General features: G+C 37.5%; 51 protein-coding genes and 1 tRNA gene (1 of these 52 running past the window's edge). 38 read left to right on the forward strand and 14 right to left on the reverse strand.

Annotated elements, in window-relative coordinates; genetic code table 11:
* The first annotated feature begins 319 nt into the window (after nucleotides 1-319).
* From glyA to A0J48_RS06180, 33 genes are all read left to right on the forward strand, one after another.
* Complete coding sequence (glyA, locus tag A0J48_RS06030; RefSeq protein ID WP_200321274.1) at nucleotides 320-1603, forward strand: serine hydroxymethyltransferase; 1284 nt, start codon at nucleotides 320-322, stop codon at nucleotides 1601-1603.
* 246 nt (nucleotides 1604-1849) lie between these two features.
* The gene (locus A0J48_RS06035) at nucleotides 1850-2899 is read left to right on the forward strand and encodes a glycosyltransferase family 4 protein (protein WP_200321276.1); all 1050 of its coding nucleotides are present in this window, start codon (nucleotides 1850-1852) and stop codon (nucleotides 2897-2899) included.
* A gap of 79 nt (nucleotides 2900-2978) precedes the next feature.
* On the forward strand, nucleotides 2979-4262 hold the full coding sequence (locus A0J48_RS06040) for a competence/damage-inducible protein A (RefSeq protein WP_200321278.1): 1284 nt from the start codon (nucleotides 2979-2981) through the stop codon (nucleotides 4260-4262).
* A 504-nt stretch (nucleotides 4263-4766) separates the two neighbouring features.
* Nucleotides 4767-6200 (forward strand): glycosyltransferase family 4 protein, encoded by a 1434-nt coding sequence (locus A0J48_RS06045; RefSeq protein ID WP_200321280.1) that lies wholly within the window; start codon nucleotides 4767-4769, stop codon nucleotides 6198-6200.
* A gap of 190 nt (nucleotides 6201-6390) precedes the next feature.
* Nucleotides 6391-6816, forward strand: a complete 426-nt coding sequence (locus tag A0J48_RS06050) for a hypothetical protein (RefSeq protein ID WP_200321282.1) — start codon at nucleotides 6391-6393, stop codon at nucleotides 6814-6816.
* Between the two features lie 54 nt (nucleotides 6817-6870).
* The gene (locus tag A0J48_RS06055) at nucleotides 6871-7710 is read left to right on the forward strand and encodes an ABC transporter permease (protein WP_200321283.1); all 840 of its coding nucleotides are present in this window, start codon (nucleotides 6871-6873) and stop codon (nucleotides 7708-7710) included.
* A 436-nt stretch (nucleotides 7711-8146) separates the two neighbouring features.
* The gene (gene cysC / locus A0J48_RS06060) at nucleotides 8147-8743 is read left to right on the forward strand and encodes an adenylyl-sulfate kinase (RefSeq protein WP_325078583.1); all 597 of its coding nucleotides are present in this window, start codon (nucleotides 8147-8149) and stop codon (nucleotides 8741-8743) included.
* A gap of 85 nt (nucleotides 8744-8828) precedes the next feature.
* Entirely contained in the window at nucleotides 8829-10082 is a 1254-nt protein-coding gene (locus A0J48_RS06065) for an ABC transporter ATP-binding protein (protein WP_200321287.1), read from the forward strand.
* 30 nt (nucleotides 10083-10112) lie between these two features.
* Nucleotides 10113-10838, forward strand: a complete 726-nt coding sequence (locus A0J48_RS06070; RefSeq protein WP_200321289.1) for a TylF/MycF/NovP-related O-methyltransferase — start codon at nucleotides 10113-10115, stop codon at nucleotides 10836-10838.
* Nucleotides 10839-11159: 321 nt separating this feature from the next.
* A complete protein-coding gene (locus A0J48_RS06075) occupies nucleotides 11160-12224 on the forward strand; it encodes a polysaccharide pyruvyl transferase family protein (protein WP_234300752.1) in 1065 nt (354 codons plus the stop codon).
* Between the two features lie 46 nt (nucleotides 12225-12270).
* Nucleotides 12271-13446 (forward strand): glycosyltransferase family 4 protein, encoded by a 1176-nt coding sequence (locus A0J48_RS06080; protein ID WP_200321291.1) that lies wholly within the window; start codon nucleotides 12271-12273, stop codon nucleotides 13444-13446.
* Nucleotides 13443-13898: a class I SAM-dependent methyltransferase gene (locus A0J48_RS26795; protein WP_234300753.1), complete on the forward strand. Its 456-nt coding sequence runs from the start codon at nucleotides 13443-13445 to the stop codon at nucleotides 13896-13898. The genes A0J48_RS06080 and A0J48_RS26795 overlap by 4 nt, the downstream gene beginning before the upstream one ends.
* 45 nt (nucleotides 13899-13943) lie before the next feature.
* The gene (locus tag A0J48_RS26800) at nucleotides 13944-14306 is read left to right on the forward strand and encodes a hypothetical protein (RefSeq protein WP_234300754.1); all 363 of its coding nucleotides are present in this window, start codon (nucleotides 13944-13946) and stop codon (nucleotides 14304-14306) included.
* A complete protein-coding gene (locus A0J48_RS06090; protein ID WP_200321292.1) occupies nucleotides 14303-15538 on the forward strand; it encodes a glycosyltransferase family 4 protein in 1236 nt (411 codons plus the stop codon). The genes A0J48_RS26800 and A0J48_RS06090 overlap by 4 nt, the downstream gene beginning before the upstream one ends.
* Before the next feature lie 8 nt (nucleotides 15539-15546).
* Nucleotides 15547-16569: a glycosyltransferase family 2 protein gene (locus tag A0J48_RS06095; protein WP_200321293.1), complete on the forward strand. Its 1023-nt coding sequence runs from the start codon at nucleotides 15547-15549 to the stop codon at nucleotides 16567-16569.
* 114 nt (nucleotides 16570-16683) lie between these two features.
* Entirely contained in the window at nucleotides 16684-17709 is a 1026-nt protein-coding gene (locus A0J48_RS06100) for a glycosyltransferase family 2 protein (protein WP_200321294.1), read from the forward strand.
* A gap of 13 nt (nucleotides 17710-17722) precedes the next feature.
* A complete protein-coding gene (locus A0J48_RS06105) occupies nucleotides 17723-18622 on the forward strand; it encodes a hypothetical protein (protein WP_200321295.1) in 900 nt (299 codons plus the stop codon).
* Nucleotides 18622-19728 carry a glycosyltransferase family 4 protein gene (locus tag A0J48_RS06110; RefSeq protein ID WP_200321296.1) on the forward strand — a complete coding sequence of 369 codons (1107 nt, stop codon included), beginning with the start codon at nucleotides 18622-18624 and terminating at the stop codon, nucleotides 19726-19728. The genes A0J48_RS06105 and A0J48_RS06110 overlap by 1 nt, the downstream gene beginning before the upstream one ends.
* Before the next feature lie 36 nt (nucleotides 19729-19764).
* A complete protein-coding gene (locus A0J48_RS06115; protein ID WP_200321297.1) occupies nucleotides 19765-20742 on the forward strand; it encodes a glycosyltransferase family 2 protein in 978 nt (325 codons plus the stop codon).
* Nucleotides 20743-20747: 5 nt separating this feature from the next.
* Nucleotides 20748-21557 (forward strand): sulfotransferase family 2 domain-containing protein, encoded by an 810-nt coding sequence (locus A0J48_RS06120; RefSeq protein ID WP_200321298.1) that lies wholly within the window; start codon nucleotides 20748-20750, stop codon nucleotides 21555-21557.
* Nucleotides 21558-21717: 160 nt separating this feature from the next.
* The gene (locus A0J48_RS06125) at nucleotides 21718-22647 is read left to right on the forward strand and encodes a glycosyltransferase (RefSeq protein WP_200321300.1); all 930 of its coding nucleotides are present in this window, start codon (nucleotides 21718-21720) and stop codon (nucleotides 22645-22647) included.
* 6 nt (nucleotides 22648-22653) lie between these two features.
* The gene (locus A0J48_RS06130) at nucleotides 22654-23229 is read left to right on the forward strand and encodes an acyltransferase (RefSeq protein ID WP_200321301.1); all 576 of its coding nucleotides are present in this window, start codon (nucleotides 22654-22656) and stop codon (nucleotides 23227-23229) included.
* Between the two features lie 82 nt (nucleotides 23230-23311).
* Nucleotides 23312-24256: a glycosyltransferase family 2 protein gene (locus A0J48_RS06135; RefSeq protein WP_200321302.1), complete on the forward strand. Its 945-nt coding sequence runs from the start codon at nucleotides 23312-23314 to the stop codon at nucleotides 24254-24256.
* Nucleotides 24257-24888: 632 nt separating this feature from the next.
* The gene (locus A0J48_RS06140; RefSeq protein WP_200321303.1) at nucleotides 24889-26439 is read left to right on the forward strand and encodes a beta strand repeat-containing protein; all 1551 of its coding nucleotides are present in this window, start codon (nucleotides 24889-24891) and stop codon (nucleotides 26437-26439) included.
* A 114-nt stretch (nucleotides 26440-26553) separates the two neighbouring features.
* Nucleotides 26554-27810, forward strand: a complete 1257-nt coding sequence (locus A0J48_RS06145) for a glycosyltransferase family 4 protein (protein WP_200321304.1) — start codon at nucleotides 26554-26556, stop codon at nucleotides 27808-27810.
* A 520-nt stretch (nucleotides 27811-28330) separates the two neighbouring features.
* Entirely contained in the window at nucleotides 28331-29446 is a 1116-nt protein-coding gene (locus tag A0J48_RS06150) for a glycosyltransferase family 4 protein (protein WP_200321305.1), read from the forward strand.
* 37 nt (nucleotides 29447-29483) lie between these two features.
* Nucleotides 29484-30659, forward strand: a complete 1176-nt coding sequence (locus tag A0J48_RS06155; protein WP_200321306.1) for a glycosyltransferase family 4 protein — start codon at nucleotides 29484-29486, stop codon at nucleotides 30657-30659.
* Nucleotides 30660-30737: 78 nt separating this feature from the next.
* Nucleotides 30738-32195 carry a hypothetical protein gene (locus A0J48_RS06160; RefSeq protein WP_200321308.1) on the forward strand — a complete coding sequence of 486 codons (1458 nt, stop codon included), beginning with the start codon at nucleotides 30738-30740 and terminating at the stop codon, nucleotides 32193-32195.
* 21 nt (nucleotides 32196-32216) lie between these two features.
* A complete protein-coding gene (locus tag A0J48_RS06165) occupies nucleotides 32217-33404 on the forward strand; it encodes a glycosyltransferase (RefSeq protein ID WP_200321310.1) in 1188 nt (395 codons plus the stop codon).
* Nucleotides 33405-33456: 52 nt separating this feature from the next.
* Nucleotides 33457-34053 carry a YdcF family protein gene (locus A0J48_RS06170; protein WP_200321311.1) on the forward strand — a complete coding sequence of 199 codons (597 nt, stop codon included), beginning with the start codon at nucleotides 33457-33459 and terminating at the stop codon, nucleotides 34051-34053.
* 62 nt (nucleotides 34054-34115) lie between these two features.
* Nucleotides 34116-34244 carry a hypothetical protein gene (locus A0J48_RS27385; protein ID WP_267910286.1) on the forward strand — a complete coding sequence of 43 codons (129 nt, stop codon included), beginning with the start codon at nucleotides 34116-34118 and terminating at the stop codon, nucleotides 34242-34244.
* Nucleotides 34245-34472: 228 nt separating this feature from the next.
* Nucleotides 34473-36695 carry a GumC family protein gene (locus A0J48_RS06175; protein ID WP_200321313.1) on the forward strand — a complete coding sequence of 741 codons (2223 nt, stop codon included), beginning with the start codon at nucleotides 34473-34475 and terminating at the stop codon, nucleotides 36693-36695.
* A 194-nt stretch (nucleotides 36696-36889) separates the two neighbouring features.
* Nucleotides 36890-37684 (forward strand): LmeA family phospholipid-binding protein, encoded by a 795-nt coding sequence (locus A0J48_RS06180; protein WP_200321315.1) that lies wholly within the window; start codon nucleotides 36890-36892, stop codon nucleotides 37682-37684.
* 146 nt (nucleotides 37685-37830) lie between these two features.
* On the opposite strand, the gene A0J48_RS06185 is transcribed toward A0J48_RS06180, so the two are convergent.
* The 5 genes from A0J48_RS06185 to A0J48_RS06205 all read right to left on the reverse strand — a co-directional run bounded on the left by A0J48_RS06185 (nucleotide 37831) and on the right by A0J48_RS06205 (nucleotide 43597).
* On the reverse strand, nucleotides 37831-38871 hold the full coding sequence (locus A0J48_RS06185; protein WP_200321317.1) for an adenosine deaminase: 1041 nt from the start codon (nucleotides 38869-38871) through the stop codon (nucleotides 37831-37833).
* 512 nt (nucleotides 38872-39383) lie between these two features.
* Nucleotides 39384-39848, reverse strand: coding sequence for a phosphate-starvation-inducible PsiE family protein (locus A0J48_RS06190; protein ID WP_200321319.1), 465 nt, complete (start codon nucleotides 39846-39848; stop codon nucleotides 39384-39386).
* Nucleotides 39849-40014: 166 nt separating this feature from the next.
* Complete coding sequence (locus A0J48_RS06195) at nucleotides 40015-40806, reverse strand: cobalt-precorrin-6A reductase (RefSeq protein ID WP_200321321.1); 792 nt, start codon at nucleotides 40804-40806, stop codon at nucleotides 40015-40017.
* Nucleotides 40807-40959: 153 nt separating this feature from the next.
* A complete protein-coding gene (locus A0J48_RS06200; RefSeq protein WP_200321323.1) occupies nucleotides 40960-41379 on the reverse strand; it encodes a DUF1636 domain-containing protein in 420 nt (139 codons plus the stop codon).
* 43 nt (nucleotides 41380-41422) lie between these two features.
* Entirely contained in the window at nucleotides 41423-43597 is a 2175-nt protein-coding gene (locus tag A0J48_RS06205) for an ATP-binding domain-containing protein (protein WP_200321325.1), read from the reverse strand.
* Nucleotides 43598-44031: 434 nt separating this feature from the next.
* On the opposite strand from A0J48_RS06205, the gene A0J48_RS06210 reads away from it, so the two are divergent.
* Nucleotides 44032-44739, forward strand: coding sequence for a Uma2 family endonuclease (locus A0J48_RS06210; protein WP_200321327.1), 708 nt, complete (start codon nucleotides 44032-44034; stop codon nucleotides 44737-44739).
* Between the two features lie 82 nt (nucleotides 44740-44821).
* Here A0J48_RS06210 and A0J48_RS06215 read toward each other — a convergent pair whose 3' ends face one another.
* Entirely contained in the window at nucleotides 44822-46141 is a 1320-nt protein-coding gene (locus A0J48_RS06215) for a dihydrolipoamide acetyltransferase family protein (protein WP_200321328.1), read from the reverse strand.
* Nucleotides 46142-46470: 329 nt separating this feature from the next.
* Between A0J48_RS06215 and A0J48_RS06220 the strand changes: the two genes are divergently transcribed.
* A complete protein-coding gene (locus tag A0J48_RS06220; RefSeq protein WP_200321330.1) occupies nucleotides 46471-46995 on the forward strand; it encodes a hypothetical protein in 525 nt (174 codons plus the stop codon).
* Between the two features lie 138 nt (nucleotides 46996-47133).
* Here A0J48_RS06220 and A0J48_RS06225 read toward each other — a convergent pair whose 3' ends face one another.
* The 4 genes from A0J48_RS06225 to A0J48_RS06240 all read right to left on the reverse strand — a co-directional run bounded on the left by A0J48_RS06225 (nucleotide 47134) and on the right by A0J48_RS06240 (nucleotide 54109).
* A complete protein-coding gene (locus A0J48_RS06225; protein WP_200321332.1) occupies nucleotides 47134-47583 on the reverse strand; it encodes a YlqD family protein in 450 nt (149 codons plus the stop codon).
* A gap of 38 nt (nucleotides 47584-47621) precedes the next feature.
* Nucleotides 47622-49604, reverse strand: a complete 1983-nt coding sequence (locus tag A0J48_RS06230) for an AMP-dependent synthetase/ligase (protein WP_200321334.1) — start codon at nucleotides 49602-49604, stop codon at nucleotides 47622-47624.
* Between the two features lie 1385 nt (nucleotides 49605-50989).
* Nucleotides 50990-53155: a DNA helicase RecQ gene (recQ, locus tag A0J48_RS06235; protein ID WP_200321336.1), complete on the reverse strand. Its 2166-nt coding sequence runs from the start codon at nucleotides 53153-53155 to the stop codon at nucleotides 50990-50992.
* 336 nt (nucleotides 53156-53491) lie between these two features.
* Nucleotides 53492-54109: a tetratricopeptide repeat protein gene (locus tag A0J48_RS06240; RefSeq protein ID WP_200321371.1), complete on the reverse strand. Its 618-nt coding sequence runs from the start codon at nucleotides 54107-54109 to the stop codon at nucleotides 53492-53494.
* 79 nt (nucleotides 54110-54188) lie between these two features.
* Between A0J48_RS06240 and A0J48_RS06245 the strand changes: the two genes are divergently transcribed.
* Nucleotides 54189-54473 carry a DUF427 domain-containing protein gene (locus tag A0J48_RS06245; RefSeq protein WP_200321338.1) on the forward strand — a complete coding sequence of 95 codons (285 nt, stop codon included), beginning with the start codon at nucleotides 54189-54191 and terminating at the stop codon, nucleotides 54471-54473.
* Between the two features lie 198 nt (nucleotides 54474-54671).
* On the opposite strand, the gene A0J48_RS06250 is transcribed toward A0J48_RS06245, so the two are convergent.
* Nucleotides 54672-55106, reverse strand: coding sequence for a TOBE domain-containing protein (locus A0J48_RS06250; protein ID WP_200321340.1), 435 nt, complete (start codon nucleotides 55104-55106; stop codon nucleotides 54672-54674).
* A 145-nt stretch (nucleotides 55107-55251) separates the two neighbouring features.
* On the opposite strand from A0J48_RS06250, the gene A0J48_RS06255 reads away from it, so the two are divergent.
* Nucleotides 55252-56103, forward strand: a complete 852-nt coding sequence (locus tag A0J48_RS06255; protein ID WP_200321342.1) for a DUF72 domain-containing protein — start codon at nucleotides 55252-55254, stop codon at nucleotides 56101-56103.
* Nucleotides 56104-56125: 22 nt separating this feature from the next.
* On the opposite strand, the gene A0J48_RS06260 is transcribed toward A0J48_RS06255, so the two are convergent.
* Both A0J48_RS06260 and A0J48_RS06265 read right to left on the reverse strand, forming a co-directional pair.
* Nucleotides 56126-56539, reverse strand: a complete 414-nt coding sequence (locus A0J48_RS06260; protein WP_200321344.1) for a thiol-disulfide oxidoreductase DCC family protein — start codon at nucleotides 56537-56539, stop codon at nucleotides 56126-56128.
* 30 nt (nucleotides 56540-56569) lie between these two features.
* On the reverse strand, nucleotides 56570-57226 hold the full coding sequence (locus tag A0J48_RS06265; RefSeq protein ID WP_200321346.1) for an HD domain-containing protein: 657 nt from the start codon (nucleotides 57224-57226) through the stop codon (nucleotides 56570-56572).
* Nucleotides 57227-57356: 130 nt separating this feature from the next.
* On the opposite strand from A0J48_RS06265, the gene A0J48_RS06270 reads away from it, so the two are divergent.
* Nucleotides 57357-57429: transfer RNA gene (locus A0J48_RS06270), tRNA-Ala, on the forward strand.
* Between the two features lie 65 nt (nucleotides 57430-57494).
* Here A0J48_RS06270 and A0J48_RS06275 read toward each other — a convergent pair.
* Nucleotides 57495-57671: the 3' portion of a Ycf66 family protein gene (locus A0J48_RS06275; RefSeq protein ID WP_200321348.1), read on the reverse strand. Its footprint extends 636 nt past the window's final position; the window shows 177 of its 813 coding nt (coding positions 637-813); its start codon lies off the right edge, out of view; its stop codon occupies nucleotides 57495-57497.

Genomic DNA, 57671 nt, shown 5'->3' on the forward strand with positions numbered 1-57671 from the left:
GGTGTGGGGTGTGGGGTGTGGGGCTTACAGACAGACCCAAAAACAGTTCAAGCTCCTGCCAACGCTGTCTTCCCTACACCCTATACCCTACCACCTACAACCTGTTGATGACATCCCCGTTAACCGGATGATAGAAAATATCCACACTGAGACTCAAAATCCACTTGGTGATATCCGAAAGCATTTACTGTCTGGACATTGAATAATTAAAGAAGTCAACACTGAAAACAGATTAAATGAACAGCTATAAGACTGTTACTACAGTGCTGTATTGAAAACAAAATCTCCAATTTTACCAATTTCTCCAAGGATAAATCACGTGAACAAAACCAACTCGGACATACTTAAATCCTCAGATCCTGCTGTTAGCGAATTAATTAACCAAGAACTACAACGTCAACGTGACCACCTAGAATTAATTGCCAGCGAGAACTTTACCTCTGCTGCTGTATTAGCGGCTCAAGGTTCAGTATTAACCAATAAATATGCAGAGGGATTGCCCGGTAAACGCTATTACGGCGGTTGTGAGTTTGTTGACAAAATTGAGCAAATAGCCATTGACAGAGCCAAACAGTTATTTGGTGCTGCTCATGCCAACGTGCAACCCCATTCTGGCGCACAAGCTAACTTTGCTGTGTTTCTAACTTTGTTAGAACCAGGGGACACAATTATGGGCATGGACTTATCACATGGGGGACACCTGACTCACGGTTCACCAGTCAATGTTTCCGGTAAGTGGTTTCAAGTGCGTCACTACGGTGTCAGCCAGGAAACAGAACAACTGGACTATGACCAAATCCGTGATTTAGCTCGGAAAGAACGTCCAAAACTCCTAATTTGTGGTTATTCAGCCTATCCCCGGATCATTGACTTTGAAAAATTCCGCAGCATTGCTGATGAAGTAGGGGCTTACCTACTAGCAGATATTGCTCATATTGCTGGGTTGGTAGCTACTGGCCATCATCCCAATCCCCTTCCTTATTGTGATGTTGTGACAACAACTACTCACAAAACCTTGCGTGGTCCAAGAGGGGGTTTGATTTTAACCCGTGATGCCGAACTGGGTAAAAAGCTAGATAAATCTGTTTTCCCTGGTACTCAAGGTGGACCCTTGGAACACGTTATTGCTGGTAAAGCTGTAGCATTTGGTGAAGCACTCAAGCCAGAGTTTACAACTTATTCTGGTCAAGTAATTGAAAATGCTCGTGCTTTGGCTACTCAGCTACAAAACAGAGGATTAAAATTAGTATCAAATGGAACTGATAATCATTTAATGCTAGTAGATTTACGTTCTGTAGGCATGACAGGAAAGAAAGCTGACCAGCTAGTAAGTGGAGTGAATATTACTGCTAATAAAAATACAGTTCCTTTTGACCCAGAATCACCATTTGTTACTAGTGGTTTGAGATTAGGTTCACCAGCCATGACTACACGAGGTTTAGGTGCAGCAGAATTCAAGGAAATTGGCGATATTATTAGCGATCGCCTACTTTCCCCAGATTCAGACACAGTAGCCAAAGATTGTAAACAGCGAGTAGCAGCATTGTGCGATCGCTTCCCCTTGTATCCCCACCTAGAAATTCCCGTACCAGTTCTAGCTTAAGCAATATTAGATTTTGGATTGTCCTCTCACAATCTGAAATCTAATACAGCAGCTTTCAGCAGTCAGCAGTTAGCAGTAAAACCCTGTTGGTGCAAGGCTTTGTCATAAAAATTTGTACCTTATTGATCTGCAATATGCTGTATGTAAAAATCCCGATGCTAATAAATGTCCCAAATGTAGTAGATATAGGTGTAAATCGCTCTCACACAATTTTTCTCATATCAACATACCTCTTAAAAAATACCGATGTCTGCTCAGATTTATCATCTGATTGCCTTCTTAATTGCCGCCATAGTTGTGCTTTGGACAATACCCGATGTCAAAAAAATTGGCATCAAAAGCGGACAATTAGATCAACCTGGTGGTCGAAAACTTCATCAACGTCCGATGGTACGCCTAGGAGGAGTTTCTATTTTCGCAGGTACCTTCATATCTCTAATAATTGTCTGGTGGTTGGGGGGTTTTGCTAATCTACCTCCAGACAAAGAATGGCAAATTTGGGGTGTCATCCTAGGTGGTCTGGGCTTTTTTCTCATCGGTTTAGCAGACGATTTATTAAGCCTATCTGCCTTAGTACGCCTGTTGATACAAATGATTGTGGCTGCTGGTGCATGGAAAGCAGGTGTAAGTATAGATTTCATTACCATTCCCACCATCGGCATAGTCAATCTGGACTGGCTGAGTTTACCAATTACAGTTATTTGGTTAGTGGGGATGGTTAATGCTATTAACTGGATTGATGGTTTAGATGGACTAGCAGCAGGAGTAACTGGAATTGCGGCTGTAGTGATGCTGTTAGTATCGTTATTTATGCATCAACCAGCAGCAGCTTTAATTGCAGCTGCCTTAGCTGGTGCAGCATTAGGATTTCTTCGTTACAACTTTAACCCCGCCCAAATATTTATGGGTGATGGTGGGTCTTATTTTATGGGATTTACTTTAGCTGCTGTCGGTGTAATTGGGTTAGTTAAAGTCCCAGCTTTTACTGCTGTCATCTTGCCTTATTTGATTTTAGCAGTACCAATTGTAGATATGTCAGCTGTGATTTTATCCCGACTCCGTAAAGGTAAATTACCTTGGGTTGCTGATGGACACAGCCATTTACACCACCGACTTTTAAGAGTAGGTTTATCACATAGATTAACAGTTTTGTTTATTTACTCTTTAACTTTATGGGTGGGTAGTTTAGCATTAGCTATTGCTGGCATTCCTAGTGGGATAAGTTACGCTTGTGCCTCTACCTCTTTGTTAAGTTTTGCTATTTGGCGAGTTTGGAAACTGTCTCGACAATCTTAATTTGAATCAGGAAAAGAGGCAAAAGAAACTTTAATATTTCTACTGTTAACCCTACACCCCACACCTTTTGTTTAATCCCATGAGTGCAGAAATTATTTGTGTTGGTACTGAATTACTTCTAGGAGATATCCTTAACAGCAATGCCCAATTTCTCGCCCAACAGTTAGCACAATTAGGCATTCCTCACTACTATCAAACTGTGGTGGGGGATAATCCCGAACGACTCAAGCAAGTCATAGAAATTGCTGCTTCCAGAGTGCAAATTCTGATTTTTACCGGTGGTCTAGGCCCTACACCAGATGACCTCACCTGTGAAACCATTGCTGATTTTTTCGGTGTTCCTCTCGTAGAAAGAGCCGATATTATCGAAGACATAGCTGAGAAATTTGCCCAACGTGGAAGGGTAATGACACCCAGTAACCGTAAACAAGCCTTAATTCCTCAAGGTGCGGATATTTTACCCAACCCCACAGGCACAGCACCAGGTATTATTTGGCAACCCCGCCCAGGATTGACCATTTTTACCTTTCCCGGTGTTCCCAGTGAAATGCATCGGATGTGGTCAGATACAGCTGTACCTTTTCTCAAACATCAAGGTTGGGGTCAGGAAATTATTTATAGCCGCAGTTTAAAGTTTTGGGGTATTGGTGAATCTGCTTTAGCAGAAAAAGTCTCTGGTTATTTGAATTCAGCTAACCCGACGGTAGCCCCCTATGCAGGAAACGGGGAAGTAAGATTACGAATTTCTGCCAAAGCCCCTAATGCAAGCGCAGCCGAAAAATTAATTGCACCGGTTGAAAAACAACTCCAAGATATTGCTGGTTTAGATTTTTATGGTGTTGACGATGATACTTTAGCGGCTATAGTTGGTAAGTTGTTACGATCGCAAGGCGAAACCTTGGCTGTAGCAGAATCTTGTACTGGTGGAGGACTAGGACAAATGTTGACGGAAACTCCTGGTAGTTCTGATTATTTCTGGGGTGGAGTGATTTCTTATGACAACTCCGTCAAAGTTGGGTTGTTGGGAGTTAACCCAGAAGATTTAGAGCAGTTTGGGGCAGTCAGTACCACCGTAGCTGCACAAATGGCTGTAGGTGTGAAAACTCGTCTCTCAACTACTTGGGGATTAAGTATTACGGGAATTGCAGGACCTGCTGGAGGAACCCAGACAAAACCAGTAGGGTTAGTATATATTGGTTTAGCAGGTCCAGGAGATGAGGTGGATACTTATGAGTGTAAACTTGGAACGATGCGGAATCGATCTTTTATTCGTTATCTGAGTGCTTGTCAGGCTTTGGATAATTTGCGTCGCAGGTTGCTCAGGCGTGAACATAGCCTTGATCATGATTCAGTTCTCTACTAGTAGAGTATTAGAACCTGTGATATGTTTCGATGAACAATCACTAAATCTAACCAAAAGTTTTTCAGTCTTACTGACTGATCATGTAAAAAAAATGTGCATGGAACTTTTTTAAATAGTTTAATTCTGGTATATATAGAACAAGTTTATCAAAATGATAAAGACTGCTGCCTGGTTGTTTTATTACTCAAGATATTTTTTTATCATGCTTTTTTATCCGCTCTACTCAACTCAATGTCTAAAAACTTTATTTTCTCTGTATCCTAGCATCAAGAAGTATGCAAATATTGCTGTAATTTCAGACTGTAATTGTGCTTAGTTTTTTAGAGAGCCAATTTTTCCGGAACAGGTATCTACCATGTTGTCATTGAAAATATCAGCTTTTGATAACAGGTGATATACACTTAACCAAGAACAGCTAGCGATTGAGGAAGAACATTTCCTAGATAATCGTCGTCAATCTTACTTACCTGTAAGCATAACAATTTTCTACAGGAAACTACACACATGGCATTCTGGCCGACGAAAAAATCAAGAACCTCTCATCCCACAACATCTCCGAATCAGGATTTTCAAAATGATACAGATGTTATAATTAAGCCAAAAAAAACCATTACTGATAGTAAACAGTTTTATCAGGATAGAAATTTTACAAAATTGGGCTTATCTGCTATAGATTTGCCAGACGCTTCTAAGCATATTGAAAACCCAGTTAATAAATCACTAAAAGTATCAATAATTACGGAATTTTTCCCACCAGACTATGCTGCTACCGGACAGTTGATTGAGGAACTGGTCAAGCAACTAGAGCAACAAGATGTCAACATTGAGGTGTTTACAGGACAGCCCAGTTATGCTTTTTCTACGGACAATGCACCGGCGGTGGAAAAATTGGGTGGTGATATTCGCATTCAGCGATCGCGCTCTACCCAAGTTTGGTCTGGAAGGATTCGTGGCAAAGCAGTAAATGGTATTCTATTTACCTTGCGTGCTTTTCTACATATCATTAAAAATTTCCGTCAGCACAATGTGTTTTTGCTAACTTCTGCTCCGCCTTTTTTACCTGTAGCAGGATATTTGGCTCACTTGTGTTTGAGAATTGCTTACGTTTGTCTAATTTATGATCTGTATCCAGACATTGCGATCGCCTTGGGTGTAATACCCAAAAACCATTGGTTGACAGGGTTTTGGAGAGGAATCAACAAATTGATTTGGCGTAGAGCCAAGGGGATTGTCGTTCTGAGTCCTGATATGAAGGAGAGGGTAATAGCCATCTGTCCTGAAGTAGCAGATAAAATATCTGTGATTCACAGTTGGGGAGATCCTGATTCAATTGTACCCATTGCCAAAGAGAAGAATTGGTTTGCCAAACAACATAATTTAGTTAACAAGTTCACCGTCCTCTATTCTGGTAATATGGGCAGGTGTCACGATATGGAAACCATTCTCGAAGCTGCCAAACAATTACGAGACGAACCTGTACAGTTCGTTTGCATCGGCAGTGGTGCAAAAAGAAAAAGCTTTATGGAGGCGGTGAATAAATTAGGACTAACCAATTTTCTGTTTCTACCTTATCAAGACAAGCAAGTCCTGCCTTACTCTCTGACCGCTTGTGATCTATCTTTGGTCAGTGTAGAGAGAGACATGGAAAGCCTTGTTGCTCCTAGCAAGCTTTATCCAGCCTTAGCAGCTGGACGACCAATAGCAGTGATTTGCTCAAAATACTCTTATTTGCGACAGATGATAGCTGATGGCAAGTGTGGAGTGAGTGTAGAAAACGGAGATAGTCTTGCTCTAGCTGAATTTATTCGCCTGCTGAATAGCGATCGCAAATTAGCGGAACTTATGGGCAAAGCATCTCGCAAGTATTTGCAATCAAATTTTACACCGCAAATCATAGCCAAAGAATATTTTACTGTGCTACAAAAGTCTAGTTTGTAGCCTGGAAAGCAAACTAGAACAAAAAGCGCAAATGTGGTAAGATGTGACGCTAGTTTACAAAACTTAGTTTATAAAATTTAATACCTGAAATTTTCAAATTAGGAGCAGGGCTTTGATGGTCTTGTTGATCTCAGTCCCTCCAACGCAACCTTCTGGTGATCTTTTTCGATCAAATTGTTAGGAGGCCGAAGTGCAGAGAAGGTGTGACCGAAATCGGAATCGTTCCAAACGACGAGCTATCTATTGTCCAGTACACAACTGTTATATGGATAGTATGAGTCAAAAATACAGCTTATTTGCTGAACGCGCTGGACAACTACAACAGAGAGGCATAAGACGAAAAGAAGCCCTGCTATTAGTCGCAGCCAAAACCGCAGTTCCTTTAGAGGGTGAATGGTTAGAGGCTTTTTGGTGTGAAAATTGCCAAGAAACTAAATGGTATCACGTCCGTAAACGTGAATCAACTTATGAGTTGTCATTAGCACCTGCAGAACTTTGGCAACAGGCCACAGGGGTGATTAATCCCCATAGAAATCCTTCTGTGGGAGAATTTACCTTCAGGCAATCGCAAGTAGTTGGTGGCAATAATATTAAAGATTTTTGGGTAAACACCTAGTAATTGTCAGAATTTGCACCCATCTATTGAGAGCGGCGCAAACAAATTTATGATATGAAAGATCCCATTTCCCAATCAGAATTAATCATTGAAGCCGGAAGAACAGAAGGACAATACTGGAAAGACCTGTGGCGTTATCGGGAATTATTTTATTTCCTGGCATGGCGAGATATTTTAGTGCGGTATAAGCAAACTGTCATTGGTATTGCTTGGGCTTTAATTCGTCCTTTCCTAACAATGGTAGTGTTTACATTTGTGTTTGGGAAGTTAGCAGGCTTGCCATCTCCTGGCGGTGTACCATATCCTATTCTCGTCTTTTCGGCGATGTTACCCTGGCAGTTTTTCGCCAATTCCCTTTCAGAATGTAGTACAAGCTTAATTACCAATTCTAACCTAATTTCCAAAGTCTATTTTCCCAGATTAGTAGTACCTACAAGCGCGGTAGTAGTTAGCTTTGTAGACTTTATGATTTCTGGGATGATTTTACTAGCATTGATGATTTGGTATAACTTTGTTCCCAGTTGGCGAATTTTGACCCTACCTTTATTTATTGCTATTGCTTTTGCAGCTTCAATGGGAGCAGGATTATGGTTTGCTTCCTTGAATGTTCAATATCGGGATTTCCGTTATATTGTGCCGTTTATTGTCCAGTTTGGACTCTATATCTCACCAGTAGGATTTAGTAGTAGTATTGTTCCCGAACAGTGGCGGTTCATCTACTCATTAAACCCAATGGTAGGGGTAATTGATGGTTTCCGTTGGGCAATTTTGGGTAGTGAGTCAAATTTATATTTACCAGGATTTATCATATCGTTGATACTTGTATTTTTACTATTATTTAGTGGAATTTGGTATTTTCGCAGTATGGAAAGAAAGTTTGCAGATGTAATTTAGACAGATGCGCTATATAACGAAGGCAGAGGGCATAAGGCAGTTTTTATAACGGGGATTTGTAACCCGCTCCAAAAACTTTGGACGAAGTCCGGTTTTAGGCGTGATTATTTCGATAATACCCCAAATTACAGATAGTAATAAATTATACTGAGCCAAATTTATTGGCAGAAAATATACAGTCGATTGTAGGTCGCAGGAGGTAAAAAATTTAATAACAAAGCCAGATACCAATAGATTTTCAACCAGCCTATTCTCTTTTCTGGGGTGTATTATTGGACATCAGGATCAAAAAGATTATACTGTCATCAGGGGTGTGATAAATATCTAAGCTGCTTGGTGGGAAGTAGCTAATTACCGAATAACAGGTAGTAGCCTTTTGGCAGATTTTATCTACAACTCATCAATAATTGAGGTCAAGCCCACAGAAAAATAAGTAATACCACTTTTGATATACATTAATGATACCAAGGAGTTAAACATGACAGATACTGGAGCAACAATTTGGTTTACAGGATTGAGTGGTGCGGGCAAAACAACTATCAGCACTGAAGTTGCGAAAATATTGCGTAACCGGGGACTCAAAGTAGAGGTATTAGATGGAGATATAGTACGCCTAAATCTGACCAGGGATTTAGGGTTTAGCAGGGCAGATAGAGATGAAAATATCAGAAGAATTGGGTTTGTTGCTCAGTTATTAACTCGTAATGGCGTGATAGTATTGGTTTCGGCTATTTCACCTTATCGTGATGTGCGGGAAGAGGTAAGGCAAAAAATTGGTAGTAATTTTATTGAAGTTTATGTTAATGCACCCTTGGGAACTTGTGAAAATCGTGATGTTAAAGGCTTGTATAGACGAGCGCGTCAAGGGGAAATTAAGTTTTTCACAGGTATTGATGATCCCTATGAACCACCTTTAAAACCAGAAGTCGAATGTTTGACCGATCAAGAAGCTCTGGAAAAAAGTGTTGCTAAAGTAATAGAGCAGTTCGATATTTTGTGTAGCAATGTAGCTGTATCTTCTGCTTGTTTATAATTTTCTAGTTGAGATGATTTGTCATGATTAGAGAAGCATTAACCTTGAAGCATGGTTAATGTTTCTCTCCACCAAATTTGTACCTATGCCAGACACAGTTATTCGCGTTGAAAACATCAGCAAAAAATATATTATTGGACACCAAAAGCAGGAACGCTATACTGTTCTTCGGGATGTGATAGCTAATCAGATTAAATCCATTGGTAGTTTAATTAATCCCAAAGCCAAAACCGAAAATCAGACTTTTGAAGAATTTTGGGCGCTCCAAGATGTTTCTTTTGAGATTAAGCAAGGTGACAGAGTTGGGATTATTGGTCGTAATGGGGCTGGAAAATCAACCCTATTAAAGATTTTAAGTAGAATTACAGAACCAACCCAAGGAAGCATCAAAATTAAAGGAAGAGTTGCGAGTTTATTGGAGGTAGGAACAGGGTTTCATCCAGAATTAACTGGTAGAGAAAATATCTTTCTCAATGGTGCAATTTTGGGGATGAGTAAAGAAGAAATTAAACGCAAATTTGATGAAATTGTTGCTTTTTCCGAAGTAGAAAAGTTTTTAGATACTCCTGTGAAGCGTTATTCTTCAGGAATGTATGTAAGACTGGCTTTTGCAGTAGCGGCACATTTAGAGCCTGAGATTTTAATTGTAGATGAAGTATTAGCAGTGGGTGATGCTAAATTTCAGAAAAAGTGTTTGGGAAAAATGGAAGATGTCGGCAAAGAAGGCCGGAGTATTTTATTCGTTAGTCACAATTTAGGTATTTTGCAAACTCTATGCAATAGAGGTATTCTCCTTAACCAAGGAACGGTAGTTACTGATGACAGTGCTTCCCAAGCTGTTATTACTTATTTACAAACCCTTGAACAATCAGTTTCTAATAATATATTAGATCGGCAAGACCGCAAAGGTAAAGGTGAAGTCCGTCTTTCCCGACTAGATGTTTCTTCTGGTGATGATTATTCTGCAGCAACCTTAGCAACAGGCCGTCCTGCTCGCTTTATTTTCTATCTCACCGCAGGAAAACCTAAAATATCATGCGTGTTCACAATTTATGACCAGTATGGTCAACCTGTAACAAGTTTCAGCAGTATTAACCAATTGCATGATGAAGATATTAACAGTTCAGGGCAGAGAGAGAAGATTATTTGTGAAATAGATGAGTTACTGTTAGTCCCTGGACGCTACAGAATGAATGTGGCAATTATGAATGATAGTGAATTACAAGACCATGTAGAGGGAGCGGCTATTTTAGACGTTAATCAAGGTCATATCAGAGGATATCCCATACTTTCTGATGGAAAATATGGCAGTATTTGTATTCCACACCGTTGGAGTTAGTGGCAATTAAATTAGGAAATACCCAATATCATGCTTAAATTGTTCAAACAAAAAAGTAAGGCTTTGTTGAAAAAATTTGTTCATGAACCTTTAGATATACGTTTATCAAAAATAGCTTCAAATGTTCTCAGTCAGCATCTGACATATCTAAGCAGGGGCGCTCTGATTGACATCATGAACGCGACTATAGAGTATGACAACAATAAAGTCAGTGGTATCATTATAGAAACTGGATGTGCTTTAGGTGGATCGGCGATCGCTATTGCCAGTGTAAAATCCCAAAATAGGGAAGTTTACGTTTATGACGTTTTTGGCATGATTCCCCCTCCTTCTGAGAAAGATGATTTAGATGTACATCAACGATATAACATAATTGCTAGTGGTAATTCTCAAGGAATAGGAAATAAAACTTACTATGGCTATGAAGAAAATCTTTATGATAAAGTTATCCAAAATTTTCAAAATTTTGATGTCGATGTGAGTCAAAACAATGTCTATTTAGTTAAAGGTCTTTTTGAAGATACTCTTATAATTGATAAACCCGTAGTTTTAGCTCACATTGATTGTGATTGGTACGACTCAGTTTATACTTGTTTACAGAGGATAGAACCTTGTTTGGTAACTGGTGGAACTTTTGTTATTGATGATTATAATGATTGGTCTGGTGCGAGAAAAGCAGTAGACGATTTTTTTCAAGACAAAAAGAATAATTACGATTTTCTCATGAAAGAAAGATTACATATAATCAAAAGATAAAGATAGTAATGCAAAACGGTTGTTGTATAAAAAATGGAATCAAGGAAATATTTGCATTTGAATTAAGAATGGAAATTCAATATAGCATTCCTAGTTAAAATCATGAAATTTCCTATTTTATTATTCATTTGTTGATTTAAATTTTCAAGCTATATGTAATTGGTAATTTCCATACTAAGCAACTCCAAATAAATACATCAACATCATTATTTAACAATTCTTTTTCAGAAGATGAAGAATAAATAATTTATATTTTTTGTGATTTAGACCAAACACATAATATCTAATTAAATTTATTTTTTGAGATTTGAGGAACATTTAATGAATATGAATATTTGTCTATTTAATCCGGCTTTACGTGATAACCAAAAACGTCCCAGTGAAAATTTAGGTGATTTTATTATTGAAGAGGCTGTAAAGCGAGAGCTTTTTTCTTTGTTTCCTAACGTCAACTTGTTTGAATTATCTACTCATGTTGTCCCTTCTTATAAACACCACTTATCAATAGCTTCTAAATGTGATTTGATATTTGCAGGGGGAACTAATCTATTAAATTCTCATATGAAATCATTCCAGCAATGGAAACTTTCACTTAAACAAAAAATCACATTAGGAAAAGCTATTTTGTTTGGGGTAGGTTGGGCAAAGTACGAGTCCACACCTGATCTATATACACAATTATCTATTAACTGTTTGCTATCTAAAAAAATTATTCACTCTACAAGAGATAGTTATACACTTAAACAATTAAATTCTATCGGCATAAAAAATGTTCTCAACACAGGATGTCCAACCATGTGGCCATTTCTGGAATTTGATTTTTCTAAGATACCTCACAGGAAATCAAGAACTGTTCTGGTAATGATTACTGACTATGCAAAGGACTATCAACTTGATAAGCAGCTTATAGAAACAGCTATAGATAATTATGAATCAGTTATATTTTGGCCTCAAGGTAAGGGGGATTTAGATTATATTATTGAACTTTTATTGGCCATTAATAATATGACTGTAAATGTTGAGATTGTAGGCAGTAGTAGAGTAAAAGATAGTAATATTATCAATAACTTAAAATCAAGATTGATTTTACTAGAACATTCTCTTGAGGGATTTAATAATCTTTTAGAATCTGATATAGAGTTTGATTATATTGGCACTAGATTACATGGGGGTATAAAATGTCTTTTATCTTGTCGCAGGAGCTTAATTCTGGAAATTGATAATAGAGCCGCTGAAATTGCTAAAGATACTGGTTTGCCTACTGTAAAAAGAGGAGAAATAGATAAAATAAAAAATTGGATCATTTCCCCGAGTATGACAGAGATATATCTAGATCCAGAACCGATAAAGCAATGGCGTTCTCAATTTAATATGGCAGTTAAATAGAAGCAATAAATTTAATAAGATTATCTGTATTATTAATTTATTTTCAATGAAAATATTGTTGTCTATCTCAAGTCTGGCATTAGGTGGGGCGCAAACTTTCCTGGTGCGTCTAGCGGACAATCTAGTGAATAATAACTTCGTTTGTATTTATGATTATGAAGTTTGTGATTCTCGAGGAATTGATAATGTTTTATCTTTAATCCCCGATCAGGTTGAAGTTGTAAGACTGCCTAGATTTTTTGATTTTTTAGGCAAAAAAATTAATTATTTTCTACATTTTTTAGGAATAAGTTTTAATGTTTGGCTGTGGATTAAAGAATTACATTTAAAATTTATACTATCTAAATACAACATTGAAATCATAAACAGTCATCTTTATCATTCTGATGCCTTTATATCTAGCTGTCTCAAAACTTCGGAAATACCTTTCGTTATCACAGACCACGGAGATTATAGATATGTATTGAATAAGGGTATTACTACTGCTGCCAAGGTAAAAGAAATTTGTAACAGAGCTAATAAAATAGTCTGCATTTCTGATAACAATCTGCAATTAATGCAGGAATTAGTTACTTCTAAAGATAAATGTACAAAAATTTATAATGGAATATCTTTTATTGAAAAAACATTCCCCAAAGATGCTAGAAAGAAGCTGGGCATTAGCGAAGACACATTTGTGTTCGGCATGGTAGCAAGAGGCATTCCTGAAAAGGGATGGGAAACCGCGATTACAGCTTTTAAAAGTCTTGCATACGTTAATAATATTTATTTGATTCTAGTTGGTTCTAGCGAATACTTAAACAAACTAGAAAGTGAGTGTAAAACGGAAAAGAATATTTATTTTGTCGGTCATGCTTCAGAGCCATTTTATTGGATAGATGCTTTTGATGTCGGTCTTTTGCCCACTTATTTTGCTGGGGAGAGTTTACCAAATTCAATTATTGAATATTTAATTTTAGGGAAGCCTACTATTGCTACTGCTATTGGTGGTATTCCAGAAATGCTTAAGTTTCAAAATCGTCAATCTGGTTTGACTATCAAACTTAATGATTCTCATAATGTAGATGTTTTGGAATTGGCAAAGGCTATGGAATTGTATTTTGAAAACAGATCTTTACTTATGGAACATTCAAAAAACGCTATTTTAAACTCTAAAAGATTTAACATTTCTTTATGTGCTGCCAGTTATGAAGCTTTGTTCAATAAATTAATAAATTTATGAATTTTAAAAAAAAATTAAATCTTGGTTGTGGGTCTAGGCTTAACCCTGAGTGGACAAACATCAATTTTGTATCCACTGCTGAAGGTGTTATAGCTCATAATCTAAGACAAGGTATTCCTTTTCCTGATGAGTCTTTTGATGTGGTTTATCACTCTCATTTGCTGGAGCATTTTCATAAATCAGAAGCAGAACCTTTCATAAAAGAGTGCTACCGCGTTTTACGCCCACAAGGAATTTTAAGAGTAGTAGTTCCGGATCTTGAGCAAATAGCTAGAATGTATCTGCATTGTTTAGAGCGAGCTAGTAGCGGTGATAAGGAATGGGAAGAGAACTACAAATGGATGCTTTTAGAGATGTATGATCAAACAGTTAGAAATAGTTCAGGAGGAGAAATGGGCAGTTTCCTTTACCGAAAAGATATTTCTAATCAAGATTTTGTCATTAGACGATGAGTAGTAGAAGTTCAAAAAATTAACTTAGCAGCAGCGCAAAAACAAATGTCTTCTTCGCAACCTGCTGCTGAGAAATCGATTAAAAAATGGTTAAAACAGATTTATTGTATATTGAAACATCCGGACTATCGCCATCAAGCAATTCTGAAGATTATTCTTAGTCCCACAGAATTAAATGCACTGCAACTCGGTCAATTTAGGCAAAGTGGAGAAATTCACCAATGGATGTATGATCATTACTCATTATATGAATTATTAAAAAGATGTGGACTAGAAAAAATTACAAAAAGAAATGCGGATGCAAGTTATATTCCTGACTGGGCTAGATTTAATTTAGATACAGAACCTGATGGTTCTGTTTACAAACCAGATTCTCTCTATATGGAGGCTGTAAAACCAGTGCTATGAAAGTTTTGCACATTAACCAATCAGATATGGTTGGAGGAGCAGGTATAGCAGGATATCGTCTTCATCAAGGTTTATTAAATCAAGGTGTTGATTCAAAACTGTTAGTTGGGATTGCTAAAATTGCTGATCAGCGCATAGCTGCTATCCCGCGTAAATTTCGGATTGAAAGTCAAATTTATCGCTTTACAAGGCGTGTAGGACTAAACCATCTTCATCTGGTTAGTAGCTTTGATATTCCCAAGCACCAATTTTATCAAGATGCAGATATTATCAATTTTCATAACCTGCACAATACTTATTTTAATTACCTAGTTATTCCTAAATTAACTGCAACTAAACCTGGTATTTTTACTCTCCATGATATGTGGAGCTTTACTGGTCAGTGCGCTTATAGCTTTGATTGTGAACGCTGGAAAACTGGCTGTCATAAATGTCCTTGTCCTACTACACATCCATCCAATTATTTTGATAGCACTCACATAGAATGGAAACTTAAAGAGTGGGTTTATAGTAAGTCAAATTTGACTATAGTAACTCTCAGTGATTGGTTGACTGATCTGGCTAAAAAGAGTATTCTAAGTCGCTTTCCTATTCACAAAATACCCAATGGGATTGATACAATTTCTTTTCAACCTTTAGACCCTTTGTTATGTAAAACAGTATTAGATATTCCTAAAAATAAAAAAGTTCTTTTGTTTGGTGCAGAAAGTTTTAAATATACCCGCAAAGGTGGAGATTTACTGTTGAAGGTTCTGCAACAATTACCTGCATCGCTGAAATCAGAAACCATACTCCTGACTTTTGGTAATGGAAGTGAAGCAATTACATCAGAAGTGGGGATACCTTCTGTTAACTTAGGCTACATTAGCAGCGATCGCTTAAAATCTGTGGCTTACTCTGCGGCTGACTTATTTATTTTTCCCACCCGTGCTGATAATTTACCCTTAGTTTTACAAGAAAGCATGGCTTGTGGAACTCCAATGGTATCTTTTAAAGTTGGTGGTGTACCTGACCTAGTACGTCATAACATCACTGGTTATTTAGCACAACTAGAAGATGTAGAAGATTTCCGCAATGGTATTGTCAGTCTCCTAGAAGATGAAAAATTACGCACAACCATGAGTAAAAATTGTCGAGTAATAGCTGTTAACGAATATAGCTTAGAACTGCAAGCAAAAAAGTATATAGAACTATATCAACAAGTGCTGCAATCACAATCTTTGTCATCTTGAATGAAGTAATGCCAAAACTACCAAACCCCCCACAGGGAAAAACAGGATTTCCCTGGCATGAAGAAACAGAAAATTTATCTGAAAATGCCTGTATTTTAGAGTTAGGTGATGATAAAAATAGATATCCAAAAATTAGTATTATTACACCTTCCTACAACCAAGGACACTTTTTAGAAGAGACTATTCGCTCTGTACTGCTACAGAATTATCCCAATTTAGAATATATTATTATTGATGGCGGTAGCACAGATAATAGTATTGACATTATCAAGAAATATGAATCATGGTTATCATATTGGGTAAGTGAACCTGATAACGGTCAAGCTCATGCTATTAATAAAGGTCTAGCTAGATCAACAGGTGATATCATTGCCTATCTTAATAGTGATGACTATTATTTACCAGGCACACTGTTTAAAATTGCAGAACATTTTCACCAATTTCCTAACACTGATTTAGTACACGGAATATGTCGTTATGTAAATAAAGAAGGTGAAAAGATAGGCGAGCAATTTGGCAATATCCAAAAGTTGGAAGAGATTTTAGATTTATGGAATGTGTGGTGGAAAAAACGCCAATTTGTTCAGCCTGAAGTATTTTGGACAAGACGCATTACGAATAAAGTTGGTTTGTTTAAAGAGGAACTTAATTATGTAATGGATTATGATTACTGGTTAAGAATTTTAGAGGCAGAAGGACAAGTGGGAAGTGTTAATAGTGAAGTTTCCTGTTTCAGATTTACACCTTATCAAAAATCCAACCAAAGTGAAAAAGTAGCAGAAGAATTACTACAGCTTGTTCATCCATTGCTGTGGAGTAGGTTGACAAAAATATCGCACCAAAAACGATGGTTACTTCAAGGAAACTGGTTGTACCAAAATTTGCTGTTGAATGAAGTAGAAAAATCTCTGCAATTACAAGATAATAAATTTACCAGGTATGTAAAAATCTGCCGAATCATTTTGCATCACCCTCATATTCTATTAACGTCAGCCTTTAGTAACCGGATTAAATCTATTTTATGTAAATAGGATATACATTCAAATAAATTACTTTTTATTGATTTTATTGGGCAAGATAATACTCGCCTATCATAACTAAGTTTATTTTACATTGTCAGACTTAAAATCAAGATGAATCAAAAAATGTCACATGGATTGATTAACAAACTTCCTCTGCCACCTGATGGAAAAACTGGATTTCCGTGGACTGAGGAAACAGAAAAATTATCTATTTTAAATCTTGATCAACATATCTATCCCAAAATTAGTATTGTTACAGCTTCTTACAACCAAGGTCAATTTTTAGAAGAAACAATTCGCTCTGTACTGCTACAAAACTATCCTAATTTGGAATATATCATCATTGATGGAGGTAGCACAGATAATAGTATAGACATTATTAAAAAATATGCCGATTATTTAACGTACTGGGTAAGTGAAAAAGATAATGGTCAGAGTGATGCTATTAACAAAGGATTAAAGAAAATTTCAGGAGATATATGGGCATATATAAACAGTGATGATGTATATACCAAAGGAACTTTTTATCAAATTGCAGACCAATTTCAAAAAGATGCCAACACTTATTGGGTTACCAGTCATGCAGAATATATTGATGAACAGGGAGGTTTTTTGGAAAAACTAATTCCTGTGCCATTTGCAGGAATGAAAGAAACTTTAATTCGCTGGGAGGGACCCAGATCAGTTGCGATTCAAGTCTCCAACTTTATGTCCAGCAAAATTATACGTGAATATGGTTTTTTTGATGAGTCTCTCCACTATTGTATGGATGTGGAATTTGGTATGCGGTTGCTAGTAGATGGCATCACACCTAAAATACTACCTGAAGTATTAGCCAAAGCGCGATTACATAGTAAGAGCAAAACTGTTTCTAAAGGTAATCTAGGTGCTTTTAGAGAAGAAGACTTGAAAATTATTCCCAGATTTCTGCCTAAACTATCTATACAGGATCAGATTTATGTTCAAAAAAAGGTTGCTGAATATCAGTATTTTATGCATTTAAGCAAGGTTGCTAAACTTTATGAAACTCATGAGACAACCAAGTTTATTTCTGCAACATTGAAAATGCTTATTCACCATCCATCATATTTAGCTCATCGAGCAACATGGGGAATGTTTCGCAAAGCTCTGGGTTTGAGCAGAAAATAAGGATTAGTAATTTATGTCTCTTGGCTCTATTGTACTCAAAATTAAACAAAAATATCAACATGGTTTATGGACTGCATACTACCGAGATAGTGTCAGACATTCCATACTCAAGACTAAACCTATTGTCAACACAAATGATTTAAACTGTGAAATTCATGTTCTAACTTCTGCCAATGATTGGTTAAATTTAGTTTGGGCTTTAAAGTCTTTTTATCATTTTTCTCAGCGTCAATATGCTCTGTGCATTCATGATGATGGAACTCTAACTGAGGAAAATATTACAATTCTACAGTATCACTTTCCAAACGCTAGGATCATTGACAGAAAACAAGCTGATGAAAAAGTTTTAGCATTATTATCATCCTATCCTCGTTGTTTGGAGTTTCGCAAAACAAATCACCTGTCACCAAAGGTATTTGACTTTGCTGCATATTTGCAGAGTGAGCGATTGCTACTGCTAGATAGTGATATTTTGTTTTTTGAAGAACCTACAGCACTACTAAAACAAATCGAAAATCCAGATTATCAACTCAACACATTCAATGGAGATGTGGAAAGTGCTTACACAGTTGAACCAGAAACGGTGAAAACTCATCTGGGTTTTGACTTAGCTGCAAGAGTAAATTCAGGATTAGGACTTATTCACAAAAACTCCTTGAATTTCGATTGGATAGAAGAATTTTTATCCCTACCAAATATTATTGGGCATTTTTGGCGCATTGAACAAACTATTTATGCTTTGTGTAGTTCTCGTTATGGAGTAGAACTGTTACCATCAGCTTATGATGTACATTTAGAAGGAAGTATAAATGGTTCTCCTTCTCGTCACTACGTAGGCAGAATTAGACACTTGATGTACAACGAAGGAATTCGTCATTTAGTGCAGAATAATTTTCTCAAAGAGTTAAAGTAATGATTCCTAATAATTCTTCCATAAAACCATTAAGAGTTTTGATGATGCCAGATTATCGCATTATTAACCCCTATCAAGAATTGTTATCTAAATCTTTGGAACCTCAAGGAGCAAATGTCATATTTCCTTTTGGCTATCGGAGAATTTTTCCTATATTCAGGGCTATAAAAAATAGCAAACATATTGATATTTTACATCTTCATTGGCTTACTCCTTATCTTAAAGGAGAAAATATTCTAATTAAACTTGTTTATGGAATTAAATTGTTAATTGATATTATGTTGGTTAAAAGTGCCAACGTAAAAATAGTTTGGACAATACACAATCATGTCTCTCACGATAGTCAGTTTCCACGGTTAGAAAAAAATATTCAAAAAATTATCTTCAAAGTTGCAGACAAAATAATTTTTCATAGTTTTTCAGCACTGAGCGAATTTTCGGAAATTTATCATATCAATGAGCAGAAAGCCGCAGTTATTCCTATTGGTAACTATCGGAACATTTACAGTGAATTAATAGACCCCTTATCAGCACGTCAAGCCTTGGGAATACCACAATCTGGTCATGTTTATCTAAACTTAGGTATGTTAAGACCTTATAAGGGCATTGAAAAACTACTGAAAATTTGGGGAGAAAACAAAGAATTTCATCAAGGATGTACCCTGTTAATAGCAGGTAAACCCTTAGATGAGGTTTATGGTTCAAAATTGACTGAGCAAGCTAATAGTATAGAGGGAGTGTTCATACATCCATATTTTATAGAAGATAGTGAAATACATCTTTTTTTTAGTGCTGCTGATGTAGTCGTACTTCCTTTTGAGAAGATTTTAACTTCAGCAAGTATTATTTTAGCAATGTCTTATAATAAACCTATTATTGCTCCTCGCACAAAGAGTATAGCCGAAACTTTAGGTACCGCAGATTGGTTGCTGTATGAAGATAAAGATGATCAAGGCTTATTAAAAGCTTTGAAAAAAAGCACTGAAATTGATTTAAGTAACCTGAGTGATTTAGTTAAGCATGAATGCGATAAATTCAATTGGGACGATATGGGACTAAAAACTTATCATGTTTACGATGCAGTATTAAAGAATAGCCAGAATTGATTATGCTTTAATTTTACAATTACATTTGCATTAATTATGAATCCAAAAGTCAGTATTCTTATTCCCTGCTATAACGCAGAAAAATGGATTGCACAAGCTATAGAAAGTGCGTTGAATCAAACCTATTCCAACAAAGAAGTAATCGTTGTTGATGATGGTTCTACAGATGAAAGTTTAGCAGTAATTCAAAGTTTTGGTGACTCTATTCGTTGGCAAACAGGAGAAAATAGAGGTGGGAATGTTGCACGTAATCGTTTATTAGAATTAAGTACAGGGGAATGGTTACAATATCTGGACGCAGATGATTATTTACTTCCTAGGAAAATTGAACAACAAATCAATTTTTTAGATCAAGTTACTAGTGCCGATATAATCTACAGTCCTAGTATTTTTGAGTATTGGGAATCAAAAATGGTGAAACAAGAAATTTTCCCTATTCCTGAACCTCATGATCCTTGGATTTTACTAGCTCTTTGGTATTTACCACAAACAGGAAGTCCGCTTTGGAAAAAACAGGCTATTCTAGATGTGGGAGGATGGAAAGCTGATCAACCTGTTTGTCAAGAACATAACTTGTATTTACGACTTCTCAAAGCAGGTAAAAAATTTGAATATTGCCATGATTCTGGTTCAGTTTATAGACAGTGGAGTGAGTCAACAGTCTGTAAAAAAGATAAAACATTAACCTATCACCATCGTTTGGCAATTACAGAACAACTAGAATCACATCTGAAGTTAATTAATGAACTAAACAATGAGCGTCTTTATGCTATCAATAAATCTAGATTTGATTGTGCTAGGATGATTTGGTTGTTCAACTCTAGTTGGGCTAAAAGTATTATCAAAAAAATCTATGATTCAGAACATGATTTCAAGTTACCAAGTTCTAAAGTAACCATATTTTATCAAATAATATATCATTTTTTGGGATTTGAAGCTGCTGAAATAACGGCAAAATTTAAACGAGAATTACAAAAAATAATTAAGCAATCACAACCAATTAAAAATTATTGAAACAGATGGAAACATTTAAATCTTTATCAGAGATAAACCCTGAAATTATCGATCTGGGAAAACGTAGTGATAAAAATCAGGTCATAATATTTTTGCATATTCCCAAGGCGGGAGGGACAACAATTAATGGCATTATCAACCAACAATACAAAAAGCAGTTGACTTTTAGATTTGATGGCATAGAGAATCGCCATATATTAGCTGAACTAGGAAGTGATAAGCGTAGTAAATTAAAACTAATTCGTGGACATTTTGCTTTTGGTTTACATGAGTTTTTATCTTGTCCAGCTACATATTTTACTCTGCTCAGAAATCCAGTTAGTCGCACAATTTCCCACTATAACTATCTCTGTCGTAGTTCCTCTGTGACTAATCATGAAAGAGTAAAATCAATGAGTCTGAAGGAGTATATACTGAGTGATTTAAGTGATAATAACCTCCAAACAAGGATGATATTCGGTCTGAGTAAAAATCATGTATCCAATGATGAGGAAATCTTAACAGTTGCTAAACATAATTTGGAAAACAAGTTTTCTGTAGTCGGATTAGTTGAGCGATTTGATGAAACATTAGTTTTACTCAGAAACGCATTTAACTGGCGACCTCCGCTTTATGTACAACAGAATATAACTCCTCAGCAACAAGCTCTCAAAAATAATATTGATGATGATATTATAGATATAATTAAACAGCAAAATTCTTTAGATATGGCATTGTATGAATATGGTCAACAGAAATTTGAACAACAAGTTGATGAATTTAAAAATGATTTTGTCCAAACTTTAGAAATGCAAAAACGCATGAATAAATTTTAGCAGCACTGGGGAAATACCTATAATTTAGCTAGAGTTGTTCTTTTAAAAAGATTCAAAAAAATTTAAAGCTTTAATTTCCAAAATATAGTTAATATTAATGATTTTTGTAATTCAACCAACCTATTAGCTAAGGCAACAATCAGGTTTCAATACTTTGTAAATGAAAAATAAACTGCCTATTAGTGCTTTAGTTCCCACACGGAATCGCTCAGAACCCTTCAGAAGAATGCTTGACAGTTTGGCTCAACAGTCAGCGCAACCTTTAGAAATGATTGTGGTAGATGGTTCAGATAATGATAGCACTAAACAACTTTGTGAAAGTTCAATTCCCGGATTAATTACCAAAATTCACTACTATCGAGCAATAAAACTTGGTGCGGCTATTCAACGTAATCAAGCAATGAATTACGCAACTCAAAGCACTATTTGGTTGTTAGATGATGATATTTTATTTGAACCAGAATGTGTAGCCAGATTGTGGAATTCCTTACAAACTGATCCGCACATTGGGGGGGTTAACGCTATGATTACTAATCAAAAATATTTACCTCCTGGACGCATTAGCCGATTGCTTTTTCAATTTTTACATGGTCATTATGAAAGTAGTTATGCAGGTAAGTGTATTGGACCGGCAATGAATCTGTTACCGGAAGACAGGGAAGATTTACCAGAAGTAGTGAGTGTAGAATGGCTAAATACAACCTGTGTACTGTATCGTCGTCAAGCATTACCCCATCCCTTATTTCCAGAGATTTTTACTGGCTACTCCATGTTGGAAGATGTTACCTTGTCACTGACAGTCGGGAAAAATTGGAAATTAGCTAATGCACGTACATCTCGGATTTTTCATGATAGCCAACCCGGTGATCATAAAAATGATCCGGGTGTTTTAGCAGAAATGGATTTAGTTAATCGTCATTATGTAATGACTAAAATTCTCGGTCGTCAACAATGGCAGTATTATATTAAATTAGCTGTGCTACAACTATTTGGAATTGTGGCTTCTCTGACAAAATTGCAGGGTTGGTTTGATTTACCAAAAGTATTGACAGGAAAAATCCGAGCGATCGCTCAAATTATATCAACCTAATAGCCAATGCACATTGTTCAATTTTGTTTGATTAAAGGGAAACGGTTAACTGATGGCTTAGAAAGCCGTTGGCGTAATTTTTATTATCGTGCTTTAGGAGTCAAACTGCACGGTTATGTCTGGATGAAGCAAGTGGAAATTTCTCGCAACTATAGCGATATTGAAATCGAAGCTAACTGTGCGCTTGATCAGGGAGTTACTCTTTTGTGCAGTGGTGACTCCCTACCCCATCCCAAAATTTTTATCGGTGCAGATACTTATATTAACCGCCATACTTTTATTGATGCAACTGAATCAATAAATATTGGTAAAGATTGTGCTATAGGGCCTAGTTGTTACATTACCGACCATGATCATGGTTGTAATCCCAGTTTACCACCCCTGAAACAACCAATGATTTCCAAACCTACTACGATTGGCGAATGTGTATGGATTGGAGCTAATGTGACAATTTTAAAAGGTGTCACAATAGGCGATCGCGCGATCATCGGGGCGGGTAGTGTGGTAACAAAAGATATTCCAGCAGGTGTGATCGCAGTAGGAGTTCCTGCTAAAGTAATTAAGCAAAGAACTTATTCATGAATATTATTATAAACTTAATTTAAAATTTGCTATCTTCAACAAAAATTAGTTTTATTTGATATAGTTTTATACTTTATCCATTATGACTGTTCAAGCCACTATCGTTTTTACTACACATAATAGATCAGAACTACTAAAAAAAGCTATTCAAGCTGCAAAAAATCAGAGTGTTCCCGTTGATATCATCGTTATGGACGATAACTCTACAGATGGTACAAGCGAAATGATGTCTTGTGATTTTCCTGACATCCAGTATTATCGATCATCAGAAAACAAAGGGCCTTGTTATCAACGCAACAAAGGAATTGAGCTATCTAAAACAAAAATAGTTTTTCCCCTTGATGACGACTCAATTCTTGATTCTCAATACACGATTGAACAAACTCTGCAAGAATTTGATGATCCACAAGTCGGTGCAGTAGCTATTCCTTTTATCAATATTTTGCAGGATAAAACTATATGGACAAAAGCTCCTGACCGAAATCAAATATATGTCACTCATGCTTATGTTGCAGCTGCTCATGCTGTTGATAGAGAAAAATTTATGAGCGTAGGTGGCTATCGAGAATTATTCTTTTATATGGGAGAAGAAGGAGATGTTTGTATTCGTCTTCTTCAAAAAGGGTATTATGTTCGTTTAGGTATGGCTGATCCTATTCATCATTACCAACCACCAAATAGAATTTCCAAACGACCTGATGTATTTGGTCGTCAAAATGATATTTTATTTCCTTATTTTAACGCGCCTACAAATATTTTGCCCATTTCTTTAATAGGCACTACTTTAAAAGGAATGTGGTTTGGCATCAAAGTTCTTCGCCCAATTTATATGTTAGAAGGTTTTTATAGAGGCTATTCAATAGCTTGGGAAAAAAGAGAAATTAGAAATCCTGTAGCCAAAGAATGCTTTCATATTTATCGCTTCTTAAAAAGAAAACAAATAGTCCCTTTACAAAAAATAAAGCCCTATCTAAATAGCAGAGAACATAACTCAGTACCCTTCAGTTCAGGAGCATCCTCAGATTGAGTTGAGAAACAAAACTAAAAATTTTTACCAGTTTGTTTGGTTTAAACACCATGCGTCAAGCTACCCTTCTGGTGTCTACTTTCCACCCAACCTACCCATCTGAAGTATTTTTGGCTCTAACTGAACTGGATGGAGATATGGCTATAAGCGATATATCACATATACTACTTGGACGTATAATCCATATTGTCGGAATTTTAGTTATGTGATGATATTTATGTGATGATAATTGAATGTTCCACAACCAAAAACCTTCTCAATTAAAATTTCTCATCAATAACGTCAGTTGCAAATTAAGCGATAGGGAAGGCAAGAGGCAATAGTTTTTTCCAATTACCAATTACCAGCGTAGAGTTAGATGATTTTACATTATAATTATGACTTATAATTTGACATAGCCATAAGCGATATGTTAGATTTAGAAGAGTTTTCAATTTTAATGAAATAGCCTAAGTATAGGCAACTTATTGCTCCCTAAAATATCTTGCTAAAATCAACAAGATTAAATTAAATTTAAAATTTATATAAAGATATTACCAAGTTTAAATAAGAAGATTTTTTATCCTGATATGACAAGACAAATTTAGTTTTAAGTTCTATACTTCAAACGAACACAAAAGGAGCTTATAAGTATGCCAACTTTTAGAGGTACACCCGGCAACGACACCATCGACAACTCATCTCCAGACATCTATGGCAATTTTCCTGGTACAGGCGGTAACGATGTAATTGATGGTCTGGAGGGTGCTGACACCATGATTGGTGGTGCCGGTAGAGACTTCTATTATGTAGATAACTCAGGCGACGTTGTTGTAGATGCTGATGACGAGACAGTAGTCAATACAACTATCAACTATAGTTTAGCCAGTGTGCAAGGTTTTACTGCTACCTCTGGAGGAGCAGGACTGACACTCAATCTGCGGGCTAACGGTATTACTGGTACTGGTACTGCGGGTAATGATGTGTTTGTCAGTTATGCTTCCAACACCACCATGATAGGTGGAGATGGTTCAGATGTCATGAAAGGTGGTAGTGGATCTACAGTTAGAGGAGGATTGGGTAATGACTATATAGAAATTACCGGTAGTTCTGGTACTGGTAGATTGATAGGTGGCGCTGGAGATGATACCTATACGGTGGATTCTACAAGTGGCAATTTATTCATAGACGAATATAGTGACGGTGGTAGTGGAATAGATACCGTTTTTGCTAAAGTAGACTTTTCTTTATCAACCGGTTCACCTGGAATCCAATTCGACCCCAGAGCAGCTCAGATAGAAAACTTGACTCTCGCTGCTCCCGGAGCGCCTGCTGTAGGAGGCCCGATTGTTGGTGAAGGCAATGGTGTTGCCAATGTGATTATCGGCAACCGCCAAAACAACATACTCGATGGCTTGAATGGTAACGATACCATTTATGGATCATTTGGTGATGATGACATTGATGGTGGTAATGATAATGATAGCTTATTTGGTGAAGTTGGAAACGACACCTTAACCGCTGGTGCAGGTACTGATACTTTAACAGGTGGTGTAGGTGACGATATCTACTACATTGACTTGTTAGATACAGTAGTAGAACTTGTGGGAGAAGGAAGTGATACTGTTTATACCAATGGGTCTTTCAGTACCTCGGCAGAAGTTGAATTCATCAATGTGACAGCAACTGGTACTGCCAATGTTATTCTCAGTAACTCTACTGGTACTGTGATTGAGATAAACAACAGTAATAGTGCCAATAATACATTCACTGGTGGTTCAGGAAATGACACCATGAATGGAAAAGTGGGTATTGACACTCTCAGAGGTAATGATGGCGCTGACACTTTTGCCTTTGGTGGCGCTGGTTTAACTGCATCAGGCTCTGGTACTACATCCATCAGACAGGATATAATCATAGACTTTGTCTCTGGACAAGATAAGATCCAGCTTGACAAAACTAATACTTTCGGTTCAATAGTAGATACCGCTGGTTCACCTTTAACTGATTTTGCTTTTGGTAACTTTGGTGCAAGCAACGCTAATATGGATAAGAGCAGCGCACGGATTGTTTATAATTTAGATAATGGTGCGCTATACTATAACGCTAATGGCAGTACTTTTGGGGCTGGTACTGGTGGCGGCTACTTCGCAACCTTAACTGGCGCTCCTGCTTTAGCAGCATCAGACTTTATAATTGTCTAAAGGTAACACCAGACAAACAAGCATCTTTCAAAACTAAACGTTGATATTCATTTTTTAGATCCCCGACTTCTTCAAGAAGCTGGGGATCTGATTTTAGCAATAAATTCCTGATCAATGCCTACAGCACCTTATCATTGGATATCCTGTCAAATTGGAGCGCGTGAAAATTACTCTATCCCCAGAGCTTTACATCAGCAAGGAAAACTTGCTCACCTAATTACAGATGCTTGGGTATTACCTCAGTCTGCACTGAATTTTTTACCTAAAAAAATCTTAGCTAATCTCCGGGAAAGATATCACCCAGATTTAGCAAAAGCATCGGTTCACGCTTTCAATATTCCTTTAATTCAGTTTGAATCATCTCAACGTCTGCAAAAAAAGACAGGATGGGAAAGAGTTATTAGTCGCAATCAATGGTTTCAAAAACAGTCAATTAAGATATTAGCATCACGGACTGACCATTTGACAAAACCTGCCATACTCTTTTCCTACAGCTATGGGGCATTAGAATTATTTAGATTTGCTAAACAACAGGGATGGTACACCGTTTTAGGGCAGATTGATCCAGGAATCGAAGAAGAAAGAATTGTCAATCAAGAATATGATAAATATCCCCACTATCGTGGTAGTTGGCAACCTGCACCTGGTGAATATTGGCAAAGTTGGCAAGAAGAATGTAACATAGCTGATGCTATTGTGGTAAATTCCCATTGGTCACGCCAACTCTTGGAAAAAACAGGTGTTGAGTCTAAAAAGATTCATATCATTCCTTTGGTGTATTCTCCACCAGCAGCAGCTAATCAATTTGTCCGCATTTACCCAGAATCTTTTTCTCAAGAGCGCCCTTTAAGGGTATTATTTTTAGGACAGGTAATTTTAAGAAAAGGAATTGCTGCTGTGTTAGATGCAGTTCAATTACTTGCAGGTTATCCTGTTGAATTTTGGATTGTTGGATCTGCACAAATTGAGATTCCACAACATTTGCAAACCCACCCTCAAATTCGTTGGGTAGGTCATGTGAATCGAAGTGAAACAGCCAAATATTATCAGATGGCGGATGTGTTTTTGTTCCCAACGCTTTCTGATGGGTTTGGTTTAACACAACTGGAAGCGCAAGCATGGAAATTACCTATTATTGCTTCTCGTTACTGTGGTGAGGTGGTTGTGGATGGTGTGAATGGTTGGATTTTGGAGGAAGTTAATGGTGAAGAAATAGCTGCTCATGTCAAGCAGTTATTAAACAATCCTCAATATTTAAAAGATTGTGTAAAAAGATTTGCTTATACGTTGAATAATTTATCAGAAAATAATTTGCTAGATCAGCATTTATTAAATTTATCATCATGTCTACAATCCCTATCTAATACATAAAGATATATTGTCATGCTACTAAAATTTATTAACTTATGGCAAATTAAAAGTTAGGCATTTGGTTGGCAACATTCGCCATTTTCTAGCAGTTGACAGGTGACTCTTGACAGGTGAACGAGAATTTTAGATTTTAGATTTTAGATAGCAGCTTTCAGCAGTCAGCGGTCAGCACTCAGCAGTATAACCCTTTTGGTGCAAGGCTTTGTCATAAGAATTTGTACCTTATTGATCTGCAATATGCTGTATGTTGCTATATGTATTGTTATATATATTTAGGGCTTGCTGAATAAATCTGAAAACTTTACAGGTAATGGGTTTTAGCTATTGTGACTTTCAAAAAGTGCAAGCTTTTATGAGGTGGCAACTGAAAAACCTTGCATTTAATTCCTACTCGAAGGAAAAATCGTTCCTATCCAACTCTTGAAACTGTCACCTGTCACCTGTCACCTAGCCTTCACAGATAACTTTTTCAGCAAACCCTATTTATACAGTTATTTGCAATTACAAAATTATTTCCACAATGTCCCAACTAAATAGAGCAGCAATTCAAAAAATAAAGGTTAATTTCTATTCTATTCTCCCATCTCCCTATCAAAGAGACTTATTCTTTGAACTCTCTCGCTGTCCAGAAATAGATTTAACTGTTTATTACTTAGAACCCTCTTGTGCTGATTCTCCTTGGCCAGAAAAACCCTTACAACATTATGAACATATCTTACCAGGATTTCATTTAGCTTGGGGTTTATCCAGATTTCATTTTAACTGGCATTTTCCGTCAACTACTCAAGCTGATGTGGTTGTTCTCAATGGCTATATGAATCTTACCACTCAACTTTTACTCAGACTACAAGCGAAAAAAATTCCTTGTATTTTTTGGGGTGAAAAAATGGTAGGTAGTTCAGAAGGAATTAAAGGAAAATTACAAAAATACTTAGCTGATAGTTTAAGATATTGTCGAGCGATCGCAGCTATTGGTACAAAAGCACAACAAGACTACCAGCTAAGGTTTCCTAATCAACCTATTTTTAACATTCCTTATTATTGTGATTTAACTGCATTTAGTCAAAACTTACCCCAAAGACCCAGAAATCCGGTTACTATTTTGTTTTGTGGTCAAATGATAGGGCGGAAAGGAGTTGATATTCTGCTTCAGGCATTTAATCATTTAATTCAATCTGGTTACAATGCTCGTTTACTCCTAGTAGGAAGAGAAGCCGAACTTCCTCAACTCCTAGAAACACTACCTGCACAAACTCGTCAAAAAATTGAATATGCTGGTTTTCAATCTCCTGAAAATTTACCTGAATTTTTCCATCAAGCCGACTTGTTTGTCTTACCAAGCCGTTATGATGGTTGGGGTGTAGTGGTGAATCAAGCTATTGGTGCAGGTTTACCAGTAATATGTTCTGACGGAGTGGGTGCTGGATATGACTTGGTTAAACCAGGAGAAAACGGTAATTTATTTCCGAATGGAAACACTGAGGCTTTAGCAGGAGTGTTAATTGATTATTTGCAACAACCTGATACAATTAAAGTTGCCAGTGCAGGATCAATGCAAAAAGCAACAGAACTATCACCTGCTATTGGCGCTCAACGTTGGGTTGAAGTTTTTCAGAAACTAACTGGAATTGTATAGATATTAATATTAAATAATAAAAATTCAGCTTAATTTCATGCGAATTCTTTTTATTAGTAGCAGTTCAGGTTCAAGAGGAGGAGGTGAACTATACTTAATTTATTTAGGTAAAGAACTGTCCAAAAGAGGCTATGCTGTAGGATTATGGTGTTCGCAACATCCGATTATGGATGAACTTGCTAAATCATTTGCAGAATTTGGAGAAGTATTGCGATCGCCATACTTAAACACATACAATCGTAAATTGCGCTCCTTTACCCATTTATTTCCCAAAATAAGTCAAGAGTGTATATCTCAGTGGCAAGCATTTAAACCAGATATCATTCATTTGAACAAGCAGAATTTAGAAGATGGTCTAGATTTACTCGCCTGGAGTAATTATTTATCCGTTCCATCTTTGGTAACTATTCATATCACTCAAACTCAGGATAGCTTGGGAGCAGTATTCGGAACATGGCGCGATATAATAGCTAAAATAACTATAAAAAAATATAGAGGTTCACTAGTAGCAATTTCTGAAAATAGAGGTAAAGAATTAACATCTTTTCTTGCTCCTATCAATCCAAGTTTACCAAAAATAGTAGTTATTAATAATGGAGTTAATGTACCTCAAGAAACGGAACGTTTAGCTAAACGCCAAGAATATCGTTTACAACTAAAACTTAATCCAGAGGAATTATTAATAGTAGCAGTGGGAAGAATGGAAGCACAAAAACAACCACTGCTATTTTTAGAATGGGCTACTCACCTGAAACGCAATATACCATCTGCTCGTTTTCTATGGGTGGGAGATGGTCGCTTAACTTCTATATGGGATCAATGGGTGATAGATAATAATGCTCAAAATTATATCCAACGCTTAGGTTGGCAAAATGACGTAACACCATATTTAGCAGCAGCAGATGGCTTTTTTCATCCTGCGGCTTTTGAAGGTTTACCATTTGCACTATTAGAAGCAATGGCTTGGTCTTTACCTTGTGTAATTACCTCAACTCTAGCAGATGAGTTAAAGTTTCCCCAAGGGGTTTGTTTCATAGTCTCTGAAAAAAACAACTTTCAAGAATTAGATAACCTGAGCAATTTTCACAAGCGTAATGCTGTGGCAACTGCTGGTAATCAACTAATTAAAGAGCGATTTTCCCTAGAAAAAATGGTAGATACCTACACAGAATTGTATAGTAACACAAAATTATTAAATCAAACTGAACAGTAATATCTTTGACTGATTAAATAAGTTGAGTATCTGACGCTTTCAATTTCTACAAATCCCATAGGATTACTATTCCTACTCATGAATATCTCCACCAATTCCTACTATCCACAACCAAATCCACCCAACCGCAAAAAACGCATTGCCAAAGCCACATGGCCAGGAACATTCACATTCATCTTTGGCTTAGTTGTAGCATTTATACGCATAAATGTAGCTATGTCACCTAGTTTAATGGCCAGTCAAGTTGCCATAATAGTAGGGGTAGCCATAGCTGTTAGCATTTTATTTGATAGTAGACGAGGGTGGAATAATTTGTTTCGAGCCGATTTACTTTGTATATTAGCTCTTTACTTCTTAACACTAATAGAGTTTTTATACCCACAGCCAAAGTTCGATCAGCTTTTGACATCAGAACAAACTATCAAAGCTATTGAAGTCTTACTGATAGGATTTGGCGGTTTAGCGATTGGTCGTCACATCACCATTTTTAAACCAGCACCACCAGAATGGTTAGATTTTGCTAACATCCCTGATAAAACCCTTTTTCGTATATTTTTAATATCTGCTTTTTTAGCATATTTTTATATATTTATGTCAGTAGATTTCAATCCTGTAAAAGTGATTGAAGCTTTATTTGGTCCACGCTTTGCTGTCCCTTGGGGACGAGGAAAATTAGGTGACTGGCGAGTATTTTTGTCTGAATTGACTTTATTCACTTATGTTATACCTCCCCTGACAGGTATTATCTGGAATCGTCGTAAATCATTTAGTATTTGGCAAATATTCCTAGTTATTTTCATATTTACCTTTACTCTGTTTTATGGATTTTCAGGAGGAACACGCAATATCTTGGCTGCCTATATTGCCACATTTCTGGGTGGATATTTACTGACCTTAAAAAGTCCTAATCTATTTAATATAGGAATTCCTATTGCTATCTTGGGTTATGTAATGGTGTTTGCTACCCGTCATATGCTTGGTTTCAGACAAATGGGCATCCTTAATTACATAGCTACAGCAAGTTATGCAAGTGAAAAAGTCCAGGGAACCCTATCAGTTGACTACAACCTTTGGAGTATTGGCTTATTGGTAGATGCCTTTCCCAATAAATATGATTTTTTAGGACTAGAACTTTTGTTTATATTCTTAACTAAGCCCATACCTAGAGTTCTATGGCCAGATAAGCCAGAAGGGTTGAGTATATCTATTGAAGAAGTTGTAGGTGCTAGTGGTTGGACAGTTTCTGCTACTTATGTTGGCGAAACTTACATGATGGGCGGTATATTTGCAGTGATATTAGCATCTTTGTGTTTAGGGCTGTTAGCTAATTGGTGGTCGCGTACAGCCGCTTTTCACACTACTGGTTACGGTATAGTTATTAATGCCCTGGGCTTTTTTACAGCGGCAATTTCTATGCGGAGTCTGGTTGTATTTACCACATCAATGTTACCAATTGTGGGGCTAATTTTTATTGCTAAAGCTTTTCCCGGTTTATTGGGAAGTAAACGTTTACGCCAACAGTATCCGCGACAATAAATATTGTGAGTAATTTCTAACATGAAAGTTTTACATATCATTCCTTCTATCAGTCCTAAACTTGGTGGTCCAACTCAGGTAGTCTTGAATTTAGTACGGGCATTAAGAACAGAAGGAATTGATGTAGAAATTGCCACTACTAATGATGATGACGGAATGTTGCTAGATGTACCATTATGTGAGTGTGTAGAATACCAGGGATTACCTGTTTGGTTTTTTCCCCGTGTTGCCAGGATCAAAGCATTTTTACCTTCTCTGGCATTTACACAGTGGCTGTGGCAAAATATCAAAAACTATGACATTTTAGATAATCACTATTTATTTTCCTATCTTCCTACCTGTGCTGCTATTTTTGCCCAGTGGCAACAAGTTCCATACACGGTGAGAATTATGGGACAATTAACTCCCTGGGCATTGGCACAAAGCAAGTTAAAAAAGCAAGTTTATAGCTATTTAATTGAACGACGCAATTTAGATCTGGCGGCGGCTATTCACTGCACATCTGTAGGTGAAATGGAGGATGCAATCAGTTTTGGAGTGAACCCACCTAAAATAGTGTTACCACTGGGAGTTAATCCATCTAAATTAATTGCTGATGCTAAATCTAAACTGCGACATCAATATAAGATCGATCCAGAATTTCCTATTGTTCTTTTTCTCTCCCGTCTTCATTATAAAAAACGTCCTGAACTGTTGATTCAAACTTTAAGTGAATTAGCAAAACAGCAACAGAAATTCCATTTGTTAATTGCTGGTTCAGGAGAAAATATATATGTTAGGTCTTTACAAAAAATGGTGGACTCTGTAAACATCACAAATCAAACTTCCTTTGTCGGGTTTGTGAGTGGATATGAAAAAGATTTATTGCTGCAAGGTGCTGATGTATTTGTATTGCCAACTTATTCAGAAAATTTTGGTATTGCTTTAGCAGAAGCAATGGTGTCTGGTTTACCAATTATTACAACCCCAGGTGTGCAAATTGCTCCAGAAATTGCAAAAGCAAAAGCGGGCATAATTGTAGAAGGAGAAATAGAATCTTTAAAAGGGGCGATCGCTGATCTTTTAAATCATCCCCAATTACGGGAACAAATGGGTGAAAATGGTCGTCTATTTGCTTTGGAAAAATATTCATGGCAAACCATTGCTCAACAATTAGCCTCTGCTTACCAAGATATTCACAAATCAAGAACATCGGCAGTCATAGTATGAGGCAAATGTGATATATTCACATCAACAACTTGGAAGCACATTGATTCTATCCATGAAGCAATTGTATTACCAACTAAAAAAATATTGGATTCTGAGTTTAGCAGGTTTCCTGCTAGTGTTTCTAAGTTTTATTCCCATCAGAATTGCGATCGCCTCTTACCAAACACCCCATCCCCAAGCTATCCTGACCCTTGGTGGTGGTCCAGAGCGAGAAAAATTTACAGCCCAATTTGCTAAAAATCATCCTAATTTAGACATCTGGGTTTCCACTGGTATCCTCCCAGCCCAAGCCTTTGCTATTTTCCAGGCTGTAGATATTCCCATTCAGCGAATTCACCTTGACTATCGTGCTGTTGACACAGTTACTAATTTTACCACCCTAGTTAACGACTTCCGACAACGCCATATTCAGCACATCTATTTGATTACCTCAGATTTTCACATACCCAGAGCAAAAACCATAGCCACCCTAGTTCTGGGTAGTCAAGGTATAACTTTTACCTCTATCTCCATTCCTTCTCAACGACCCAGAGAATCTATTTTTCCCATTGTCCGTGATAGTGGACGCTCTCTGTTGTGGATTGTATCAGGTCGTACCGGAGCAAGCTTCAATCCCCGTTTCCGTCAGCCAGTCTATGCGTCTAGTTGACACTCACCGATATAAAGACACGGGGATTCTTGGTTCAACTAATTGAACCATAAAATATATAAATGAACAACCAGGGTGTAGAATATGAACATCATACTCTTGGCATCGAAGGATACAAAGCAATATTCGCTATTTATCGCTATCGTATTCCAGACTTTGATACGTCCCTCAAACTCACTGCACAGAGTTAGACTATGAAATTACCCCTGGGTGTTCACCGAAATATTACAGAGACACAAAAAAGCAGCCAGACAAATCATCTAATTTTAGATAAAAAAGTAAGTATTGTTAAGGTTAGTGCAGTGTAAATATACCAGCATTTTATAGGTTAGTATAATAATAGTCAGTTATAATTTTGGCATCTAACCTGATGATAAAAGCAGAAAATATTTAACTAAATAATTCTCCAATCCAAATCCATGAACAATCAGAATTCTACTAGAATCTCAACGCCTAATGAGAATGGCAGAGTAATTATCGCACCTGAATTATTGCCACCTCAGAACTTTTCATCATTTGAAACAGAAGATGATGATGGGAATCTAAAGGACTTCTTGGGTGTTCTCCAGCGGCGAGCATTAGTTATCATCGGGGTTGTCTCTGTGGTAATGTCTACCGTTATTTATTCAACACTGAAGGAAAAAACTATTTATCAAGGTCATTTTCAGCTTTTAGTTGAACCTGTTAATAGTGACAGTGATTTAGGACAAATACCTCTGCCAAATTCTAATTTTTCTAAATCTAATCTAGATTATGAAAGTCAAATTCAAGTTCTCAGAAGTCAGGAACTGATGAAAGATATTCTCCCAAAGTTAAAATATTCCGATCCTGATATTACCTATAATTCACTAATTGGAAACTTAACTATTCGGCGTGTAGGTATGACCAAAGTTATAGAAATAAGCTATAGAAATCAAGATCGCCAAAAAATTAAATCAGTGCTGGAGACACTTTCTAAATTCTATTTAGAATATAGCTTGGAAAAGCGCAAAACTAAGTTAAACCAGGGAGTACAGTTCGTAGACAAACAACTACCTACTATCAAAAATCGGGTGGCTCAACTGCAACAACAATTGCAAATTTTTCGACAAAGATATAATTTTGTTGATCCAGAAAACCAATCCAATACTGTGGCAACCCAACTCCAACAATTAGAACAAGAACAACTAGAAATTGAGCAACAGTTAGCTATAGCACGAGCTACTTATATCAGCTTATCAACACCAGAAGGGCAACAGGCAACATTAAACGCTGCACCTATATATAGTCAATTAATATCTCAACTGCGGCAATTAGAAGCCCAGCTATCTGGAGAGTTAGTGCGTTTTCAACCAGATAGTCGCCCCATAGAAACATTAGAAGAGAAAAGACAAAACCTTTTACCTTTAATAGAAGATGAACAGAAGCGGTATATAGGTCTAAAATTGGCTGAAGCAACCACTATGATTCAGAGGCTAGAGGTACAAAGTCAAGAACTATCACGCATAGAACAGCAAACAAAACTAAAATTTCAGCAACTGCCAGTTTTAACCAAACAATACACCGAGCTTCTGCGGAATTTACAACTGGCAAATGATAGTCTCAATCGGTTTTTAGCTACTCGTGAAAACCTGGTAATTCAAGTAGCTCAGACAGAATTACCCTGGGAATTAATACAACCACCAACTCAAGGTGAATTACCGATATTGCCAAATATCCCTCGGAATTTACTAATGGGATTTTTAAGCAGTATCGCTGTGGGAGTTGCTATTGGCTTCTTATTAGAAAAACTAGATAATACCTATCATGATGTCGCCAGTCTGAAAGAGAAGATGAAATTGCCTTTTTTGGGAACTCTTCCTATCGACAAAAGCGTTGCTGGTTATCAATCTTCTTATCCCAGTTTTACTGGTTCAGAATCTGAATCGCGTCAACGGTCTTCAATAGAGAGTAATGGTTGGTTATCTAATCTTCTCCGTCGTCAGAATAAAAGTTATAACTATTACGGACAAGGGCTATTTTGGGAATCGTTACAAGTTCTTTATGCCAATATTCAGCTACTCAATTCTGATCAACCAATTCGTTCTTTAACTGTTTCTTCTACTATGCCTGGAGATGGAAAAACTACTGTTTCATTCCATCTGGCACAAATAGCAGCTGCTTTGGGTAAACGAGTATTACTTGTGGATGGTGACTTACGCCGCGCCCAGGTTCATAAACTTTCAAATTTGCGGAATTTCTCAGGTTTAAGCAATGTCCTCACTTCTAATATGCCAGTTGAACAAGTTATTCAACAATTACCTGAGATGAGTTCATTATCAGTAATTACTGCTGGTCCAGTCCCACCAGACCCAGCCAGATTGCTGGCATCAGATAAAATGAAGCAATTGATGGAATACTTTAATGAGAATTATGATTTAGTGATTTATGATGCGCCTCCCATGTTGGGGCTAGTTGATGCCAGACTACTAGCACCCCAGACTGATGGAATGGTGCTGGTAGTGAGGATAGATAAAACAGATAAGTCGGCTCTGATGCAGCTTCAGGATAGCTTGAGAAATTCTCCCATCAATGTCTTAGGTGTGGTTGCTAACGGCGATAAACAAAAACTTACCAGTTACAATTACTACTACAGTGCTGGTAGGGAAGCCAGACAAGCTTAATTGCCGTTTGTTAGAAAGTTAGTTTTGTTGGTGGAAGGATGCTTGTAGATGTCACCCCCTACAGGCATCAGTTTTTTTACCAACCATTAGTTATACTGCACACAATCATCAGAACAATAAATCTGGGGATCGCTTGCACTATTGTTCACAATTTGTTACAAAAGTACAAAGAACTTCTAGAGACCCAGAACCTAATGCTAGGCGGACTTACTGGTTTAACAGATCCCAAAGGCAGCGATTGGGGAGAGAAAATGCTCAACACAGTCGCCAGCCAAACGATTCGCCACCTGTTTACCCAGAGCGAGTCAGTAGAAGTCTTTGTGCGCTGCTATCCCTCCAGCAAACTGTTGCAAGGCAGCATTGACAGCTTTAAAATGAGCGGTCGTGGTTTAGTAATTCGTAGAGACTTCGCAGTGGAGGAAATGTCTTTTGAAACCGATGCAGTGTCAATTGACTTCAGCTCGGTTTTGAGTGGCAAACTCAGCCTTAAGCAACCTACCCAAGCGGTAGCACAAGTAGTATTATCAGAAACAGGTATAAATCAAGCTTTCCAGGCAGAATTGGTTAAAAAACGTCTGCTCAATCTTTCTGAAGCAACTTTGACGGCGATATCTGGTGGTGAACCAGTTTCGTTTACAGAAGTCCAAATACAGCTATTACCGGGAAATAGGTTAAATCTTGTAGCTAAAGCCGACTTAAACAACGGACAACTCATACCGTTGAGTATGACTTTGAGTATAGGTATTGAAAAAAGAAGGCGGATTTCGTTTAAAGATCCAAAAATTGAACTTGAGCAAATTCCCGAAGCACAGCGAGAAATTTCTCAAACTTTAAGCACCGCACTGGTGGAAATTTTGGATAATATGGTCGATTTAGATCGCTTTGATCTCGATGGAGTGAAAATGCGACTAAACCGTTTAGAAACGGAAGGGAAAAAACTGATTTTTAGCGGTTATGCGGAAATAGAACGTATTCCTCGTACTGGTTAAATCTATAGCCGCTATCAGCATTCAGAAATCAGCTTTGCAATGTTTATGCTAAAAATCACTCAGTAGAAAAACCAAAAAAAGTAAAAATCCCCCATTCCAATGGGGGAATTATCAAAAATTTCAACATTTAAATTTAGCTGCTATGTTTACAATACTGCTAAAACTGTAGCTGGTTCGGGTTTCAACAAGCCATTGAGTAAAGAGGCCGGATGTTGACTATGAGGCCAAGCAAAAGCATGACGAAACGCGGCATCTTGACAAGCTTGTAGCTGTTGGAAATTGATAATGTCGTAAGTCAGGAGATTTTCATACTCAAACGGTAGTCGCACGTTATGTAAACCGGCATTATCTGTACAAATTGCAATATCAACCCCTGCTTCAAAACAGCGGTCAAATACTAACTTCATCTGACGGATGTCTTGTAAAGTTCCTGTTTTCAAGTAAGTTGTAGGACAAACTTCTAAACATTGTCCCCGTCTGGCTAAATCTGGCAATAATTCAGGATAAAGTAATGGAATTTGGATACCGTGACCAATTCGCATTAAATAAGGTAGCAGTTGAGGATAACAACCTGCTGTAGTTTCGTAAAGATGTCCGGTAGTTTTCAAATCTAAAGAACGGGCATAATTATATAAACTTACCCATTCATCCATCCGTTCAGCATAATAACTATCCCCACCCGCTATATCGACTGCACAGACATATTCTCTATTTTGCGCTGCTAAATCAACAATTGCCTTGTTGACTTGATATGGTAAACGAGAGTGCATACAGAGAATTTGACTGTTAACAATGGGATATTCTAAGGAATGGCTGGCTTTTCCCACAATCTCTACAATTTCCGCCATTTTGTCAATTCTTGCGTTTTGACTCAGATGTTCAGGTGTCCGCAAATAGGGAGTATAGCGGAGTTCTAAATAAGCCAAATTTTCAAAGATATAGGCACCCCGTAGTAACCGATAGATAAAGTAAGGCAAAGTTTCTACAGTTTGCACACTTTCTACCAAGGTGTGTAGTTCTAGATATTCATCTAAAGTGTTACGAGGACGAGTATAAAAGTCTTCAAATTCTGAATATTCAGCAAAACGAGAAATTAAATCTGTAGCATGGCGCTCAAAATATCGCCACAACACACGGGGGACGACTGAACCCCCCAAGTGTCGATGTAATTCAGCGTATAAGGCCATAATGGTATTTTTTAGCTAAAAATTTCATTAATTGTAACAAATGCTTGCAATAAAACTATACATATTCAAAAAATTTCTTTTTTGTTTCTTAAAGAAGGATGTCCTAACGGTCTTGTCCGTTTCTATATTTGCTGTTTGATCAAATTTATTAATACCAATTTTAAAAATGATTGTTACAGATGTAGGTTGGGTTGAGGTACGTTCGCGTAGCGTGTCGTAGGCATAAACCAACGCTTCAAAACTTTGTGGAAGTTGGGTTTCACTTTGTTCAACCCAACCTACGCAACTGTCGCATTCTTTTATGGAATTACCATAACATAGTTGATTAAAATTTTAAAATATAGGAATCCGGTTTGATTCCTGAACATACTTGTGTAGGCAGGCAAGAGGCACTCATGCAAGAGGAAAAAGGGTTTTAGAAGATTTAGGTGTACGGAGTTTTGTTCAATAATCAAATAGGAGTCCTATAGGTAGATGCATATACAGGAAATCTGCTGCTGATGTTTGTATTTTTACTGTAACGTTGTATTTTGGTTGGGTATTTTAACCTGTTCAAACCAGCGAGATATCACAGGAATAGAGATGAAAATTCCTGCTAGAACTAATAAAAATACAGAAATGCCAAAAATCTGATCGCGGGGAATTTCTAAAACACCACGTAAAATCACTTCTCGTAAAGCAGAAACAATTGTAATTTCTACTGCTGCGCCTACAGATATACTATGTTCTTGGATATAATCAACTAATAATCTAAATAATTCCACAAGTATCAAGATAAACAAAATATCAGATGTGACTAGCCGCAAATCTAGTGGATGTAGAAAGGAGAGGAACATATCTCCTAATCTGATCAGCATGACACAAAATAAACCTACGCACAAAGAAATAACGATAATGTCTTGAAAAATTTCTAAGTTACGGATAATTCTATCTCTTTTAAACCAACTATTTACTTCTATAATTATACGCTTTGGCATAATATCTCCAGGATATCTAGATTTGATGATTGGTAATAAAAAATTTTAAATAAAAATTTAAATATGCAATGTTTATGGTAAGCAATAGACAAATTAAAACTTCACAGTAAAAAGGTGAGTTAGACTAAAGCCGTAAGAGGATGTTTGAAAAGTCTTTAGCGATGTATCAAAAACTTTTAAAACAACCTCTAACACACCCTACTGAAAATTTATCTAACAACCATTTCACAGCACTTTCTACGTCTGGGACTTGTTCTCCTGGTGGTATAGGTGGACGGTTTACCATTACGACTTGTATTCCCATTTCTCGTGCTGCAATAATTTTGGGATATGTGGCATTACCGCCGCTATTTTTGCTGACAATGGTATCTATTTGATGGTGGGTTAAAATTTCCCGTTCGTTTTCTAAATGAAAGGGACCGCGATCGCACAAAACAAGTCCAGGTGGCGTGATAACATGAGCAGAAAGCGGATCTATCATACGCATTAGAAACCACATTGCTTGCAAATGGGTAAAAGCAGAAATTTCTTGTCTACCAATGGTCAAAAATATCCGTTTTGTTTGATTTTCTAAAGCTTGACTTTCTAAAGCTGCGGCTGCATCGGTAATATTTTCTACTTCAATCCAGTCATCACCTGGGAGTTTTTCCCAAGGAGGACGATTGACCAATAATCGCGGAATACCCGCTTCTGTAGCGGCTGCGGCTGCATTCCAGGAGATATGATGAGCGAAGGGATGAGTAGCATCAATTAAGACATCAATTTGCTGATGCTGTAAATACTCAACTAAACCTGTCACACCGCCAAAACCGCCAACGCGAACAGGACCAGCGGGTAAAACAGGTTCACGGGTACGACCGGCTAAAGATGCGATCGCCTCAATTCCGGTAATATTAGATATTCTGGCAGTTAATTCTGCTGCATCACCGGTTCCACCTAGAATTAAAACGCGCAACATCTCGATTTTAGATTTTGGATTTTAGATTTTGGATTTTAGATTTTGGATTTTAGATTGATAACCGTAGACAAGGCCGTTAGAACATTAACCAAACCTATAACTTAGACAATGGAAAACTTTTACCACTGTCACCTATCACCTGTCACCTGTCACCTATAAACTGGGAATTCTTGCCAAAATGCCTTTTTTCAAAGGTTCGGGTCGTTCTGACCAAGGTAAAATGCCATCAGGTTGATTGTAATATTTACTGGCACATTCCAGCACTGCTTCAGCACAATCTTCAATCGGCAAATCACCAAATAGATAAGTTAATTTACCTTGACCAGCAAAAGCGACGACACAGGAACGGTTGCAAGGACTCATACATTCAACTTCTTTGATGGGGAATTCATGGCGTAAATCCCAATTTTGCGCGAGTTGTTGAATTTCTTGTAAAAGTTTTTGACCGCCGCTTTCACCGACACGCTTACCATCTTGCCAAACACTGGCGCAGGTTTTACACACAAATAACCTATGAGAAGCTACACCAGTGTCACTGGTTGGAGAAGTTGGAGAAATGTTAGCAGCAGTCATCTGTATCCTCGCAGATTTGTCCTGGAGTTATCAATTTGTAAACCTAATCATTATCCCCGATATCCCGCTTAGGTGGCCGCTTATAAGTAAAAGTAAAACTTTCACCACTAGTAATTACCTTTCGCATTTCATCATACATGGGATAAATACCAACACCGCTTAAATTTGCCCAACCCCGCGCCCTAGTTAAAGCCACAAACAACTGGTTACGGAAATTCACATCACTTTCATTTCGCGCTACATGATCAAAACCTACCACATATACCATATCAGCTTCGTGTCCCTTAGCGCGAGTGATACGAGAAACTGTCACACCACCATCACACCAAAATTTATCAGGGTCATTATTTGGGTATTGCGGAGTTAAATCATTTAACTTTAAAGCAGTAGGAATATAAACATCAATATCATATTCCATCAAAAAACTAGCAACATTAGTTTCTAATTCTATCGCTTCATAAGGTGAACCTAGAACTAACACCAAAATATCCCGACTTGGGCTAAGTCCATCATGGACAATATTGTGCATAATCTTCTCAGCTAAAGCCGTCATTTCCGCTTCACGAGAAGAGAAAGTTTCAAATTCTAAAACAGGTTTTCCCCACAATTCAGGAATAGGATTCGGTGAATATTCTGGTTGTCGATGAATAGTTATTGGTTTACCAACTCTGCGAAAATCTCCTTTGACTTCATAACCAATTCTATTCCAATCATCTTTATTTGTGATACCAGTTAACATTCCTTCTGGACGTAACAAACCCATACCAATAGCGTGAGCAGATGTGAGAATTGGCCCAGGAGTGCGATAACAGCGCCGCATGACTTCAGAACGTTTAATCCCACCTGGATATTGGGGTTGTTTATTCAATAAATTACTTAACTTCTCGCCAAATACTTCTTTAGCTTTCGGTACGACAATACTATCTAAACTTTGTGCTTCGTCATAAGCCCAAATTAAGCGTCTTTCTTGTGGTTTATCTTCACTTACAGGTCGTAAAGATTGATAAGCTAACCAATAAATAGCTTGTTTATCTTCATATTTCAAATCATCTTCAGTTACTAAATCCTGACCTTCGTCGATGAGAATAGCATCAAACATCGGTTCAATTGTGATTTCTTCTAATAACCGTTTACTTAAATCTATTAAACCGCGATTTGGTTGTTTTTCATTAGTATTCTGCACAGTTCCTGGTCTTTTACCATGATATTCACAAATGGTTCTATATAAACCTGGTTGTTCTTTTGCTCCCCAAGCGTGCAACACTTGTAATTTAAAATTAGTAGTGGGATCATAGTGCATTTCCCCACAACTAAAACGTCGTATCCATTGGTCAATTAAACCAATCATTAAATCATATAAGGAACGAGTGAAAAATACTAAAGCAATATCCCAGTCTGGATGCTTGAGGTGCATACTAGCGGCTTTTTGGCAAAGTAACACTGTTTTTCCTGAACCAGCAATACCGCGAATACGTTGAGGACCAGCAGGAATTTCTTTACCGATGTGTTCTTGTTGTAAATCTATTTCATAGAGTTTTTCTCGTAAACTATCAATAATGCTAGAACGGGTTTTTCCTGAACTAGTTACTTGATTTCGTTGTGGTTTACGAAGTACAGGTGTGCCACCAATAACAGATAATAATAATTCCCAGTCTTTATCTTCTAAATTTGCTCCGGAAATGACAATATTTCCTTTTTGAATTTGCTCTAATAAACCAACTTTTCCTAATTGGTCTTGAAATATAATCGGTGGTAAATCTGGTAATTTATCATAACCTTTTTCTTGCCACTGTTCGGAAGTTATTTCCGGTAATGCAACTATGGCTTTACCATTAACTTTCCGCCACAGTGCAGGTTCTCTATCACTATAAGATATTAAGGCTCGCAGTTGGTGTTCAGCTTGTTGATAGGGATTTATTTCTGTGGTGTCACTATTTTGTAATTGCCATTGCTGACCATTAATATTTACAAATTGCTCAATTTTTAGAGATTTAATTTCAATTACAATTACCCCAATTTCTCTATCAACAATTAAAATATCTGGTTCTTTTCTAATTTCTCCCACTTTAGAAAAAATAGGATAACGCCAATAGCCTATACAGTTTCTATCAGAAAAAGCACTACGAACAGCATCCCAAACTTTTTGTTTTCCCTCTTGATTTTTTATAGCTTCAGTGGTAATAAACTTGCTACCCTGTTCTTCGATGCCTACAGCCATTGTTTTATTCGCCTAAAATAATTACAGGAGTAAAGCTACCATTGCTAAAGGGCTTTGAACTAGTGAGATTATACCGATATAGATTTTTCAGTATTTTTGACTATGAAAATCAGCTTTTAATAAAGATTTTGTAATTTTTTTGCAACTACTATCAGTGAAATATTTAGACTGTCGGTAAAGGAGGGATGGGAAAATCATGGTTCTTCAGTACCTAATATGCTAAATTGTTCTGATAAAATCCGAAAAGGCTTACCAGATAAGGGAAATAATGTTGGTTATTGAAGAAAATGTCTGAATATTCCTTCTTAATCTCTGTTAAGAGTTCCCTGTTAAGAGTTCCCTTTCTACACAGATAATTTCAAAAATCAAATACCAGTCCTATATTAAATATTTTGGCGTTAAAATAGACTTACATAGTTATAGCGAAGACTGTTATGGTAAATTACCACTTGCGTGAATGTCTTCCCTCTTCCGCAGAACTTCCCGACTCTGATGATACTCCCGTGGACAATGAATTACAAAACCTGATTCCTAATTTATTAGAAGCTATTTTAGCCTTAGCTTGGAATAACCGTAACGATTGGTTTTTTGGTGTAGATATGGGTATCTACTACGCACCCAGTCAACCAGCATTAGTTCCTGATGGTTTTCTGAGTTTGGGGGTAGAACGATTTATTGGTGAAGAAGGACGTTTAAGTTATGTACTTTGGGAAGAAGATAATATTCCTCCTATTTTTGCTTTAGAAGTTGTTTCTAAAACTTACGGTGGAGAGTATGAAAAGAAGAAAATATATTATGCAAAATTAGGAATTTTATATTATGCAATTTATGTACCTAACCGCCAATATCGCCGGAAACGTCAACCTTTAGAAATCTACCGTTTAGAAAATAGTGAATATATTTTACAGCCTAATTCACGGGTATGGATGCCAGAAATAGGTTTAGCTTTAGGAAGGGAACGCGGTACATATTTAGGAAGAACAAGAGAATGGTTATATTGGTATGATGAACAAGAACGGAAATTACTCACGCCTGAAGAGTTAGCACAGCAGGAAAAACAACGTGCAGAACAAGAACTATTAAAATCTGCAAGATTAGCACAGAAGTTAAGAGATTTGGGTTTTAATCCAGAGGAGATTTGACCAGAAATTGCATTGCTTAAATTACTAAAGCTACTTGCTCTTATAGAGACGTTGCGTACAACGTCCCTTTTAAACTAGTGAATTAAAGTGTTAAAGATTGAGGGTTGGTTTCAATCAATTTTGCTAAATCTTGCAAGAATGCTGCTGCATGAGCGCCATAAATAATGCGGTGGTCACAGGTAATATTAACTTTCATTTGTTGACGCACACCAAATAAACCATCAGGAGTAGCTACAGCTTGCGGACGAGCAGCTGCGATCGCTAAAATTGAACCCTGTCCTGGTGGTAAAATCGCATCAAAGGTATCCACACCAAACATCCCCAGATTAGAAAGGGTAAAAGTACCACTGTTGTATTCTTCTGGTTGCAGTTGTTTAGCTCTAGCTCTGTCTACCAAAGATTTCCAATTGCGAGATAGAGTGTAGATATCTACTTGATCTGCTTTCTGCAATACTGGTGTAATCAAACCACCATCATCCATCGCCACAGCTACGGAAATATTGATATTGGGATGATACACAATTCCTTGGTCGGAATAGCTGGCATTGAGCAATGGGTGTTTCTGCAATGTCACTGCTACAGCTTTTGCTAGTAGCGCCGTCATTGTCACGCCTTTAGATTTAATTTGCTTGTAGAGTTTGTCTAAGGCATCAGTGGTAATTGTGTAACCAACATGGAATATAGGTACAGATAGACTGGCCATCATATTACGTACCACTGCATTTTGCAGAGTAGTTAATGGTACTACCTGACCAGGAACAGCACTGGTAACAACTGGCGCGGGTGCGGGTGTTGGTTTTGCAGGTGCTGGTGGTGCTGGTGGTGCGGATGGGGTAACAGGTGATATCGGTTGAGTTGGGGTAATAGTAGGAGTGGTAGGTTGCTGAACTTTACCAACAGCAGCTTCTACATCTTCAGCGACAATACGACCGTAAGGACCACTGCCTTTGAGATTATTTAAATCAACCCGGAGTTCCTTGGCTAACTTGCGAGCGCGGGGTGAAACTACCAACCTGTCATCCCGATGATTAGAACCATTTTGAGAGGCTGTAGCAGGTGCAGCGACTGAGGCGGATACGGCTACAGGTGCAGGTGCGGTTGTGGCTGGAGCAGCGGCTATTCCTCCACCAGCCATAGATTTTGCAGTTTCGATTTCCGCTTCTGTTTCTGCTACGTAAGCGATCGCTGCACCGACTGGGGCGGTTTCGCCAGCTTGTACTATAATATGGGCTAGAAATCCCTCATAGAAAGATTCCACATCCATATCAGCCTTATCCGACTCAACAACCACCACTGTTTCGCCTTTTTCCACTTTATCCCCTGGCGATTTTACCCAAGAGACAATCTTCCCCTCAGTCATGGTGGAACTTAGCGCCGGCATAAATACTTCATGAATGCTCATAATGGTGGTTTCAGAATCAATAATTTTATGGACTTTAACAGCTGTTGCCAGATTGAATTGTATCTTGGTACGAGGATTTTTTGGTAGTTAGTGTGTGGGGTGTAGGGTGTGGGGGAAATTAGTCCAAAATCCAAAATCCAAAATCCAAAATCCAAAATCCTCCCACCCGTGGAACTTAACCCAACAATGGATGTCAATATATATTCATGTTCCTCACCACTTCTTCACACACAAGATTTGCTTATTAGCAGTGGCTAGAGGCGGGAGTTGAATTTCAAGCTCAAAATTGGTGCTTAACCTGTTGAAAATTCCCCTTTGAGACTATTACTATGTCGGCAAAGTTGAAATTCTTTTTAATTTTGATACTCAGCGTTTTTGCCACTGCTGCTGGGGTTTATGTCATCCAGCATCAGCCAACTGCATTGATGACTAGGACTGCCAACGGGCTACAGCAAGGATTATCTGTAGAGCAGGAGTCTTCAGAACTGCTCGCTGTTCCAGAGCGTTCCCATTATAAAACTATTCCTTTAAAAAGTATCAATTCTGTTCTCCAAGGCAGTGATCCTGCGACCTTGGCTTTGAATATCCTTGATAATGTGACATCAGTGCAGGGAAAGCCCCAAATAGAGGTAGTTTATCCCCAACCTAATCAAGCTTTAGTAACGATCACACAAGTTAAGCAGGGTCAGAATAATTCAGTGGGTGCAATTAAATATCGAGTGGAAATGAACCGTTTTGGGCGATCGCTTTTAGTGAGTTCACCCCCAGTCTGGGAAGTTATCTGGGCTGGTTCTCAAGCTCAATGTTTCTCTAGAAATCCAGCCCAGAACAAATTTAGCACCAATTGTAATTAGTTAGGTGACAGGTGACAGGTGACAGGTGACAGGTGACAGAAGAAGCAGGGGGGACGGGGGCAGGGTGCAGGGGAGAAGATTTATTCCCCTTGCTCCCCGCTCCCTGCTCCTTTTCCTCTTTTCTGTTCCCTGGAAATTTTAGATATCGCCACGAATTTCTTCGACAACACCATCTCGCAGGACGATTTCCACTTGCATTTTGCTAATCAAGTTGTCTCCTGGTTCTACCCGGAAAAAGCCTTCCATTTGAAATTGGTTGACTTCTTGATCTAATTCAAGAAACTGCACTTGCTGAAGATTTTGCAGCAATTGATTTTTTTGTTCTAGGAATTCACTTTTCTTTTGATTAACCTGAAGTTGGATATTGTCAATTTGTTGGAGGGTCTGGGGTCCTGGTGGTTGTAAACTTTGTTTTTGAATGGCAGTAACTGCTCTTTGTCCTTCTACATCTAATTGTTGTAGTTGCTGATCCAGTTGATTGATCTGAGCTTGTAGTTGTTGCTGAACTTCCTCTTTCCAGAGGGGAGTGACGATAACTTTGACATTAACGCCACGTTTTAAAAGCAGTTGAGGGTTGGATACATCCATAAAAATTTCGCGTTCACTCTGATAGTTGGCTGGTGGAATTATTTGGCAAACATTCCGTCAATAATATCGTGATACCGTTCCATGACAACGTGACGACGGATTTTTAGAGTTTGTGTCATCAAGCCATTTTCAATAGAAAAGGGTTCGGTAATCAATTGGAATGGTCCGATGCGGTCATCGGCTCGATAACCTGGACGGTTTTTGACTTCCCGATTTAATTCTTGCCGAAATAAATCCTGGATCATTTTACTCTCTAAGTCAATTTTTTGACCGCTTGAGGCAGTAATATTATCATTTTCAGTTCCTGCCCATTTTTCTAAGGCTTCGAGATTGGGAACAATTAAAGCTCCAAGACTGCGCTGATCTTGTCCTACCAACATAATTTGATCAATGTAGGGCGATCGCAAGCAAGCATTTTCTATGGGTTGCGGTTCGATATTTTCCCCATTGCTCAAGACAATGGTATCTTTAGCCCTACCAGTTAGTACCAAGTCATTTTGGGGTGTTACCCAACCAAGATCACCGCTATCAAACCAACCTTCAGCGTCTATAACTTTTTTTGTCGCTTCTGGATTTTGATAATAGCCTTGCATCACTTGTGGACCTTTGAGCAATACTAAACCAATGTCTCCTGCTGGTAGGGGTTCACGAGTCTCAGGATTAACAATTTTCACTTCTGTTCCCGGAATGGGTTGCCCAGATGAGCCGCGCAAATTCCGCCAATAACGACGGGCATTTGTGACTGGTGAAGTTTCTGTTAAACCATAGCCTTGTAAAATCTCGACACCAATAATTTCAAAGAAGTTATCTATATGTCGGGGTAGGGCCCCACCACCGCTAATTACTTGCTTAATTCTGCCTCCTGTGGCTTCCCTGACTTTGGCATAAACTAATTTTTCTCCCAGTGCTTGCAATGGCGACAAAGCTAATTCTAGTATCTTCGCTCCTAATCGCTCAACAGATGTAGCATGAATATGATCTAAACTTAATCCTTCCGCAATACGTTTTGCTTGGATATAGTTCTGGCTCATATCCAATAAAAATTTAATCAGCTGTTGTTTTTTAGCTGGTTGGGAACGAAACTGTTTTTGTACTCCTTCATAAATTGATTCCCACAACCGGGGTACAGCAAACATGAAATGGGGTTGAAATTTTTTAAAGTCATCTTTGACGGAGCGCAAATTGGTGTAAATTTGTGTGCAACCTTGAGAAAGTAAAAAATACTCTCCACTGCGTTCATAACTGTGCCAAGTGGGTAAAATACTCAGCACTACATCTCCTGGATGAGGTTGCACCACCGTTCCCAAAGTTGTGACTTGGTGCAGTAAGTTTCTGTGGGAAAGCATGACACCCTTGGGTTTACCAGTAGTCCCAGATGTATAAATTAAGGTTGCCAAACTGTCACTACTTTGTTTGATGGCTGCTAAGGTGTGGTTACTGCCAATTTCTAGTAACTGGGAAAAGTTCACCACTTTCAGGTTTTCTGCTGTTGGTGGTGTTTCATCGGAAAGTAGAACGACCAGTTTAACGGGTAAATCTTTCAGACCTGTCTCTAGTTTCTGGAATGTTTTGATATCCTCGACTACCAATGCTGTACTACCGCTATTAGCGATAATAAATAATAATTCTTCCCGTTCGGCTTGAGCGCCACGCACTGCGTTCACAGCCCCGGCAGTCATAATGCCTTGATCAGCAATAAACCAGCGCGGACTGTTGTCAGCAATTAGGGAAATACGTTCTCCGACATTGGCTGTGCCACTATCGCCCATATTCATTCCTAATGCCTGTAAACCTGCGGCAAATCTTTGAATTTGGGCTGCTAACTGACTATAAGTAATCTGCACTTCTGGTTTAGCATGGGGGTCGTAGAGAGCTACTGTCTTACCAAATTTCTTGGCAGCCAAAGGCCAAATTTCTGGGAGCGCATCTACATTGCTGTAATCAGCTAAACGCTGCAATTCTCGGTATTCTCGCTCGGTGGCGTTAGATAAAAAAGAAGAATTAGGTTTTATTGTTGTCATAACACAATGATTGAGTAGTAAATGGATTTTTCTTCCTAATAACAGTATTTAATATGCACCTTGGCTACTGTGTATAACAATAGCGCAATTCTCACAGACATATTTACAAAACTTTATGTTAAACTAGTTTTATATAAGCAACACAAAATGGCTCGGCTTTAATGCTGTTCCATGAACTTCGTTGTCTGTATTACTCAATAGACAAATAATTAATAATTCATAATTCGTAATTCCTAATGACCTAAAACCTCAATACATAGGTCTAGAAAACAAGGTTGCTCTACATTCTCTAAGCATTCAGCTATCAGCAGTCAGCAATAAGTTGGAAACCTACCTAAAAGGGTGTAAATATATCTACTCAAAACTTTTGAATAGTTCTGAAATTAGGTTTCTGCTGAAAGCTGATTACTGATAGGTGAATGCTGACTAAATTCTTTAATTATGAATTATGAATTATTAAAGACCTGTTGCCATCTAGTTGCTTAAGGGGGTGATTACCTATAGGTTTAATGGATGCTTTATTAATCACATTCCTCAATGCGGCTGCTTGTCTAGTTTTGCCTAAGTTTCTATCTATGCTTTTGGCTTCTAAAAACAGCCCTAATCAGCCATCAGCTATGGATTCTCAGTTACATCCACAGAAGATAGAAATTACTAGTTTTCCATATTGTACAGCCTATGGATTGACTGGTACTCAGTTCTGTAGATTCAGACCTTTATTTTGTTCCAAATGTTCTCCTAGTTGAAGGGAATATTGGCATTGAACAAGTGCCAAGTTGAGATTTTACTCAGTTTTTTCTTGCCCTTTCTTCCTTCTCAAACCGAGAATTATTACACCCCTTGTAAAATCGTAAAATCTATTTTGGCAAGAGTTGGGGAATGGTTAAAGGGTAAAGGAAATTTCCTCGTCAGCTATACCACTTAAAAAACAGGTACATTGAAACTTGAACTGAAATAATATTTTCAGTTATTTAATAAGTTTTTTAAACTTATATTTCTTTATATAAAGATTTGCCGGTCAATTCATTTAATTCTCTTATGGCTAAGAAAAGAAATTCAAAAACTCATCTTTATTCAAAAATAGGTGTTTTAGTTCATACTAAAAATGAATATACAAAGAATTTTCACAAGGGGAGTTGTTCTATGAGTTTAATAGATGGTGTACTTTTAACTCTGTTGAATACTGTTGTATGTTTAGTTTTACCTAAATTGTTGTCTGTAGTTTTTGCTACAAAATAGACAAGTCCTACAGTTTAGGTAAGAAGTTCCTAGTTTTCCTGAGAATATAGTGGTGTAGGTTGAGGACATTTATCCATAAAACTACTAACTGTGTAAGTGATATACATAAACTTGATTGAAATGATTTTACCGCAAGGAATAAAATATTACTTACTGTTTTCCAGTCGCCATTTGGCTTTAACTAAACGAATTTCATCAAAAGTGTAACTTTCACCTAAATATTCTCGAATGGGAGTCAGAGAAATATCACCAAGAACATCTATGACTTGCCAAATTTTTTTCTGGCGTTCTAAAGGAATTAATTGATTTAAATCTATAGCTTGATTTTTTTCAATTAAATCTGATAGATGTTTGATAATAGTTGCAGTTTTAACATTGCGTTTTCTGGCAATTTCCTCAATGCTGAAACCTTGCTGATATAACTCTAATGTACTTGATTCTGTATCAGATGGAAATGTATCAACTGCTGAGTAATTAACTTGATTATTTTTTTGTGGTTGTAAAGGTTGTTCTTGGCGATAGGCTTGAATTTCTGCTAAGAATTTTTCCCCATATTGGGCTAATTTGTGACTACCTACACCGGAAAGTTCACCAAATTCATCTAAGGTTTTTGGTTGTACCTGCGCCATTAATTTGAGGGTAGAATCATGAAAGATAACGTAGGGAGGAACAGCTTGTTCATCAGCTAGTTGTTTACGCAGCGATCGCAACCTGTGCATGAGAACTTCTACTTCTGCGGCTTTACCATTGCGCTCGTCTAAAGTAATCTTCTGCATAATGGGAACAGCAATGGAAACTGGGCGTTGTTTTCGCATGACTTCCCAACTCAAAGCATTAAGTTTCAAAACCGAGTAACCATCTGCGGTTTGTTCTAATAGACCTTGATGTAAGAGCGATCGCCCCAACATTCGCCATTCTTCAACAGTTTTATCTTTCCCTATACCGTAAGTAGATAATTGATCATGTTTATTGAGGGTAATTTTTTGATTTTTCGCACCCCGCAACACATCAATAATATACAACATTCCATATCTTTCTTTACATCGCGCCACGCAAGATAAAAACTTCATCGCTTCAATAGTCCAATCCTGCACAGGCTTAGGATAACGACAATTATCACAATTGCCACAATTACCTGTAAATCTTTCCCCAAAATATCCTAATTGAATTGTGCGTCTACAGTCTGTTCCTTCAGCATAATCTATGACTTGCCGTAATTGTTGTTTAGCTATCAACTGTTCTTGCGGATCTGTTTTTTGATTAATACTCCACTCAATAGTTTTCACATCTCCATAGTTGAGAAATAGTGTACAACGAGAAGATTCACCATCTCTTCCTGCACGACCTGATTCTTGATAATAACTTTCTAAATTTCTGGGTAAATCAAAGTGAACCACAAACCGCACATCGGGTTTATTAATTCCCATTCCGAAAGCAATTGTCGCTACCATGACCCGCACATCATCCCGAATAAATCGAGTTTGATTTTTGGAACGTTCATCATCACTTAATCCGGCATGATAAGCTAAGGCGGCAACTTTATCTTTTTGTAATTTAAAAGTTAGTTCATCAACTTTTTTTCTAGTTAAACAATAAATAATTCCTGAACCTTCATTTTCTCTAACTATTTCTAATAATTCAGCGTAAGCGCGGTTACTTTTAGAGCGAACTTCATAATAAAGATTTTGGCGGTTAAAGCTGGCAATGTGAACACTCGGTTGCTTTAAACCTAATTGTTGAATAATATCCGACCTTACCCGGTCTGTAGCCGTGGCAGTTAAAGCAATAGTTGGGACATGAGGATAACGTTTTTTTAATAAAATTAATTGCCGATATTCTGGACGAAAATCATGTCCCCATTCAGAAACACAATGAGCTTCATCAATAGCAAAGTTAGCAATACCGATTTTTTCTTTAACTACATCTAAAAGCGGGAGAAATCTATCACTAATTAACCGTTCTGGAGCGACATATAATAACCTAATTTTACCACTCATAATTGCTTCTTCACGCGAGCGAACTTTATAAGTGTTAAGACTACTATTGAGAAAAGTGGCAGCAATGTTATTATTTCGCAGTGCTTCCACTTGGTCTTGCATCAAAGCTATCAACGGTGATACGACTACAGTTAAACCTGGTTTTAAAAGTGCAGGTAATTGAAAGCACAAAGACTTACCCCCACCTGTCGGCATCACTACCATTAAATCCCGATTTTGCAGCGCATCTTCGATAATTTGCCTTTGTCCAGGACGAAATTGATCATAACCAAAGTGATATTTTAAGGCTTTTTCAAGTTGGGGATACTGAAGCATGGTAAATAGCTGTGCGGGTGATGCCTGTGTGGGTAGTTATGAAGATATTAGGATTTTAACTCAAGGTGGAGAATATAGTGGCTATAATTATAGACGGGGATAAAGGGAAATTGTCTGAATTTCCAGGCTTTAAGGATTGACAGGATGAAAATGAGGATTTTCTGATCAAAGGAAATTATCTGAATCAGGATGTCCAGGATTTTAGGATTAACAGGATGAAGATGCAGAAATTTTTGGCAGGACTTTAAAACCGAGTCAAGTTTCTCCAAGGTTGAATCGAGAAGAGTTGATTGATTTTGCTGATGATCTTTTTTTTAATTCTTAATAAAATCACAACTAATATTTTCTCAACTGCTTATTTACCACCGCCAAATACCACATATAGTCCTCAATCTTATACTTATCAGCAGCCTTAACAATATATTCCTCGGCTAACTCCAAATTATTTTCCGCTTCATAATACAAACCTAAATAAAGATGACTATAAAAATTTCCCTTCAAACCTTCCGACTTACCAACATTTAAAACATCATCAGTCGTACAATTTCCAGCAAATAAATCATATACACAACGCATAATTCGCCGGGGATCATTTTTTACAGGTAATAGAGAATTACGCGCCTCCGTTGCACCTTCCAACCGCGCCATGCACAGATACCGCCACACAGTTTCTTCCACATCTTGAGCATTTACAGTCAAATCAATTTCAAACTGTTTTGCTCCCTCAGCAAATCTTTCTGCATAATAATAAGATAAGCCTCTTTGCCACAAATAAGGTGTAAGTCGAGCATCTAACTTTTCCGCTGTGTCAAAATCTTGAATTGATTCAGCAATTTTCGCCAATTTAAAATAAACCATTCCCCGGCGAATATAAGCGTTAGGGTTAGCTGGTTGCTTGCTAATAGTGTAGTTCCACTGCTGAAGCTGAGTTTCGAGAGAATTACTGAAGAACATAAGTTTATCTGGCTGATGTGAATTTATAGCGGTTTGTAGTGGCACAATATTAAATGTTATCTTTTTTTATAACTTAACTATGCCAAAAGCAACTTGGAACGGCGCTATTTTAGCCGAAAGCGACAAAACCGTAGTCGTAGAAGGAAACCATTACTTCCCTGCTGACGCAATTAACAAACAGTATTTTACCGATAGCAACACCCACACCACTTGTCCCTGGAAAGGAGTTGCTAGTTACTACAGCATCGAAGTAGATGGACAAGTTAACAAAGATGCAGCTTGGTACTATCCCACCACCAAAGAGAAAGCGAAAAATATCGAAGGATATATCGCTTTCTGGAAGGGTGTTAAGGTGGAAGCTTAGACTAAAATGAAATTACCATAGCCATTCGTTTAGCCAGGGAATAAATTCCCTGTCTAATAGCTAAAGTCGGTTAAAACCGACTAATTTTTAGGAAGTAAATGTCTATTGTGGAATCGGGTAAACTTTTGATTTGATGCACAACCTATCGACATTATAGGTTAAGCTGATTACTGATTACTGATAGCTGAATGCTGACATTTAATCCTTAGCAATGACAATATCATTTGACTTAATCACAGCATAAGCTTCTGTCCCTTCAACTAATTCTAACTCCTCAGCAGATACTCTAGTAATCATTGAAGTTAACTCAACTTTATGGACAATTTCTAAAGTCACTTCCGTATTAACAGTTCCCGTCGTCACTCGTTTGACAATTCCCTTCAAAACATTACGAGAACTAACTTTTAATGGTTTTTTTGGACTAATAATTTCCATCTCCGGAGTTGGAGGTTCTGCTTTTTCCTGGTGAGTTGGTCGTGATTTTTCGGGTGCAGAAGATTTATGGAGACTACGAACTAATTCCCGCAAAATCTCAGTTTTAGTACGCTGAGAGTGCTGACAGAACTCTTCTAAAATTTTCCGTTCTTCTTCTGAGGTTTGGAATGTAACCCAACCTTGCTCTTTTCTGGGCATATATTTACCAATTTACCAATTTATTTGGTATTCATAATTATATAATGTTGATACAATCCTAGCAGGCACTGGCAGAAATTAATCATACCTACTTGTACAATGGAAGAATAAGAGATACTAAAGCATTTTATTTTGTGAGATTTTTGTGAATTTTTTTATTGGTTGTGCAGTTTGGGCATATAAAGGTTGGGTGGGCGAACTTTATCCCCCAGGAACTCGCACCACAGACTTCTTACATCTTTACAGTCGGCGCTTCACTACGGTAGAAGGTAATACCACTTTTTACGCCGTACCTAACGCAGAAACCGTTACCCGTTGGGCGACAGAAACACCTCCAGGCTTTGAATTTTGCTTAAAGTTACCGCGAGATATTACCCATCAAAAATTACTGCAACCCCATATTTCTGAAGCTTTAGCATTTTTAGAGAGGATGCGCCCTCTAGGTAAGCATTTGGGTCCAATGTTTGCCCAGCTACCACCCAGTTACTCACCTGCATTACTCGATGATTTGCAGACATTTCTGGCAGCATGGCCACGTCAAGATGTACCGTTAGCATTAGAGGTGAGACATGGTGACTGGTTTAAAGAACCCCATCAGAGTAATTTGACAGCTTTATTAAAAAATTTAGGAGTTGGTAGGGTTCTGTTAGATACACGCCCCGTTTATACTGGAGAAGACGACCCGCAATTAGCATCAGAACGGCGTAAACCTCAATTACCTGTACAATTTTCTGTCACAGCACCTTTTACTTTAATTCGCTTTATTTCCCATCCACAGTTATCAGTAAATCAGCCATTTATGGCAGAATGGATAACGCAAATTCGACAATGGTTAAATGTAGGAATTAAAGTTTATTTGTTTGTCCATTGTCCCATAGAAGATATGTCTCCTAATAATGCTCGTTATTTTCAACAATTATTAGAAGACAGTGTTTTAGAAATTCCGCCTTTACCTTGGAATCATCTTAGTCAATCTAATCAACTTAGTTTGTGGTAAGACTTTAAACTATGATTTTTGTTTAATTATTCTCAGTTGTGCAACTACCATCTACACAATATGCAGATTGATAGGTATCGCTACGTTTACCAAACAAAGTATAGCGATTGTCCCGGATTTGTTCATAAAACTTATCACCTACCCATTTCATGATCGGCAAGGAGCGATAAGCTTCTACAAACATACTACCCATGGGCAATAACCGCCTAATTTCCTCAATCGCATTGCTGCCTTGCCAACGTATCGAGGGAGTATTGCCATCAATTAAAATTATCCCCTGTTCACAATCTTGGTCTGTAATTCCCCATTGGCTTAATGTCTGCTTGTCTTGCATGGGGATGTAGCTAAACAGTAGTCCTTGGTCTAGATTTTCTAGCAACTGCACTAAAGTAACGCAAAGGTTACAATTGCCATCATAAATTACGTAGTGTTTCACAAAAAACCTCACGATTTGACTGTTTATTTTCTATTCCATATTGGCAGAGGAAAACAGAGTTTTTAATTCTGCCTGGAGATTCAATCGGGCTAATTCCTCAAAAGATTCTAACATTAAAGGGGTAGAATAAATAGATTGACGCTGTAAAAACTGCTCTAATACTTTTCTTCTACCTGTAATATATTCAGATTCTTCTACCCAAGCATATTCCTGGCGGATGGCTTTGGCATATACTTGATAATCAATGGGTGCAGCACCTAAAATTGCTAAATCTGCATCCAATAAAACTTGACCATCTATATTATCAGCTTGATGCTTTTTAGTACATAGAATTAGATTTTTAACTTTGGTCATTTGATTAGCTGGAATTGCTAGTTTTGGCAACATCTCAGCAGCATATTCAGCACTTTTTTCTTCATTATCTTGAGCCTGAGTGTTATGTACTACATCATGAAACCAAGCTGCAAGTTGTACAGAGGGCAAATCTTGGAGATATATTTTCAAAATATCAATTGTGTTAAGAACAGAGTAAATATGTTGTAGTGTGTGATAATAGCGATCGCAACTAGAATAAGCTAAAACAAGGTCATCAAAGGCTGGTTTTGCTGTTATTCGGTCAACACCAAAGGCTTGGACTGTTTGCTGCCAACGAAAAAATAAGCTATCTATGAGGTTTTCTTTAGACATATAGCAATCCTTAATCATTTGCGCTTAATATTTCTTAACCTCACGCTCTTGACTTAATTGGACTAAACTAGCATAATAAAGATGAAAAATTTTGTAGCAATCAATCACAAGCAGATTCTATAAAATTCATGGGGTTATAGCTCAATTGGTAGAGCGCTTCAATGGCATTGAAGAGGTCAGCGGTTCGATTCCGCTTAACTCCATTCGTGCATTAAATTATTATACAGTCTGGGAATCAGATGATGTTACTAATTCCCAGTCCTAAATCCTAACCACCATTGCCATCAGTTGGCGGTGTTTTTTCCGGTGGTGCTTCTACTGGAGGAACAGGAGTTACATCGGCTACTATTTCCTCTTTCACCTCTGTTGCTAACGGAGTTGAAGCTTGAGATTCTTCCGTTTCGGTGGTAGAGATAGACTCTGTTAATGGTTCAGATGAGGGAAC

Origin of the sequence: Sphaerospermopsis aphanizomenoides BCCUSP55 (genome assembly GCF_001586785.1) — a bacterium.
GTDB classification, from domain to species: Bacteria; Cyanobacteriota; Cyanobacteriia; order Cyanobacteriales; family Nostocaceae; genus Sphaerospermopsis_A; species Sphaerospermopsis_A aphanizomenoides_A.

What these genes read in the sequence shown, in the direction of transcription:
- A0J48_RS06035 (WP_200321276.1), top strand. Translation starts at nt 1,850, where the DNA reads ATGTCTGCTCAGATTTATCATCTGATTGCCTTCTTAATTGCCGCCATA.
- A0J48_RS06040 (WP_200321278.1), top strand. Translation starts at nt 2,979, where the DNA reads ATGAGTGCAGAAATTATTTGTGTTGGTACTGAATTACTTCTAGGAGAT.
- A0J48_RS06045 (WP_200321280.1), top strand. Translation starts at nt 4,767, where the DNA reads ATGGCATTCTGGCCGACGAAAAAATCAAGAACCTCTCATCCCACAACA.
- A0J48_RS06055 (WP_200321283.1), top strand. Translation starts at nt 6,871, where the DNA reads ATGAAAGATCCCATTTCCCAATCAGAATTAATCATTGAAGCCGGAAGA.
- A0J48_RS06065 (WP_200321287.1), top strand. Translation starts at nt 8,829, where the DNA reads ATGCCAGACACAGTTATTCGCGTTGAAAACATCAGCAAAAAATATATT.
- A0J48_RS06070 (WP_200321289.1), top strand. Translation starts at nt 10,113, where the DNA reads ATGCTTAAATTGTTCAAACAAAAAAGTAAGGCTTTGTTGAAAAAATTT.
- A0J48_RS06075 (WP_234300752.1), top strand. Translation starts at nt 11,160, where the DNA reads ATGAATATGAATATTTGTCTATTTAATCCGGCTTTACGTGATAACCAA.
- A0J48_RS06080 (WP_200321291.1), top strand. Translation starts at nt 12,271, where the DNA reads ATGAAAATATTGTTGTCTATCTCAAGTCTGGCATTAGGTGGGGCGCAA.
- A0J48_RS26795 (WP_234300753.1), top strand. Translation starts at nt 13,443, where the DNA reads ATGAATTTTAAAAAAAAATTAAATCTTGGTTGTGGGTCTAGGCTTAAC.
- A0J48_RS26800 (WP_234300754.1), top strand. Translation starts at nt 13,944, where the DNA reads ATGTCTTCTTCGCAACCTGCTGCTGAGAAATCGATTAAAAAATGGTTA.
- A0J48_RS06090 (WP_200321292.1), top strand. Translation starts at nt 14,303, where the DNA reads ATGAAAGTTTTGCACATTAACCAATCAGATATGGTTGGAGGAGCAGGT.
- A0J48_RS06095 (WP_200321293.1), top strand. Translation starts at nt 15,547, where the DNA reads ATGCCAAAACTACCAAACCCCCCACAGGGAAAAACAGGATTTCCCTGG.
- A0J48_RS06100 (WP_200321294.1), top strand. Translation starts at nt 16,684, where the DNA reads ATGTCACATGGATTGATTAACAAACTTCCTCTGCCACCTGATGGAAAA.
- A0J48_RS06105 (WP_200321295.1), top strand. Translation starts at nt 17,723, where the DNA reads ATGTCTCTTGGCTCTATTGTACTCAAAATTAAACAAAAATATCAACAT.
- A0J48_RS06110 (WP_200321296.1), top strand. Translation starts at nt 18,622, where the DNA reads ATGATTCCTAATAATTCTTCCATAAAACCATTAAGAGTTTTGATGATG.
- A0J48_RS06115 (WP_200321297.1), top strand. Translation starts at nt 19,765, where the DNA reads ATGAATCCAAAAGTCAGTATTCTTATTCCCTGCTATAACGCAGAAAAA.
- A0J48_RS06120 (WP_200321298.1), top strand. Translation starts at nt 20,748, where the DNA reads ATGGAAACATTTAAATCTTTATCAGAGATAAACCCTGAAATTATCGAT.
- A0J48_RS06125 (WP_200321300.1), top strand. Translation starts at nt 21,718, where the DNA reads ATGAAAAATAAACTGCCTATTAGTGCTTTAGTTCCCACACGGAATCGC.
- A0J48_RS06130 (WP_200321301.1), top strand. Translation starts at nt 22,654, where the DNA reads ATGCACATTGTTCAATTTTGTTTGATTAAAGGGAAACGGTTAACTGAT.
- A0J48_RS06135 (WP_200321302.1), top strand. Translation starts at nt 23,312, where the DNA reads ATGACTGTTCAAGCCACTATCGTTTTTACTACACATAATAGATCAGAA.
- A0J48_RS06140 (WP_200321303.1), top strand. Translation starts at nt 24,889, where the DNA reads ATGCCAACTTTTAGAGGTACACCCGGCAACGACACCATCGACAACTCA.
- A0J48_RS06145 (WP_200321304.1), top strand. Translation starts at nt 26,554, where the DNA reads ATGCCTACAGCACCTTATCATTGGATATCCTGTCAAATTGGAGCGCGT.
- A0J48_RS06150 (WP_200321305.1), top strand. Translation starts at nt 28,331, where the DNA reads ATGTCCCAACTAAATAGAGCAGCAATTCAAAAAATAAAGGTTAATTTC.
- A0J48_RS06155 (WP_200321306.1), top strand. Translation starts at nt 29,484, where the DNA reads ATGCGAATTCTTTTTATTAGTAGCAGTTCAGGTTCAAGAGGAGGAGGT.
- A0J48_RS06160 (WP_200321308.1), top strand. Translation starts at nt 30,738, where the DNA reads ATGAATATCTCCACCAATTCCTACTATCCACAACCAAATCCACCCAAC.
- A0J48_RS06165 (WP_200321310.1), top strand. Translation starts at nt 32,217, where the DNA reads ATGAAAGTTTTACATATCATTCCTTCTATCAGTCCTAAACTTGGTGGT.
- A0J48_RS06170 (WP_200321311.1), top strand. Translation starts at nt 33,457, where the DNA reads ATGAAGCAATTGTATTACCAACTAAAAAAATATTGGATTCTGAGTTTA.
- A0J48_RS27385 (WP_267910286.1), top strand. Translation starts at nt 34,116, where the DNA reads ATGAACAACCAGGGTGTAGAATATGAACATCATACTCTTGGCATCGAA.
- A0J48_RS06175 (WP_200321313.1), top strand. Translation starts at nt 34,473, where the DNA reads ATGAACAATCAGAATTCTACTAGAATCTCAACGCCTAATGAGAATGGC.
- A0J48_RS06180 (WP_200321315.1), top strand. Translation starts at nt 36,890, where the DNA reads ATGCTAGGCGGACTTACTGGTTTAACAGATCCCAAAGGCAGCGATTGG.
- A0J48_RS06185 (WP_200321317.1), bottom strand. Translation starts at nt 38,871, where the DNA reads ATGGCCTTATACGCTGAATTACATCGACACTTGGGGGGTTCAGTCGTC.
- A0J48_RS06190 (WP_200321319.1), bottom strand. Translation starts at nt 39,848, where the DNA reads ATGCCAAAGCGTATAATTATAGAAGTAAATAGTTGGTTTAAAAGAGAT.
- A0J48_RS06195 (WP_200321321.1), bottom strand. Translation starts at nt 40,806, where the DNA reads ATGTTGCGCGTTTTAATTCTAGGTGGAACCGGTGATGCAGCAGAATTA.
- A0J48_RS06200 (WP_200321323.1), bottom strand. Translation starts at nt 41,379, where the DNA reads ATGACTGCTGCTAACATTTCTCCAACTTCTCCAACCAGTGACACTGGT.
- A0J48_RS06205 (WP_200321325.1), bottom strand. Translation starts at nt 43,597, where the DNA reads ATGGCTGTAGGCATCGAAGAACAGGGTAGCAAGTTTATTACCACTGAA.
- A0J48_RS06210 (WP_200321327.1), top strand. Translation starts at nt 44,032, where the DNA reads ATGGTAAATTACCACTTGCGTGAATGTCTTCCCTCTTCCGCAGAACTT.
- A0J48_RS06215 (WP_200321328.1), bottom strand. Translation starts at nt 46,141, where the DNA reads ATGAGCATTCATGAAGTATTTATGCCGGCGCTAAGTTCCACCATGACT.
- A0J48_RS06220 (WP_200321330.1), top strand. Translation starts at nt 46,471, where the DNA reads ATGTCGGCAAAGTTGAAATTCTTTTTAATTTTGATACTCAGCGTTTTT.
- A0J48_RS06225 (WP_200321332.1), bottom strand. Translation starts at nt 47,583, where the DNA reads ATGGATGTATCCAACCCTCAACTGCTTTTAAAACGTGGCGTTAATGTC.
- A0J48_RS06230 (WP_200321334.1), bottom strand. Translation starts at nt 49,604, where the DNA reads ATGACAACAATAAAACCTAATTCTTCTTTTTTATCTAACGCCACCGAG.
- recQ (WP_200321336.1), bottom strand. Translation starts at nt 53,155, where the DNA reads ATGCTTCAGTATCCCCAACTTGAAAAAGCCTTAAAATATCACTTTGGT.
- A0J48_RS06240 (WP_200321371.1), bottom strand. Translation starts at nt 54,109, where the DNA reads ATGTTCTTCAGTAATTCTCTCGAAACTCAGCTTCAGCAGTGGAACTAC.
- A0J48_RS06245 (WP_200321338.1), top strand. Translation starts at nt 54,189, where the DNA reads ATGCCAAAAGCAACTTGGAACGGCGCTATTTTAGCCGAAAGCGACAAA.
- A0J48_RS06250 (WP_200321340.1), bottom strand. Translation starts at nt 55,106, where the DNA reads ATGCCCAGAAAAGAGCAAGGTTGGGTTACATTCCAAACCTCAGAAGAA.
- A0J48_RS06265 (WP_200321346.1), bottom strand. Translation starts at nt 57,226, where the DNA reads ATGTCTAAAGAAAACCTCATAGATAGCTTATTTTTTCGTTGGCAGCAA.